Origin of the sequence: Virgibacillus alimentarius, from assembly GCF_017874635.1 — a bacterium.
GTDB lineage: Bacteria > Bacillota > Bacilli > Bacillales > Amphibacillaceae > Virgibacillus_B > Virgibacillus_B alimentarius.
On record NZ_JAGIKX010000001.1, the window covers coordinates 1 to 57,671 of the forward strand.

Here is a 57,671-nt window from a genome sequence, read left to right on the forward strand (position 1 = left end):
GGGACAAAAGAAGAAGGGGCACCATGAAAAAGTAAGTAATTCTAAGAAAAAGCTAGTTTAAGAGAAAATGTGTCCAAAATTCGGGGGTTAATCCGGAAGGTCGCCCCTTTGGTTTTGGTTTCAGGCCTTCTACTCCTTGTTCATTGAATTCTTTCATCCATCGATTAATTAAAGAAGGATTGTTCAATTTAAATTGATCTGCAGTTTCTTGATAAGAAGCACCTGTATTTAACATAAATTGTATCGTATCTAATTTAAATTGAACAGAATATGCCTCTTTTCTTCTTCTATTCTTTAATCCTTCTACCCCTTGAGTTTTATAGGCACTCACCCAATTTCTTAACGGTGTATAAGACGGCATATTGTACTTTTTTGCCAATAATTTATATCCTTTGTTCCCATGTAGATATTCGGTGACAAGCTTTATTTTAAACTCTTCACTATATTTAGCCATAAAAACACCCCCCGAAAGTTAGATTTAGCACTCTAACTTTCGGGGGTCAATACCGAAAGGATGAGTCACTTTTTCTTTTTCTTTAAAGATAATCCAAATCCCATTATTGCAAAACCTAATAGTAAGAATAATAGAACGAGCCAGATATTACGAAAAGCGATCGCAACACCAACTGCTACAAACATTAATATTACTAAAGTAGCTAACAATAGCATGGGAACATTAATTTTTTTCATAATGTCACCTCTGTTTTCTAACAGTGAATAGTATATACCATTTTCTTTTTTTATACAAAATTGACATATCTTTAACTAGCATAGGTAAGCAAGATTTAGTATGATAGGAATGGAAAGATTATGTTTAGTCAATGGGGGAGACGAATGGGTTCAAATTTTAGTATTTTTTTTGATTATATTGTTGAAAACTATGGTACGGAAAATACATTTAACATCTTTTATGTATTGAATTTAATATTTGGAATTATAGCATATAAATTAGGATTTGCCCGAAAATTGCCGCTTTTAAAAAGCATATTTGTATATATCATGCTTGTGGTTGGCGTTTTTATTATCACTCTTTTCAGCAGTATTGCCGAACTACCGATTACAGAAAGTTTGATTATCATTTCGATCGTATTAGGAATTTATCGATTCCGGCTCCATAGGGAGAGAAAACGAAAAGCGAATACACAATAAGGCAAAAATCCCCATCAACGATTGATAGGGATTTTTTTATATAATGTCATCATCTTGTTTGTTTTCTTTGTACAAATGAAAATTTCCAGTCTCGTGGCGTTCTTTGGTTCTTTGAGCGATTCGTTCATAGCAAGAATTGCATAAATACATTCGCAGCTTACTGTTTCGAAGCCTTTTTGCGTGTAATGAACTGTTTTCTAGTTCTTCAATCGTGTCACATAAAACACATTTTACTTTCATATTGTCACCTCAAACGGAAGATGCTGTTAATACTATAACATATCTGAATAAAGCATGTATATCATGTTTTATAAAACGGGTAATGGGGAAATATAAAAGTAAATGGTAAAGGGAAAGGACGGACGACTTTATGAAGAAACGTTATCTATTATCCGCAATAGGAGCAAGTGCAGCAGGTTATTTATTAATAAATAAAAAAAATAGACAGAAGCTGAAGACTAATCTAAAATCCTTACTTAAAAGTGTGAAAAACACGAATGAATTCAGTTTAGGTAGCACTTTAGAAGATGCTGGGCGGCCAGATCAAACCAATAACCAAGATTTGGCACAACTGCAAAATGCTAAAATGGTTTCCGAAGGTTCTCAGTTTGGTGTTAATTATTATAACGAAGTAAAAGAAAATATTGCCGTAAAAGAAAATAATAAGTAAAAGAAAAAAGATGTTTCCTTTTCACACTGGAAACATCTTTTTTCTTTATTTGTTCTCTTTATGTTCATTCGATTGTTCTTCTTCGATTTCGTCTAATTTGTCTTCATCTTTGTTTGGAATAACATCTTTGTTTTGATCAGGATCCCGTGGCTTATTATCATTAGTAGGAAAGTCAGGCATATATCTGCCTACAATTGCCGATAGTTCATCCATAATCCCTTGTACAGGATATCCTTGTTGTATTTTATCAGCCATACCGCGAATTCTTTCCGTTCCGTCAGCATCTGCCACTACAACAGCTGTTTTCCCATATCGATCTTGTTGTAAGGCTTCTGTTACGGAATATTTAATAGTGCCTACTCTCGAACGGTTTGATTTTCGGTCGACATCAATTCCAACAACAGCATATGGACCTGCTACAACGGCTGCTGCATCTTCAACGTTTGGCACATCACTTGCAACATTTGCTAAATGATTAGCGATTTGTTCATTACTCATATTATTTTTTTCTTCTTGGTCTGTATTTTCAACTTGAACAAACCTATCTTGATTATCTGTTTCAGGCAGAGCATCATCTTTTGTTTTCTGACACCCGGTTATTATTAGTAAGCTAATCAGTAAAAATAAAGTGGTCCGTAAATGCATTTTACAACCCTCCTTTAACTAAAAAAAGAATGCAATCTTTCTATATATTTTGGTTAAATTAAGCTAATTTATACAAAAAGAGCTGCTACAATTTTTTTATTGTAGCAGCTCTTTTTAAAACATTAATTCACAATAATTTTTTGGACTTCCTTTATTGGAGCATCTTTATTTGACCCATCCCCGTAATAGAAGTAGACAGGTCCATCCTCTTTTAGGGGTTTCCCATTATATGCAAACATTAAGTAGCAATTTCTTAGTTCATCAAGTGAGATGTTCACTTCCTCATTTTTTGTAACTAATGTAGCATTTTTTGCATCTGGTTTAACCTCTGCGTGATTAATAAAGTCATTAATTGGCATCACATAAGAATTTGTTAGGATTTTTTTTCCTTCTAATCGTGAAATACTTTTATTAATTGGCGGTTTGATTTTTTGCTGATAAATTTCTCTGCTCCATCTTTCGGCAGCCTTTTCTAATTCATCAGCCTCTACAGATTCAATGTCCGTTTTATTTTTGGAAAATGCATCCTCAAGTAAAATTTTTCTATCATCAAAAATCCATACAGTCGGATCTAGTGTAATAGGATATGTAACATTTCCAGTCAATTGTATAATCATTTTTTCACCTCTCTATATTTCCTTTATTAAGGATAGCAGATATAAAGTTATTTTTCACGAGTTTTAAAATAGAGATTGGTTAAACGATTCTCGTATAAAAAATGATTAATAACTGTAATTTTGTTTGCATTTTTCACTCTCAAACGATAGTATAAAGATAGTAGAACGTCTTTTATGTGGAGGGGATACTAAGTGATGCCAGAGATGACAATAGATCATCGTGAAAAAGCCTATGCCCTTCTTAAGGCAGATGCTGATAAAATTTTACGTCTTATAGAAGTTCAAATTACAAATTTAACAATGCCGCAATGCCCTTTATATGAAGAGGTTTTGGACACGCAAATGTTTGGACTGTCAAGAGAAATTGATTTTGCAATCCGTTTGAATTTAATCAGCGAAAATGAAGGTAAAGCACTTCTCGAAAATTTAGAGAGGCAACTCAATATACTACATGAAGCAGCGCAAAATTCAAAATAAACTTTTGTGTTCATGTGTTAGGTTAACAAACCTCTTAGCAAAACTTTGCCGACATAACATTTGGCAAGGTTTTTTTGTTTAAAAATAGCTAAAAAGCATAAAAAAAGATGAGGGATTTTTGCAATTAGTTACGCAATTTTGCAAAATATGATATACTATCAAAAATTTCTTTTCATCTTTACAGGCGAAATAAATATGGTGGGGAGAAGTAAGATGATGAAGATGATGAAGAAATTAAAAGATTATGATTTTACGTTGATCATAACTCCTATCCTTTTAACGGCTTTTGGCACGGTCATGATCTATAGCGCTAGTATGGTATCAGCAGTTGTAGAAGGTTTTGAAAGCACCCATTATCTTTTTAAACAATTGCAATGGTTTATGCTCGGTCTAGTTGGATTTGCTTTTTGTGCACTATTTCCTTATAAATACTATCAAAGGTTAATCAAGCCTATTATTTTAGTTATTATAGTTTTATTGGTGGGAGTATTGCTCTTTGGTGAAGTTCGAAATAATGCCAAGTCTTGGTTTCAGCTGGGACCGATTCATCTGCAGCCTGCAGAGTTTGCAAAATTAGGTCTTATTATGTATCTGGCATCAGTGTATTCAAAAAAGCAATCCTATATCGACGAATTTAATAAGGGTGTCCTGCCGCCATTAATTTTAACAGGTTTGATGCTAGGGCTTATTGTCTTACAACCAGACATAGGAACAGCATTTATCATCTTTTTAATTGCATGCACGATTATTTTCAGCTCAGGAATACGTTTTAAACATTTATTCATTCTTGTGGCCATTGGATTAATTGTGTTAGCGATCGCCTTACCAAATATGGTAACCGATACAAGAATTGACCGTTTCACGGGCGCGTATGAGCCGTTTGAAGCCCCAGAAACAGGTGGTTATCATTTGATACAATCTTACATAGCAATTGGTGTTGGAGGCTTAACAGGAGAGGGGTTGGGGCAAAGCGTACAAAAACTTGGTTATCTCATGGAAGCTCATACCGACTTTATCATGGCGATTATCTCTGAAGAATTGGGATTTGTTGGTGTTGTAATTGTTATTGGTATGCTAGCAACAATTGTTCTTCGAGGGCTTTTTATCGCTAACAAATGCAAAGATAGTTTCGGTGCACTATTAGCCATTGGAATTTCCTCAATGGTAGGTATACAAGCATTTATTAATTTGGGCGCTATCAGCGGCGTGCTTCCGATTACTGGTGTAACACTACCATTCATCAGTTACGGAGGATCTTCACTGTTAATACTGCTAATTTCAATGGGAATTTTAAATAACATTGCTAAATCAGTGAATGAAGAAAGACAACAGCCAGAAACAGTCAAAGAACAACCCGGATTAGAGAAAAATGTACTTAATTATAGAGGAGGAAGACCATGGTCAAGTTAAATCAAATTCAGAAAGTATTAGTTGCAAATCGGGGAGAAATTGCAATACGAGTGTTTCGGGCTTGTACAGAGCTCAATATACGTACTGTGGCAATTTACTCAAAAGAAGATACAGGATCTTATCACCGCTATAAAGCAGATGAATCTTATTTAATAGGGGAAGATAAAAAGCCGATTGACGCTTATTTAGATATTGAAGGTATTATTGAGCTTGCTAAAAATGTAGGCGTTGATGCAATCCATCCAGGCTATGGGTTTCTATCAGAAAATATACATTTTGCCAAACGCTGTGAAGAGGAAGGGATTATATTCATCGGTCCTACGAGTGAGCACTTAAATATGTTTGGCGATAAAGTGAAAGCACGTACACAGGCTGTAAATGCCGGACTTCCTGTTATCCCAGGTTCGGATGGACCAGTATCGTCTCTTTCAGAAGTAGAAGCATTCGGAAGAGAACATGGATACCCAATTATTATAAAAGCCTCTCTCGGCGGTGGCGGACGCGGGATGCGTATTGTCCGCAGTGAAAAAGGACTTAAGGAAGCTTATGAACGTGCTAAGTCGGAGGCAAAAGCAGCATTTGGTAATGATGAAGTTTATGTAGAGAAGCTAATTGAAAATCCAAAACATATTGAAGTACAAATTATGGGTGATAAACAAGGGAATATTGTTCATTTATTTGAAAGAGATTGTTCTGTGCAAAGAAGACATCAAAAAGTAGTAGAAGTTGCACCAAGTGTCTCTTTATCAGAAGAACTTCGAATGGATATTTGTAATGCCGCCGTTGAACTAATGAAAAATGTTGAGTACATCAACGCTGGTACAGTGGAATTCTTAGTAAGTGAAGATACATTTTACTTTATTGAAGTTAACCCGAGGGTTCAAGTTGAGCATACAATCACGGAAATGATTACCGGTGTCGACATTGTACAAACGCAAATTAAAATTGCAGATGGATTAAATATACATGACCCATTAGTAGGTATCCCGCAGCAAGATGATATCTCCTGTATTGGGTATGCGATACAATCAAGGGTAACAACAGAGGATCCATTAAATAATTTTATGCCCGATACTGGTAAAATTATGGCTTACCGCACAGGTGGAGGCTTTGGAGTACGATTAGATGCTGGAAACGGCTACCAAGGTTCGGTTATTTCACCATACTATGATTCGTTGCTTGTAAAGGTTTCTACATGGGCATTAACATTTGACCAAGCTGCTAGTAAAATGGTTCGAAACTTAAAAGAATTTCGTATTCGCGGAATCAAAACGAATATACCGTTTCTAGAAAATGTTATTCTTCATGAACAATTTATGTCAGGAGAATACAATACAACATTTATTGATCAGACACCTGAATTATTTGTTTTTCCAAAAAGGAAAGACCGCGGAACAAAAATGCTCACGTATATTGCAAACACAACCATAAACGGATTTGATGGCATTAAGAAAAAGAAGAAGCCTACATTTTTAACACCGCAAGTTCCTAAGATTTCACAATCCGAAGAAATCCCAGCAGGAACGAAGCAAATATTAGAACAGCATGGGCCTGACGGATTGGCAAAATGGCTGAAAGAGCAAAATGAAGTAATGCTTACAGATACCACATTTCGAGATGCACATCAATCACTCTTAGCTACAAGAGTACGTACAAAAGATTTGCTTAAAATAGCTGAACCTACTGCGCGTTTACTACCTAATCTTTTTTCAGTAGAAATGTGGGGAGGAGCTACGTTTGATGTAGCTTATCGCTTTTTAAAGGAAGATCCATGGGAAAGATTGTTAAAAATGCGGGAAAAAATGCCAAATGTACTTTTGCAAATGCTGCTTCGAGCAAGCAATGCGGTTGGCTACAAAAACTATCCGGATAACTTGATTAATCAATTTGTTGAAAAAAGTGCGGAAGCTGGAATCGATGTTTTTAGAATTTTCGATAGTCTGAATTGGATAGATGGTATGAGACCAGCTATTCAAGCTGTAAGAGATAATAATAAAATAGCAGAAGCTACTATGTGTTATACAGGAGATATTTTAGATTCTAGCAGATCGAAGTATGATTTAGCTTATTATACCAATTTAGCTAAAGAACTCGAAGCATCTGGCGCACATATACTCGGAATTAAAGATATGGCGGGTCTTATGAAACCTGAAGCGGCATATCAATTAATATCAAGCTTAAAGGAAACACTAGATATCCCTGTTCATTTGCACACGCATGATACAAGCGGCAATGGTATTTTAACGTACACACGCGCCGTTGATGCAGGAGTGGATGCAGTTGACGTAGCTTGTGGAGCAATGGCTGGATTAACATCACAGCCAAGTTCCCAAACACTCTATCATGCACTGGAAGGAAAAAAGCGTCAGCCAAAAGTAAGTATTAACGCTTATGAAAAATTATCCAGGTATTGGGAAGGAGTAAGAGCATACTATCAAGACTTTGAAAGTGGTATGAATGCTCCACATACGGAAATATATGAGCATGAAATGCCTGGCGGACAGTATAGTAATCTACAGCAACAAGCGAAAGCAGTGGGACTGGAAGAACGCTGGAATGAAGTAAAATCGATGTTCCGTCAAGTCAATGATATGTTTGGTGATATTGTTAAGGTAACACCGTCATCGAAAGTTGTTGGGGACATGGCTTTGTTTATGGTACAAAATAACTTAACCGAAGATGATATCTATGAACGCGGAGAATCCATCGACTTCCCTGCATCTGTTATTGAGTTTTTCCAAGGATATATTGGACAGCCATATCAAGGCTTCCCACAAGAACTTCAACGTATTATTTTAAAAGGGAAAGAACCGATAAAAGTTCGTCCTGGGGAATTACTGGATCCAATTGATTTTACGCAACTGAAAGAAACGCTATTTAAAACGCTTGATCGTCAAGTTACTAGCTTCGACATCATTGCTAGCGCCCTGTACCCGAAAGTCTTTATGGATTATAATAAATTTTATGATTCATACGGCGATATTTCTACACTTAATACACCGACATTCTTTTACGGAATGGAATTAGGGGAAGAAATTGAAGTGGAAATTGAGCAAGGGAAGACGTTATTTGTTAAATTAGTTTCCATTTCTGAGCCACAATTAGATGGAACCCGTGTGGTTTACTTTGAACTTAATGGACAATCAAGGGAAGTAGTAGTTAAAGATGAAAGTATAAAATCACAAATAGAAACGAAGCCAAAAGCAGATGCTGATAATGAGAAGCATATTGGGGCAACGATGCCAGGAACTGTTATCAAAGCAATATGCAAGAAAGGCGACCGAGTACAAAAAGGGGACCACTTATTAATTACAGAAGCAATGAAAATGGAAACAACGGTTCAGGCGCCGTTTGCAGGAGTAATAAAGAACATCCATGTTAATAACGGAGATCCGATTGAAGTAAACGACTTATTAATTGAATTTGAATAGGTTAAGATAGTACAAAAAACAGGTAGTAGAAAGTGATTCTACTACCTGTTTTTATTGGCTTGAAATGCAATAGGGTCAAGTTTCGTTTTTGCAGGATTCTTTTGATTGATAATCCCCATACTTTTTTCTTTTTCATATTTAGCACTTCTTGTAGAAAGCATAATAAAATAGCTTAGCATAGCAAAGTAACAAGATATAACAAACGCATGAAGCAACGCTATACCTAGATTCAACATGGTAAACACAATCATGGCTCCAAAAAACACTTGTAAACTTATGAGCGATACAATGGTTACCCAGCCCCAAAACATAACTTTGTTATGCTTATAATGTTTAATGACTCTTATAAATAATGAAACTGTCCATATAAAAAGTAATCCAGCCGCCAGGCGATGTCCCATGTGTATCCATTGGGAAAAGCTATAATCGCTAATGCCAAATGGGAAACTGTTAACGCAAAAAGGCCAATTTCCACAAACAAGTTCCGCTTTTGCATGTCTTACCAGAGCTCCTGTATAAACAACCATAATGGTATAGGCTGTTAATAGATAGATTTCGACCCTATGTTTCTTTTGAATGAATAATGATGAGGTATCAAGCTTTTTATCCAATTCAAAAATTAATAACATAAGCAAGAATATTGCAGCAAAGGATATAAGCGATATACCAAAATGTGCAGCTAATACAAAGTCAGATTGTCCCCACATTACTGCCGCTGCACCAATTAAACCTTGTAATACTAAAAAGAAAACAGATAAAAATGATAATAATTTCACTTCACGAATATGCCCGATATGTTTCCAGGATAGGTAGGCCAAAGCCAGCACTGATATTCCTACAATACCAGAAACTAACCTATGACTAAGTTCTATAACAAGTTCAGTTGTTATTTCTGAAGGTATAAATTGCCCATGACAAAGTGGCCAGCTTTTTCCACAACCCGCACCAGATTCTGTTTTCGTAACTAGTGCGCCACCGAGTAAAATAAATATCATTCCAATAGTTGACACTACAGATAACCATTTTAACGTTTTAATCATTTTATATCCTCACTTTTTCATTATTAGAAAGAATTTCCGCTAATACATGTGCAAGATTTGCGTGTAACTTCTTTAAGACAAAATCATGATACTTTAATAATAATATTTTGTACAGCTATAAAGCAACGAAATACGGTTTAAATAAATAAATGACACAAATTTGTTAGATTATCAGCACTTTTTACTGTTGTTCCATAAAAAATAAATTCTTCTTGCATTGTTGTGTTTTGTTTGCTAGAAATATTGTAGGGGATATTTTCTTTTCTATACATCACTATGCCAATTTTTAGGATGACTACATACCTTAATGATTATTTTCAGTAATGATGTAAAAGTTAACATTAAATTCATGAATTTGTCACAATAAAAGTGAAAAATTTATGTAGAATAGAGCTAGATGGCATTAAAGTGGATTGTAATATAAATCCTTGATAAAATTAGGACTAAAGCGGATTGATTTAGGGAAGATTATGGTATTATTGAATACTTTATTCAAATGCATAAACTGCTGCCTTTTTTATCGGGGATCAGAAGGGAGGAAATTAAAAGTGAAGGAATTAGAGACAACAAGCTCATAGTTGGTGAGTAATGTTCCTCTAATCAAAGAAAAACCCCCTCATTCACTACAAATTTAAAAGCTCTTAATAAAATCGGAATTGTTAATTCTAATTTTATCACTGTATTTACTTGTTTTTGCCTAGCATTTTATCTTACAAATTCGACATTTGTAGCAAAATGGGATATATTCATATTAGCGATGATAGGAAGTGCATTTGTTATAGTAGGAGGGAGTATTTTTCATGATTGGTATGCTGCCTATATTGAACCTGTTTTGACTAGAACAAGTTCACGTCCTAAAGTTACTAGAAGTATTTCATTGAATACTGCGTTACTGGCTAGTATTTACAACCACTGGAATTGGATTATATCTTTTACTGTTTAAACAACTGTTGTCAATAACCGTTGCCTTGTTAGGCTGATTTGCAGTGGATCCCACATCACATATCGTGGGGAATGTCTTATTTATAATCATGTTTATTTGGTAAATACCCCATTTTCTTGCATTAGCTATGAAAAAATGTGAAGAATATAGGGATGCAGGTGTGCCGATGTTACGGCTGTGTATGGTTTTATAGTAACGATCAAATAAATTGTTATTTAGATTGCATGCATGCTTCCTATACCTTTATACTTATCTTATTAGGGACAACATTTTTGATAGTCGCAACTATTTTGAATGTTGGTTGGTTAATCATGGGGATAAGTGGGTTTTTCATGAAAAATGACATGAAATGGGCCAATATGATTCTTATTTACTCATCAAACTATCTAACCATTTTATTTTTGGTGATGGTAATCGTAACGATTTAACTTCTTCTATAGTTACATTGTCCTTAATAATAAATTCATATATAAGGAAGAAACCAAGAGAAAGAGAGGTACAAATACATGAAAGGTTGGATGGGAAAAATTAAAGCTTTGGCTTTACTTAGCTCATTAGCATTATTTTTATCTGGCTGTGGTAAAGACAATTTAACGGCACTTGTGCCTAAAGGCTATGGTTCAGAAGTATCCTTTAATTTGATTATTCTGACCACTGTAGTTATGACATTTGTATTCTTAGCGGTCATAATTACCTATGTAATTGTCTTATTGCGATTTCGTAAAAAGAAGGGGCAGGAAGATTTTATACCAAAACAAGTAGAAGGTAACCAGACCCTTGAAACCATTTGGACAGTTATTCCGATTATCTTAGTTATAATCATGGCTGTACCAACAGTTATCCATAGCTTTACCCTGTCAGACACTTCAGAAGCAGACGAACACATTAATATTGATGTGACAGGTAACCAGTATTGGTGGCATTTTGATTATAAGGATGAGGGCTTTCAAACAAGTCAGGACTTATATATACCTCAAGGAGAAAGAGTTTATTTAAACATGATAGCTTCTGATGTTACGCATTCTTTCTGGGTGCCAAGTATTTCTGGAAAAATGGACGTCAACGTCGATAACGAAAATACAATGTATATTGAAGCTTATGAAGAAGGCGTTTATTGGGGAAAGTGTGCTGAACTATGTGGTCCATCACATTCATTAATGGACTTTAAAGTAATCGTTGTAAGCCCTGAGGAATATGACCAATGGATAGCTGATATGAAAGATGTAGATCCAGAAGCAGAGCCGGAAAGTGCTGTTGCTCAAGAAGGAAAAGAACTATTTGAAGAAAATAACTGTATGGGTTGTCATGCTATCGGATCTTCACCAGCTCAAGTTGGACCAAACTTAACAAACTTTGGTGACCGTACAAAATTCGCGGGATTTTTAGATCCGACAAAAGAAAACTTAGTTGATTGGATTATGGATCCTGAATCTATAAAACCTGGTAACAAAATGACAGGTAACTATCCTGATTTATCAGAGGATGAGGCAGATAAAATTGCGGAGTATCTCATGCAATTGCAGCCGTCTGAAGTAACACCTGATAGTGCAGGCGGTCTAAAATAATTATTGGGATGCAAGATGTTAAAGGGAGGTATAAGTCGTGAGTGTAACAGCTACACAAAAAAGAAGTGTTGGCGCTGTTTTATGGGACTATTTAACAACAATTGACCACAAAAAAATAGCTCATTTATATTTAATTGGCGGAGGCTTCTTCTTCATACTTGGTGGTCTGGAAGCTGTTATTATCCGTATTCAGCTGATTAAGCCTGAAAACGATTTTATCAGTGCAGGATTTTATAATGAAATGATCACGATGCATGGTACTACAATGATATTTTTGGCAGCGATGCCCATATTGCTAGGGTTGATGAATGCTATAATGCCTTTACAGATAGGTGCACGTGATGTATCATTTCCATTCCTAAACTCATTAGGATTTTGGTTGTTTATGTTCGGTGGACTTCTACTAAATTGTAGTTGGTTTTTAGGGGGCGCACCTGATGCAGGGTGGACATCGTATGCCTCGCTGGCCATAGATTCACCTGGACATGGTGTTGACTTTTACGTTGCCGGGTTGCAAATAGCTGGTGCCGGAACCTTAATGGGGGGTATTAACTTTTTAGCTACTATAGTTAATATGCGTGCGCCAGGAATGACTTATATGCGTATGCCTTTGTTTGCATGGGCTACATTTATTACAAGTGTGTTAATCTTATTTGCTTTTCCAGCTTTAACTGTAAACCTATTTTTATTAATGTTTGACCGTATGTTTGGTTCTGCATTTTTTGACGTAGCTTTAGGTGGTAATACCATTATCTGGCAGCATTTATTCTGGATATTTGGACACCCTGAAGTGTATATTTTGATATTACCTTTATTTGGTCTATTTAGTGATGTGTTTTCAACATTTTCTAAGAAACGTCTATTTGGTTATACAGCAATGGTTTTTGCTACAATGTTAATTGCTTTCTTAGGATTTATGGTTTGGGCGCACCATATGTTTACAGTCGGTCTTGGCCCTGTAGCAAACTCTATTTTTGCGATTGCAACAATGGCTATCGCTGTGCCAACAGGTATTAAAATCTTTAACTGGCTGGCAACAATGTGGGGTGGAAGCATTACAATCAACTCCGCAATGTTATGGGCACTAGGATTTATTCCATCATTTACAATTGGTGGTATGACAGGTGTTATGCTAGGTTCTGCTGTTGCAGACTATCAGTATCACGATACCTACTTTGTTATCGCGCATTTCCACTACGTAATCGTTGGTGGTACTGTATTTGGTATCTTCTGTGGTTTGCATTACTGGTGGCCGGTGATGTTCGGAAGAATTTTACATGAAGGCATGGGTAAATTAACATTCTGGACATTCTTTATTGGTTTCCACATGACATTCTTTATTCAGCATTTCCTAGGATTGATGGGGATGCCTCGTCGTTACTGGGTATTCCTTGAAGATCAAGGCCTTGATTTAGGAAACCTGATCAGTACGATAGGAGCCTTCTTTATGTCCTTTGCTGTTATCGTGTTTATTATTAATATTTTTTACACAGCAGCTAAAGGAGAAAGACCATCACCCGATCCATACGATGGACGTACATTGGAGTGGGCTACAGCATCATCACCACCTCCACATTATAACTTTGCACAATTGCCGCTTACTCGTGGCTTAGATCCATTGTGGATTGAAAAAATGGAAGGAAATGGGAAGATGACTCCTGCAGAACCATTAGGAGATATTCATATGCCAAATGGCTCTATCCTGCCATTTTTAATGTCACTTGGATTCTTTATCGCTGGATTTGGTTTTATCTATCAAGTTGATCATTCAGCATGGTATTTAGCTTTATATGGCGGTATGGCTTTTGCATTAGGCTGTATGGTAGTAAGGTCATTTAAAGATGATCATGGACACCATATTCCAAAAGAAGAACTTGAAAGGGAGGCTGACTAATATGAGTCACGATCATTCCTTGAATCCTGAAACAATGCCACAAGATCCGGAAAAAGCCACCCTGGAAGGTAAAAATAAATTTATGGGGCTATGGTTCTTCCTTGGCGGTGAAGCAGTTCTATTTGCTAGTTTATTTGGAACTTATCTAGCACTTAGAAATTCAACTGCCGATGGACCAGCGTCCGATGAGATATTTGGCTTAGGTCTTGTCTTTGTTATGACAATGCTGTTATTAACAAGTTCACTAACGAGTGTTTATGCAATGTATCACATGAAAAACAATGACTATAGCAAAATGGTGCTATGGCTAGGGATTACCGCATTACTTGGTGTAGGATTTTTAGCTTGTGAAATTTATGAGTTTGCACACTATATCACAGAATACGGATTTACATTCCGATCTTCGGCATTTGGGTCAGCTTTCTATACGTTAGTTGGTTTCCATGGTGGCCACGTACTATTTGGTCTATGCTGGGTTATTTCATTGTTAATACGTAATGCTAAAAGAGGTTTGAATCTTTATAATGCACCTAAGTTTAACACTTTCAGTTTGTATTGGCACTTTATTGATGTCATCTGGGTATTCATCTTTACTGTTGTATACTTAATGGGAAAGGTGGGTTAATACATGCCGGAAAATACAAGTACTAACTCAACTGTTAAAGCGTATCAAAAGAAAAAAAATAAGGATGAAATGAAAAAACAACTAATCGCATTTGCATCGATGATTGCTTTTACATTGATTGCATTTGGTATTGTTGCAACAGAATCAGTGGACAAAATGTTTCTCATCCCTATCATTGTAATCATGGCAGTTGTTCAAGTTGGATTTCAATTTTATTATTTCATGCACATGAAAGATAAAGGCCATGCAATGCCTGCAACACTGATTTATGGTGGTGTATGGGCAGCACTATTAACGCTGGGTGGTTTAGGACTTATCACTTGGTGGTAAAATATATAAAGGAGATCGGACAGTTATTCCGGTCTTCTTTTTTTTGAGAAATAAACTACCTCTATGAACAGGAAGGTTGTGCCCTAGTGAATAGGAGGTTAGTAAACCTTCTTACCGGACAATGAAAATTGAAAGGGATAAGATAGGAAGAGCCAACTGGTGGCGGCCTATGCATTTCTAATGCAAAGCCTGCTAAAATAAGTATTATTTGTCTCGAATTCTTTTACAAATTTGGAGCAAATAGTCTATCGAGAGTTAGAAATGTTGTTTTTCAGTTAAACAGGGAGATAGTGAGGTAGTAACATCAATTCGTTAATTTTCAGAATCCCCATACCAAGCGATATTTAGTGGTGGAATGTGTTCAATTTGTGTTAAAATTGTCATATGTTTAGCGCTTGTTATTACTAAAAATGCGGTATAATATAAATAATTATCCTTAACATGGAGGAATTCTTATGTGGCTACAACTACAAATCTTTGGATTTCGTGCTTTATGGAGTCCATACTTTATGATGTTTATAATTGGACTCGCTCTTATATATTATCTCATTACAGGTCCATATCGTCATAAATTTGGCGGTGGTGAAAAGCCGTCCATTAAACAGCAAAGCTTTTTCTATTCGGCTTTAGTTCTTCTTTATATCGTTAAAGGTTCACCTGTTGATTTGCTTACACATATTATGTTAACTGCACACATGATCCAAATGGCAATTTATTATTTTGTGTTTCCAATTTTTATTATACAAGGTATACCAACTTGGGTATGGAAAAAAATCGTTCGAAGGCCAGTGGTTAAACCTGTTCTTCAATTCTTGACAAAGCCGCTTATTTCGATCGTATTGTTTTGTGGTTTATTCTCTTTTTATCACATTCCATTTATATTTGATTTTTCAAAGACATCGCAAATTAGCCATACGGCCATTTCTTTAGTCATTTTAATTGCTGCTTTTATTATGTGGCTGCCTATTTTAGAGCCACTTAAAGAATTTGAAAAGATGCCTCCATTAGTTAAGATGGCTTATCTCCTTGCTAATGGACTGCTTATAACACCTGCTTGTGCACTAATTATTTTTGCAGAACACCCACTATACGACGCTTATACTGCAAGTGGAGCTTGGATTCAAGCGATGAGTTTGTGTGTACCAGGTGATGTATTAAGCGGGATTACTTCAACGATTTCAGGTCCCGAAATGTTTTCACCGTTAACAATATTGCAAGATCAGCAAGCAGGCGGTATTATCATGAAAATAATGCAGGAAATTGTTCTAGCTATTCTGTTAGGTACCGTATTTTTCCCTTGGTTCAATAAAGGAAGTTACAAGGTAGATCCGATACCAGCTGGAAGTACTTCTGAATCAACGACTAAAGCTTAAAAAAACACGAATTTTATTCGTGTTTTTTTAAAAATGAATGAGCATATACTAGAAAGGGTTTGTATTCGTCATGCCATTTTTGCCAACGATAAGTACATTTTTTATTATTTTAAGCGCGATTTTTGTAGCAATCGGCTGGAGTTTTATCATAAAAAATAAAGTCAAGGCTCATAAAAAATCAATGATAGCTGCTTCGATTAGCGCACTTTTATTTTTTATTATTTATGTATCGAGAACTGCATTTGTTGGAAACACCAGTTTTGGCGGTCCTGAAAATATTAAAATTTATTATACCATTTTTTTAATCTTTCATATAACACTAGCAACTATCAGTGCTATTTTTGGAGTAATAACACTTACTTTAGCATTTAAACGTAATCTCACAAAACATAGAAAAATTGGGCCTGTAACAAGTGTTATTTGGTTTATCTCCGCAATAACAGGGGTAGCTGTTTATTTATTATTATATGTTATTTACGAGGGCGGAGAAACTACCAGTATGCTTAAGGCAATTTTAGGAACATAAAAAAGGATGAGTGCATTTACTCATCCTTTTTTAATAAACTTTCCCCTTCAATATTTTTACTTCAGTTCAGCTATATTTTTAGATTTAACTTTATAATTCCCGCCTCTTTAGCTGAGTTAAACGCTATTACTAATAGCGGTCCTAAAATAAAGCCCAAAATTCCTAAAAGTTTAAGTCCTAGAAACATTGCTATTAACGTCGCTAGTGGAGAAAGACCGATATGCTGTCCCATAACTTTTGGCTCTACAATTCGCCTAATAGACAGAAGGACAATTGCAAGTATTGCTAATTTTACTCCGACTGCAGTTTCCCCTGATAAGAACATAAATAATGACCAGGGACCTAAAATGATGATTGAACCGATAATAGGAATTAAATCGACAATCCAAATAATAAGCGACATAATGAGTGCTACATTTGGAGCTATGAAAAATAATCCGATTAGAGATACAATAAATATAATGATGCTTAAGAGAAGTTGCGCTTTTAGAAAACCTAGCAGAACATCCGCTAATCTCATATTCATAAAAGAAAACTTCTCTGCTGTGTCCTTCGTGAATAAGCCATACATTTTTGATTTAAGCAAGGGTAATTCAAGCATGAACAAAAATAAAGCAATCAAATAAACGATAAAACTAATTAAGTATTGTGGAATTTTTGCTACGATTTGGGCAATATTATCTAGTGTTATTTTTTCTTTTGCTGTTGTACTTAGGGCAATTAAATTTTCTTCTAAACTATTTGACACTTGCCTTATAAATTCTTGGGGTAAGTTCTTTGTATAGTGTTGAACGTCTTGCTCCAGATCTTCGTATATATGATTTAATTGATTGAAGTATTTTGGAACATCTTCCACAAAATGAACAACTTGTGCAGCGGATTTGGAGACAATAAAGGTTCCAGCAGTTCCAATTAGAAAAATAAAAAGGAGAAAAACGATAATAACGGATGATTTTCTATTGAGTTTTACTTTATATTGAATAGATCGTACAGCCGGGTTAAGTGCAAGTGCTGTGAGCAATGCAGAAATTAACGGTAAGGATATTGGTAATATAAAGTAGATAAACAAGATAAGTAAGATTAATAGAAATATAAAAGTCCAATGGCGTTTTGTCATTTTTCGGAACAAGGAAATAAGAAGTCTCCTTTCTCATATAGGCTAAAGTGAAATCATATCTTATAACAGGCTAAAGAAGGGGGGATGTTCTTGTATGTGAATAAGATGCAAAATCTATTTTCAAAAAAGTAAATTCCTAGGTAAAAGTGCTCTGTTTTTTTATAAAAAAACCAACCGCTCTATAATAGAACTGAGCAGTTGGCCTTATCGCCATGCCAATACAAATGTTAGTGTTTTTATTTTTTATATGCTTCTAGTTCTTCTCTTGCCTTGATAACGATTTTATTAGCTCGTTCCACAAGATTCTCCGGGAAATTTTCTTCTTCTCCATACTCGACGCCATGTGGGTAATAGTGTTTACCTAGCAGAGGAGTTAATAATTTAATGACAGCATTTCCGCGATCAACATCGCCTTCTAGCGCATATCCTTGAATTCGAATATAATATGTAATGTTTTTTTCTTTTGATCCTATTTTATAATCATAGGTTACTCTTTCATAATCCCAGTGCTCGCCAAGTATAAAGGCATGTTTTCCCATTAAATGATTTAGAGGTTTTACATCTATAACCATATCTTCAATTCCAGTATTTTCTAATTTCATTTTTTCCACCTCACGAATTTGATATCACTAAAACTATAATAGTACGAAATCGTTTAAGTTGCAATGGAAATGAAAATGAAGTTTTCGTTTGCTCTTTATAAAAATTTATTATCCTTGTTTTTTTCTTTAATTATTAAGATAAAAAATATAAGATAATGTCAATGGGACGGAATGATCATTAAGACTTCAGACATGAGAAGAATGTAATTGTGCACTGACACATATAGTGTTTATATAATGAATAGAAGGGATGCTTTTATGCGTATTATACGTTTTTTATTACTACTTACTTTATTCCTTGGAATCGGTTACTATTTTTTGCAAGAAAATAATATGGATGCAGAAGATGCAATAGACAAATTTAGTAAAGTATTAGAACAAAAGAAAAGCTTGCTTGAGTCAAAAGAAGTTCCAAAGAAAAGGAAAAGCATCTCTTTGGAAGGCGATGTTTTTCAGTGGATAGAAAAACCTTCCGATAAATTATTAGAAACTTTCGGTGAACCCCTCAGAAAAGATTTAAGTGCTTATGGTTATACATGGTGGGTCTATACGGATCAGTTCAACCAATATATTCAATTTGGAGTAAGAGATGATAAAGTTGTAACTATCTTTGCGACAGGTAATGATTTATCCATCGAACCGGTTAAAATTTCGGAATCCTATGCATCAGTTAATGATCAATTTTCATTTAATAAAATGGTAAATTATAGCAAAGGTTTATCCTCCTATACATTTCACTTGAATGAGGAAGATTTAAAAATGCGGCCATTGGCTAAAATAACGGATGATATTTTTATTCAATTTTATTTTGACACGTTTACAAAAGAATTATCATCGATTCGAGTTATAAAAGCTGAAACATTATTAAAGCACAGGCCATACGAAATTGAATATCGCGGTGATTTACCTGAATCCCCGGATTTAACGGATAAAGAATGGAAAAAAGTTGAAAGTGGGATGGAACAGCAAATATTCGATATAACGAATGTGATGAGAAATCAGTATGAGAAGGATCCGGTGGACTGGGCTAGTGGCGCTAGAGAAGTAGCATTTTTGCATAGTAAAGATATGGCTGATAATAATTATTTCTCCCACTATGCCCTAAACGGAGAGGGTCTAAAGGAACGTTTAGCGGAAAAAGACATCGATTATCGAACCGCTGGTGAAAATATTGCCGCTCAATATCCAGATGCAGCTGCAGCCATGGAAGGATGGCTAAATAGTGAGGGACATCGGGAGGCTTTATTAAATAATGAGTACACCCATTTAGGTGTTGGTGTTTACCGTTTTTATTATACACAAAACTTCCTATCGAAGCTTTAGGTCATGTAAATGAAGAACTCATCAACGTTGTTGGTGAGTTTTTTTGCACAGTAAATAGGAATATTCATAAATTAATTAGTAACAGATGACTATTTATAAATGAAAAAGGATTGTGTTTTTAAAGGGGTGAGCATTGTGAATGAAGAAAAATTACATCCTTCTGTTAGAGAATTTAGAGATTTTATAAATAAGCATCCACGGCTAATTGAAAGCGTGCGAAGAAGCGGAAAACACTGGCAGGAGTATTATGAAAAATGGTCTTTACTTGGTGAAGATGATCCAATGTGGGAAAAGTATAAAGATAAACCAAAGGAGGAGAAAGAAAATGAAACATTCAACAAAACAGAACTATTTGATGAGGTTATTAGATTCGCTGAAAAAATGGATATGGATAAATTAAATAATCAGATCGAACAATTAAGCAGTACGATAGGAATGATCCAAAAAATGGTAGGCCAATTTCAAGACAATAAAAAGTCCGGCCCTTATTCACCAGGTCGGCCAAAGGATTTTAACTGGTTTCGGGACTAGGAGGAGAAAATATGCATGAAGTAAGCTATTCTTATTTACAAAATCATCCTGAGCTCTTGGTATTTGTCAGGTATAATCCAGTATGGTATCGCTATCTTTCAAGAGATCCAAACAAATTAGAAGAATTAGAGAAAGAAGCAAAGCGCTTTTATGGGAAAACATTTACGAAACGTTTGGAAAAAATGAATAATCAGGTGCAAATGATAACGATGCTTATGCAGTTTGCAGGAGCAATGAAGGATTAATCATTACCATTTTCAAAGCAGTTCATTAAATGATAAGATGGTGTTGGAGGTGGATATTTTGATAGCTACAATGGAATATGTAGATATACTTGATTACTCTGAGCAGTTAGGAAAAATGATTTTACAATCAGACGTTATGCAAAAATATAGGCAAACTCGTAAACAATTAGAAGAGGATAAAGAGGCACAACAGCTTATCCAAGCTTTTATAGATATAAAGGAACATTATGAGGATGTGCAGCGTTTTGGCAGATATCATCCTGATTTTAATGAAGTTATGAAAAATGTGCGCAAAACAAAACGTGCTATGGATATGAATGATAAAGTAGCTACCTTTAAAATTGCAGAACGGAATTTGCAAAAGTTATTAGATGAAATTAGTCAATATGTTGCATTGAGTGTAAGTGAGCAGGTCAAGGCACCTAAAGACGGTGCTGCACTAAGTGATGGTGGATGCGGATGCGGAAGCGGCGGTGGATGTGGCTGCGCTTCATAGACGTATTGAAGAAGGAATTTTATTTTGATATAATACACATCAATAAAATGTAAGTGAGGACAAACAATGAGAACAAACCGTCAAGGATTGATTGTTTGGTTTCAACAAATGAAAAACCTTAAGCAAATAAAACGCTATGGACATTTAATTTATCGTTCAAAAAAATTAAAGTATGCTGTCCTTTATGTTGATCAAGATGAATTAGAGGATATTCAAAAAAAGTTAATGAAGCATTCTTTTATATCGAAAGTTGAAACCTCTTATAAGCCTTTTGTTCGAACCAACTATGAAAATTCGAAACCAGATAAGGCAAAACAGTATGATTATGAATATAAAATGGGGATTTAAGACCTTTATAACATACATAACGGTATTCATAAAGGTTTTTATCTCATGCATAAAAAAACCTGCAGATCAATATATCTGCAGGTTCTTTTTGTTTTTATTAAACAAAAAGATAAAGGGAGAGGAGAAACCGGAGATAGAACTTATGGGGAAGTATAAGTTCTCTCCGAGTTTTAAACAACCAAGCAAAGCATTAGCTGTCTCACTATGATATTATGTACAAATAAAAAAATTATATACCTTTTTTTGTAGTTTTTTGTTATCCTTTTTTATGGTAGGATTAATGTCGAACAGTGTCATAGTCGAGGTGATGAAATGCGAGTAATTGCAGGTGAACTGAAAGGAAGACAAATGAAGTCCGTTCCAGGTAAAACAACAAGACCTACTACAGACAAAGTGAAAGAGGCTGTCTTTCAAATGATTGGGCCATACTTCAGCGGTGGGACTTGTCTTGATTTATTTGCCGGAAGCGGTGCTTTAGGAATTGAGGCTCTCAGCAGGGGGATAGAGCAGATCGTATTCGTAGATAAACAGTCATCCGCAGTACATACAATTTACGAAAATCTAAAATTATTGAAAATAGAGAATAAAGCTGAAGTATTTCGTACAGATGCTTTCCGGGCGATTCAGGCAGCGGCAAAAAGAAAATTGCAATTTGATTTGATTTTCCTAGACCCTCCGTATAAAAAAATGAATTATGAATCACTGATCCATCAAATAATGCAACTTGATTTACTCGCAGAAAATGGAATGATGTATTGTGAACATCATCCATCTGAAAAAATACCGCTTCACCATGAGCATTTGAACGTAATAAAACAAGCGAATTACGGAAGCACGATTGGAATTACAATTTTTAAACATATTTAAGGGAAGGGAGCGCTTTTCATTGACTAAGTTAGCAATTTGTCCTGGAAGCTTTGATCCAGTTACAAATGGACATTTAGATATTATTCAACGTGGAGCCCGAATTTTTGATCATATCATTGTTGCAGTGTTTAATAACCAATCCAAATCGCCGCTGTTCTCAGTGAAAGAAAGAATACACTTGCTGGAAGAAGTTACAAAAGATTTACCTAATGTCACAATTGATTCGAATGCTGGTTTATTAATTGACTATGCTAAAGAGCAAAATGCGCAGGTAATTTTACGGGGGTTAAGAGCTGTTAGTGATTTTGAATATGAGATGCAAATCACTTCCATGAATAGAAAACTAGATGAAAATATCGAAACTTTTTTTATGATGACAAATAATCAATATTCATTCTTGAGTTCTAGTATGGTTAAAGAAGTAGCCAAATACAATGCTGATGTAAGCGATTTAGTCCCTAAGGAAGTAGAAAAAGCATTGATTCAAAAATATAAATAGGAAAAAAGATGTTGCTGATCATTTAATTATGCAACATCTTTTCTTTAAATGCTTACTTCGTTTTTAATTGACGTTTGTACAATAGGAAACCAGCTACACCTAAAAAGAATATCGTTACAACTGGGCCGATTTGTTTTAAGATGTCTAAGGCGATTTGCCAATTATTTTCATGTACATCTTGCAAAACGGGTATATCTTCTCTTTCAAAAGCTTGTCTGTTTAAATATAAAGGTTTAAATAATAAAATACATAAAATGCTTGCAAATAAACCATGTAAAAGACGGGCAAAAAAGTACGGGGCGAAGCGAATATCCGTTTTTGCAATAATGCTGGCAACTTGTGCTTGAACGGAAAAACCGTTGAATCCTAATATGAAACTAATAATTACTATTTTCGCTAATACACCATCTGTAGCTAGTTGTGAAATCATTTGGGCACCTAAAGTAATTTCAAATAATCCTGAAAAGAATGGCAATGCCAGATCAGCTGGAAGTCCAAGTATAACTAAAAGGACTTTAAAAACTTTAGCAATGATCGGTGATAAACCAATTAAAAATAATAATTTTGTAAATACCGAAAACAGAATAATAAAACCCCCAATCATTACCAATGTCTGGATGGAATGAACGACAGCATCCCCGACAACCTTACCAAATGGACGAGTATCTTCTAATCGTGTTTTATGCATTTCTTTAAATGCACGAATGAAATACGATTTTTGTTTAACCTCTTTGTTTTCTTTTGTTGTTTTCCCATAAAATCTCATACATATTCCTACCAGTGCATTACCGAGATAATGGCTTACGGCTAATACGATACCAAGTTTGGCATCATGCAAAAAACCTATTGATAATGCCCCAAATATAAAAAGAGGGCTTGAAGCATTTGTAAAAGATAGAAGTCGTTCTGCTTCAATTTGACTAAGCTGATTTTTTTCGCGGAGTCGCACAGAAATCTTGGCACCTGAAGGATATCCACTGGCCATTCCCATCACCCAAGCAAACCCGCCTGCTCCAGGTACATTAAAGAGGGGGCGCATAATTGGTTCAAAAAGAACCCCAAGGAATTTGACCACACCGAAACCAATTAATAATTCAGCGGCTATAAAGAAAGGAAGAAGGGACGGGAAAACAATTTCCAGCCACATATTTAAACCGCGTATGCTTGCTTCAAATGCTTGGTCCGGAAATATTATCAATGAACTTGTAAAGAAAATGGTAATAGATGCTAATGATATTGTTTTTATTATTTGTCTCAATAGAAAGCCCCCTAAAATGTGAGACCATTCTGTACTTCTTTTTTTGATAGTAGTAGAATGATTTTATCTGATACTAATAAATAATCATTTATGGTAGACATACTTAGGTGTCATAACTTTCAAAAGTAAAGAAGAAGAAGGGAGTAACATGAAAGAATTCATCACTCACTGAATTTTTGAATAAACTTTAACTAGTCTATATCAATATACGTAAGTGTAGTGCTTGTTTATGCCACAGTTTAAATAAAACTTGGGAAATATCATGTTCATTTGCAAAGAATAGACATTAACAGTTATTTTGTAATTTGGAAGGAGCTTTATCATGAGATATACGAAACGGCATCTCCTTTATTTAATTATTGTAGTTTTGTTAGCTTATTTTTTAGCTGCATTTAAATTGCCTTACTATATTTATAAACCTGGTGGTGCTGACCCATTAAATCCTATCGTTGAGGTAGAAGGGGGCTTTGAAAGTGAAGGAGATATGCATCTTGTAACGGTAAGTGGCGGACAGGCGACTCCTATACAATATTTATGGGCAAAGTTTTTAGCACATCATGAAGTATTGCCGCTTGAGAAAGTCCGACCTAAAGGAATTTCTGAGGATGAATATATGCATGCCCAATTACAAATGATGGAAAGTTCACAAGAGGCTTCAGAAGTAGTTGGTTACAAGGCGGCTGGTGCCGATATTACCATTACGTATGAGGGCGTATTTATTGCAGGAGTTATCCAAGGGATGCCAGCTGAAGGAATTTTAAAAATAGGAGATCATGTTACTGGGATCGATGGCAAGAACATTGAAGAAACAGATGACTTAATTACTTATGTTGAAAGTAAAAATGTAGGAGATACAATTACGCTTGATATAGAACGGGATGGGAAGCAACTATCAAAAGATGTTAAGCTTGAGAAGTTTAAAGATCAAGAAAAAGTAGGACTCGGTATTCAGTTAGTCACAGACCGAAATGTTCAAGTTGATCCCGAAGTGCAATTTTCCAGTGGAGAAATTGGAGGACCTAGTGCTGGGTTAATGTTTTCACTTGAAATCTATGACCAGTTAACAGAGGAGGACTTAACAAAAGGCTATCAAATCGCTGGAACTGGAGAAGTAGACTATGAAGGAAACGTACTGCGAATCGGGGGAATTGATAAAAAAGTAGTTGCTGCGGATCGAGAAGGCTGTGACATCTTTTTTGCTCCAAATGAAGAAGGTGCTGACGATTCCAATTATCAAGTTGCAAAAGAAACAGCCGAGGAAATTGGTACAGACATGAAAGTGGTACCGGTTGATACATTTGATGGAGCTTTGGATTACTTAAAAAAGCAGGAGCCAAAAAAATAGCTTCCTGCTTTATTTCATTCTTATAGGTGCTTGTAATTCCTGTTTAAATAACAATGCTCTATGATTTGGTGGTACAACACTGTAATACGCATGAGTCGCTTTTTCCTCCATCGCCAGCATGGGTTGCATGTGACCATGAGCTAATGAAAAAACAATTGGTACATTCATGTTCTTTTTAATTGTATGTAAATAGGCCTGGCCATTTTTGGTTAAACCTAACACACGCACATATGGAACGGAATTAGATGAAACAACAGATTGGATATCTGCTTTTTTTGTGTTTGTTAAAAGATGAGCAAAAATTCGTTGCAAACGTGTCCAGGTGTATCGTTTCGTTTTGATCTGTTTCATCCAATTTATAAACGAGGTTGCCGTTTTGGCTGTTTTTTTAATCCGATATTCAAGACCTTCTTCAACACCATGTATCTGAGCTAATTCTTCCAATGACATTGTTAATACACGATAATGAACAAGGGGAAAATAATTTTCCCATGTGTGCCAGAGAGCTGCCTTATTTTTATAGTTTTTCAATTGGGTAATCGTTTCATCTGGAATAGCAGCAGATGTCTCAGGGGAAATATCATTTTCTTGAAATAATTGTTTACGAATACTTGTTGCACTTGCAATCTCACTTGTTATCGATTCATCATGGTAGTTGCTGCTTGTCCGTTTGATTGTTAAAGGTTTTATAGGTAAACAATACTCTAGAACGGTTTTTACATAGCTAAACCCTAAAATGTTATTCGGCCTAGATAGATCCATTTGTCCACTAGTTAATCCAATCTTTTGATATGCTTTTTTACTAGCTTCAGGAAAAGAAGTGCCTTGCTTTAGATGGTGATGAAGTGTACTTTTATAAATAGTTTCCTTTTCTTTATATTTTTCAAACGTTGTTATAAAATGAGATACATTACCAGATTCACTGCCAAAACAGATATTGGAAACACCTAATTGATCCAATGTTAAAACCGAACCTTTTGCAAATAAGTCACTGCTCTGGACTGCATATGGATACGGCAGTTCTAATACAATATCAATACCAGATTGTAAAGCAGCTTTGGTTCGATGAAATTTATCAATGATTGCTGGTTCTCCCCTTTGGAGGAATGAGCCGCTCATAACAGCAATGATACAGTCAGCTCGGGATACTTCCTTCGCCTTTTGGATATGATAGACATGTCCGTGGTGGAATGGATTATATTCAACGATTAGACCGCATGCTTTCACAAAAACAACTCCTATAGTATGATTAATTTAGTTTATTGTACCAAAAAATAAGCTTCATCGCATCGCGCCATAAAAGATTAGGTTAAACGGATTATTTGTATACCCAATGGGAATCTTAGTAGTAGGCGGTATGAATAGCATAATTTTATAATCTGTAAAGAAAATATGTTGACAAAAAACCATTTTCCTTTTAAAATAACTCTTGTTGCCCAGAGGTGATCATAATGAAATTTACAATTGGTGAAATTAAAAAAAATGCTGCGCAACAACCTTTTGCCTTTGATGAAAAGGTTGATGTTTCAGAATTGGAAACAATGGATAATGATATACGAAAATTAAAAAGCGTTCGTGTATGTGGAAACTGTATACTTGAAGGAGATGAGATCATTTTTTCCATGACGATAAGTGGGGAAATGATACTACCTTGTGCCCGTACATTAGTGGACGTGCCATATCCTTTTGAGATCAAGGCTGACGAAGTATTTTCCATCTCTCCTTATTATGGCGAAGAAGAAGAGGAAAATGAGATACATTTTGTAGAAGGGGAAGTACTTGACTTAACCCCATATATAAAGGAAAATATTTTATTGGAGATTCCTTTTCGTGTATTTTCTGATGATAAAGAGGCTCACAAAAACACCCCTTTAAAAGGGGAAGGCTGGGAGTTGGCTACAGAGAAAACTAAAAAAGAGTCAATCGATCCACGTCTTAAAAAGTTGCAGTCTTTTTTTGAAGATAACAAGAAAGAGAAATAGGAAAAGATTAAATAAAGGAGGTGTAAGTCATGGCAGTACCAAAGAGAAGAACTTCTAAAAAAGTAAAAAATCAACGTCGTACGCATAAAAAATTACACGTACCTGGCATGGTTGAGTGTTCAAATTGTGGAGAACTAACAAAGCCACACCATGTATGTAAAGCTTGTGGACATTATGATGGGAAAGAAGTAGTAAATAGATAATTGATAAAACGCGGATCACTGTAGAAGAGGTGATCTGCTTTTTTTATTGATAATACCTTCCTAAAAAGAAGCATCCCTTTCATTTACTCCCTTTCGATCTTCTATTAACAGACTACCAACATAAATCCTCAGAAAAAATTGTATCTACTAAAACATTTCCGATCATTCCAACTACCTTAAGGTGATTGATAAAACAAAGAGACTGTGACTCCTTATAAAATTTTAAACTGCGATTCTACCTCTCCTAGTATTTGCATATATTGATAGCAAATACATTAGGAGGGGTGTTATGAATGTAACGCGTCAAGATGCATGGTCAAATGATGAAGATCTGCTTCTAGCTGAAACGGTACTCCGTTATATTAGTGAGGGGAAAACGCAATTGGAAGCGTTTAAAGAAGTAGCAAAACAACTATCCCGCACATCCGCAGCATGCGGATTCCGTTGGAATGCCACAATACGCAAGCAATACCAGGATGCAATTACGCTTGCGAAAAAAGAAAGAAGAGATGGTTCAAATCAGTTGCAAAATGAAGGTTTTAACACAAATCAAGATAGAAGTTCAATAGATACAGCAATTTTATTATTAGAAAAAATGAAAAATGATTATATAGATACGACCAATAAGCATCAAATAGAACAAGAAAAACTTCTTGAGCATTTAAAAAGCGAAAATGCACAACTAAAAGAGCAGCTGACACGATATGATGATGCGTGGACGGAAATGGGGAATTTGTGGAATTGGGTAAAAAAGAATAATCATGTGTAAGTTAAAAGCCATGAATGCAAGCATAAATCATTCATGGCTTTTAGAGTTAAAAAAAATCGATTATTGCTCTTTCGCTACTTCTTTTTCTTGAACTCCCTTCGGAAGCCAGATAAGTGGATTTTCTCCCAAATCTCTTTCCATTTCATAATGTGCCTTTTGAAATCCAAGTGTTTCCCAAAATCCATGGGAATTGATTCGGGGATTTGTTTTGATTGGCAATTGATAACTTTTTGCATAATCAACTAATGCTGTCCCATAGCCTTTTTCCCTGTAATCAGGCAGAACCTCCAGCTTCCATAAGGCCATATAATCTTGCGGTGGATCAAAATAAAAATCATATTTTTTCTTAATTTGGTAAAGACTCATCCTGGCAACAAGATTGTCACCATAGTAAATTCCATAAAAAGGCGATTTACTATTGTTTTCAACAATATTACTTTCTAAGTCTTCTAACATGGAGAGCTCCTGATTTCCGTACGCCTTAAAGCGTTTAAATGCTTCTAACGTCTTATAGTTTATGAGAAGATTTTCAACTTTAATATTTTCCATAAAAATGCCCCCTTCGATGTTCCTAATAAATTATGATATGCTTCTTTTATTATAATATAAACAGTACTAGAATGAAATGACGGAAAGCGATTATTCAATGGATAAATGCTCTGAACAAGATGAAGAGCAAAAAGGGGGAGTGAGTGATAAATGAAAGTAGGTATAGTTGGCGGTGGTTCCATCGGGTTATTAGTCAGCGGCTATCTATATAAGGAACATGAGGTCACTATTTATTGCAGACGTAAAGAGCAAAAACAAAAAATCAATGATGACGGTTTATTTACAGCAGAAAGTTCTAAACCACGTCCAGTTAAAGCTTTACTGTTAGACGAATTACAACAGGAAGATTGTTTGATCATTTGTGTAAAACAATCCCAGATTTCTACTATTTTAACAAAAATAAAAATGCAAAAGACAGATACTCCTTTCATTTTCCTACAAAATGGAATGGGACATATCGAACTTCTTGATATGGATAACCCCATTTTCGTCGGTGTCGTTGAACATGGTGCGTTACGGAAAACAGATAATTATGTTCAGCATACAGGGAAAGGATTAATAAGATTGGCTGTCTTTCAAAAGGGAAACGTACACTTAGAAACACTAGTAGAACAATTCGATCAATGTTGTTTTCCAGTACAGAAGGAAGCGGATTGGAGACGGCTATTACATGAAAAGTTAATTGTCAATGCAGTGATTAATCCGCTTACCGCTTTATTGCATGTCAGAAATGGAGCAATTATAGATAATCCGTTTATCAATCAAATTGCTAAAGTGTTATGCATGGAAGCAGCTATGGTTTTAAAAATGGATTTTCTAAAACAATGGAATCGTGTGCAATCAATAGCAGAAAATACTAGGAAAAATACTTCCTCTATGTTAAAGGATATCAAAGGGAAACAAAAAACAGAGATTGAAGCAATTACAGGTTATATTATCAATCAATGTGACCATACATCCCATCTACCATATAGTACGTTTGTATATGACGGTATTCGTGCACTTGAACGCGAAAAGGAGATTGATCAATGATACTCGTTGATGTTATCGTATATTTTATTGCTGGAATGATCACTTTCCCAATGATTGTAACGCTCATCATGTATTGGGGCGCTTTGAAATTTTCTTTCCACAAGTTAAAAGCGCTACATTTTGCAGTTCATTGGTCATGTCTTTTATATATTATTGCCGACCTAATATTAATACGTATCATTTTTAATCAGCAAGTAGTGGGGATCGTCCTTCTTTGTTTTTTACTTTTGTTTACAATAATCGTAATTAATCAGTGGAAGGTAAAAAATGAGGTGAATTTTTCTAAAGCAATTAAACTCGTTTGGCGAATGAGCTTTTTATTCTTTTTAATGATGTATATTTGTTTATTTTTTATAGGAGTTTCACAGGGGATGTTTTTTGATTAAACTGCCAAAAAATAGTCTTCAGATGAACTTATCCATCAAACAGATTACATGAAATATTATATTCTTTTATGTACAATACAAAATGGATATTATAAATTAAAGGAGTATGTGTTCTATGCGGATTGACCCTATGCAGTTAAACCAAAGCAAATTAATACATGATTATCGCAATAATACAGGAACTATTAGGAATCATTTTGATTATCCTCCATTTCAAAACTATGAACAGAGGGTCAAAGATTTAAAAAGCCGTTCATTTAACCGGGAGCATTTAATAAATGTATTACATACGATAAACCAGCAATGGGATGCTCCTGATACGACACATCATAATATAGAAAGATTAAACAATGAGGAAAGTGTTGTTGTGATTGGGGGTCAACAAGCAGGATTATTAACAGGGCCACTTTATACAATAAATAAAATCATTTCAATTATCCAGTTCGCTAAACAGCAGGAAGAACATTTAAACATCCCTGTTATTCCAGTATTTTGGATAGCAGGTGAAGATCATGACTTTGATGAGATTAACCATGTCTATTTACCAGATAAAACAGAAATGAAAAAACATAAATTGCGACAGCGTACGAAAGAAAAGCGCTCCATCTCGACTATTGATCTGGATAAAGAAGAGGCAACCAAATGGATCAATCAATTATTTGTGCAGCTTCAAGAAACAGCGTATACGAAAGACCTATATACTGCAGTGAAGGACTGTTTGTACCTGTCGAAAACCTATGTTGACTTTTTTGCACGGGTTATTTATCAGATATTTAATCAAGAAGGATTGGTATTAATTGACTCTGGGCACCCAAAAGTACGTCATTTAGAAACGGAGCACTTTGTAGAGCTAATTCATAAACAATCTGAAATAACTTCTGGCGTATATACAGCTTACCAACAACTAAAACAAGAAGGATACTCGCTTCCGCTAGATCTAGGACCTCATGACGCACATCTTTTCTACCATCAAAATCAGGAGCGGGTATTGCTTACTCGAAATGAAAATGGGGCTTGGAGAGGGAAACAGGATGAAGTTGAATTAACAACAGAAGAATTACTTAACGTTGCAAAAAACACCCCCGATCTACTAAGCAATAATGTTGTTACACGTCCGATAATGCAGGAGCTATTATTTCCTACTTTAGCATTTATTGGTGGAAACGGGGAAATCAGTTATTGGTCGGTATTAAAACCTGCATTTCGAGCTGTTAACTTAAAAATGCCGCCAGTGTTACCTCGTCTATCATTTACTTTTATAGATAAAAGTGTAAGTAAACTATTAGCCAAATATGAAATCTCCGATACCCGCGTCATTGAAAGCGGAATAGATGATTTAAAGCAAAATTGGTTAGAGGCTAAGCAAAGTCCTCCAATAGAGCAAATGGCAGACGAAATTAAATTGGAGATTGAAAAAGTACATCTACCATTAAGAAATGTTGCACAAGAAATGCAATCAGATCTAGGAGAACTAGCAGCTAAAAATTTATATTATTTACAAGCAAATGTGGATTATTTAAAAAAACGGATGGTCAACGTATTAGAGGCTAAATATGCGCAGGAATTAGCAGAATTTGATCGTTTACACAATACGCTACACCCTTCCGGAGGATTGCAAGAGCGGATATGGAATTTATTACCTTTATGGAATAAGTATGGAGTGTATTTTATTAAACAATTAACAGGTGAAGCATGCTCATTTGAAAAAGAGCATTTCATTATTCATATATAATAGCACCCACTTTTCCCCACCAAAACCTAAAAATGATCTTTTCGAAAGCTAAATTTATTTAATAATAAAAAAAGCGATTGTGGCAATGGCCCACAGTCGCTTTTTTTAATTACTATACTCCCTTACACAAGTTAATAATCCTGTTATTTTTTGGCATTTTATATTTGATTAAAAATACAGTGGTGAAATGTGGAGAGATGTGGTAACATGAATACAAGAAAGTGGGGCGAACTATATGTTTATGGGTGAATTCCAACACAACATTGACACAAAGGGAAGAATAATAGTCCCAGCCAAGTTTCGCAGTGAACTTGGAGAAAACTTTGTTGTTACCCGTGGACTGGACAAGTGTCTGTTCGCTTATCCAATGGAGGAATGGAAACTTTTAGAAGAAAAATTAAAAAAACTCCCACTTACTAAAAAAGACGCAAGAGCATTCACTCGTTTTTTCTTTTCTGGTGCAGTTGAATGTGAAGTTGATAAACAGGGAAGAATAAATATTCCGCAGCCGTTAAGAAAATATGCGGATTTGGAAAAGGAGTGTGCAGTTATTGGTGTTTCTAACCGGGTTGAATTCTGGGCAAACGATAGTTGGGAAGAGTACTTTAATGACTCTGAAGATTCGTTTGGGGAAATTGCTGAAAACTTGCTAGATTTCGATATTTGATAAAAAGTGGGTGTATGAATGTTTGAACATTATAGTGTACTAAAAAATGAAACAATTGATGGTCTAGCTATCAAACCTGACGGTACGTATGTAGATTGTACGGTTGGTGGTGGGGGACATGCAGAACAAATTGCATCTAAATTAGACCAAAGTGGATTGCTTGTAGCATTTGATCAAGATATCAATGCATTAGAGGCAGCCAAACAAAAATTAAGAAAATATGATGACCGAGTACAATTTATTAATAAAAATTTCCGCAGTTTAGAGCAGGAATTAAATGACAAAGGGATCAAGCGTGTAGATGGAATATTGTTTGATCTTGGTGTTTCATCCCCGCAACTTGATAAAGGTGAAAGGGGCTTTAGCTATCAACATGATGCATTGCTTGATATGCGAATGAACCAATCGCAAAATTTAAGTGCATATAAAATCGTTAATACATGGACCTATCAGCAATTGGTTTCTATATTTTTTAAATATGGAGAAGAAAAATTTTCTAAACAGATTGCTAGGAAAATAGAGTCTTACCGAAACGCTAAGAAAATAGAAACTACACATGAATTAGTGGATATTATAAAAGATGCAATTCCTGCGCCAGCCCGGCGTAAAGGAGGCCATCCAGCAAAACGGATTTTTCAGGCAATAAGAATTGCTGTAAATGATGAACTAGCAGTATTTAATGATGCGCTTCACCAAGCAGCAAGGGTGATTGATATTAATGGCCGTATTACCGTTATTACTTTTCATTCGCTCGAAGACCGAATATGCAAGCAAGCATTTAAAAAATGGAGTACACCAAAAGAAACCCCAAAAAATTTACCTATTATTCCTCAGGAAAATGAAGCTCCTTTTAAACGAATCACTAGAAAACCAATCAGTCCTAGTGACGAAGAATTAAAACAAAATCGCAGATCGCGATCTGCTAAATTGCGTATTGTTGAAAAAGTACATACATGGGATGAAAAATTTACTAATGTGGAAGGGTGAAAAAAATAATGAACGCAAATCATGCTAGAAATTGGCAGCAGACGTATACAACGCAATCACCAAAGGAAAAACAGGTTACAGTAAAAGTACGTAAAAAAAGTTGGATTACGAAAGGTGAAAAAGTTTTATATTCTGTAGTTGGAGCATGTTTAATTTGTGCTGGTATTTATACGGTTTCTTATTCGGCTTCCACTGATAAACTGAATAGAGAGTTGCAAAATTTGGAAAACAAAGTTCAAAGCCAACAGGTTACAAATGAAGGCCTATTATATGAAATGAAAGAATTAAGTAGACCGGAAAGAATCACGAAAATAGCGAAGGAAAATGGCTTAAAAATCCAAGATGCTAATGTAAAAAAAGCAAGTGCATATAACAACTAGATCAAGGGGCCTTGTAGCATGAGGAAAAACAAAACAACCCACTTCATGACAGGAATTTTGACGTTGATTTTTGTTGGAACCTTCTTGGTCATAATGGGGAGATTTATCTATATACAAGCAGTGGGTGTAATCGACAATGTATCCTTGGAAGAATGGGCTAAGGAAAAAAGAACTTCGTCTTATACTTTACATGCTGAAAGAGGAAAAATCTTTGATAGTAATAATATGACCCTAGCTTATGATCGGCCAACATTCCGCATTTATGCTATTCTAGATGAGGCTTATACTGGTGATTCCGATGAACTTAAGCATGTGAAAGATCCGGAAAAAACAGCATCGTCATTAGCACCATTCTTGGATATGGACGAAGAAGAAATTTACGGGCGGCTTGAGGACGGAATCGAAGAGGGAAAATTTCAAGTAGAATTCGGTGAAGCTGGTAAAGAATTATCACAACAAACAAAAGATGAAATAGGGGAACTAGAAATACCTGGAATCAAATTTAAGAAAGAAGCAATTCGATATTATCCAAATGGACTATTCGCCTCTCATATTCTGGGATTTGCTCAAAAAAAAGATGGGAAAATTACAGGGCTTGCAGGTATAGAAAAAGAAATGAATGATGTTTTAGGTGGGAAAGATGGACATATATCTTATCAGCGTGATAAATATAATAAAAAATTGCTAGATCCGAATGAAGTCATCCAGAAGCCTGAAAATGGAGATGACATTTATTTAACAATTGATCAAAAAATCCAAACCTTATTGGAAGATGTCATGTCACAAGTTCGTAAAGAATACAAACCGAAACGAATTACAGCAGTTGTCATGAACCCTAAAACAGGAGAAATTATAGCAATGGGTAATCGCCCAAGCTATAATCCAAACAATCCTTCGAATGTTAAGAACTGGTATAATGACGTTATTTCAAACCCATTTGAACCAGGCTCGACTGTAAAAATGTTTACATGGGCTGCCGCAATTGAGGAAGGTGTTTACAACGGAGAGGAAACGTTTAAATCCGGTAAATACAAAGTAAACGATAGAATAACTCCGATTGCTGATCATAATGGCGGTAATGGATGGGGGAAAATCACATATGATGAAGGATTCGCACGCTCATCAAATGTTGCAGCAGCGAAACTTGCCTGGGAAAAGGTTGGTCCCGAAACGTTTCTAGAATATCTAAGGGGCTTTGATTTTGATGAAGAAACGAATATCGATTTACCAAATGAAGTAAGCGGGCAATTGTTATATAATTGGCCACTGGAAAAAATAACAACTGCTTTTGGGCAAGGGAGTACGGTAACTCCAATTCAACAATTAAAAGCTGCTACAGCAATTGCAAATGATGGAAAAATGCTTCAACCCTATGTAATTAAAAAAATTGTAGATCCAGATACAGAGAAAGTTCTCAAAGAAAAATCACCAAATGTTGTTGGACAACCAATATCCAAAGAAACCTCCGATCAGGTGATGGACTTACTTGAATCTGTAGTCAGTTCTGAAAACGGAACAGGAAAAATGTATCATCTGGATGATTATACGGTAGCAGGAAAAACAGGTACGGCACAAATTCCAGACCCTGATAAACCTGGATATCTTACAGGTGTTGGAAATAACACTTTTTCATTTTTAGGAATGGCACCTAAAGATGATCCTAGATTGATGATGTATGTATCTGTAACACAGCCTGACTTAGAGACAGATGACGGTTATGCCCCTGGCTCAACACCAGTCTCTTTTATCTTTAAAAATGTGATGGAAAATAGTTTACATTATTTAGATGTAAATCCTGACAAAGATTCTAATGAACCTGTAGATCGTATTAAAGTTCCGGAATTAATTGGAGAAAATGCTAATGAAGCGAAAAAATTGTTAAAGAAAAAAGGGTTAAAACCAACGATAATAGGAACAGGTAAAAAAGTGATTGATGCTAGCGCAGCAAAAGGAGATCAGTTGCTTCAAAATGATAGAGTTCTTTTGTTAACGGATAAACCAACAATGCCAAAAATCATTGGATGGTCACAGAGAGATGTTTTACAACTGGCGGATTTAGCAGATTTAAAACTCGAGGTAATGGGTAGTGGTTATGTTGTCAAACAGAGTATTAAAAAAGACAAACCATTGAAGAAAAAGGATTATTTAGGTATTGAACTAAAGCCTCCAGCCAAAAAAGATAAGAAAAAAAGCAAAAAGAACAATTCAGATGAAAATAATGAACAAAATGAAACGGACGAAACCGAAGAATAATACATCAATATATTGCTTATGAAATATCATATATAGTGTGTATTTTACAGATGAACAGTGTTCTATTATGTCTTTCTAATTCATATAGTGGATACAAGCCTACCTATGAAGAAAAGGGGATGGAAAATGAAACGTGTATCCACTGTCACAGTTAGAAAACGAATAGTTACTGTTTTTCTTTTTGGTTTACTTCTCTTTATGATTATTGATTTCCGATTGGGATATGTTCAATTTATTATCGGTGATAAATTAATGGATAAAGCAAATGAGTCATGGAGCAGAGATATCGTATTTGAAGCGGATCGTGGCAAAATTTTAGATTCCAATGGGGATATATTAGCTGAAAATGTCTCTGCACCTTCTATAACCGTTGTACCTAGACAAATTCAAAATCCGCAGAAAGTCGCAGAAAACCTTGCAAATATATTGGACATGCCCGAAAAGAAAGCATATGAATATGTGACGAAAAATGAATCGAGTGTGAATATTCATCCGGAAGGAAGAAAGCTTTCTGAAAAACAGGAAAAGGCTGTTCGAACGCTCAATATGGATGGGGTTTATCTTGCTAAGGATTCCAAACGGCATTATCCATACGGTGATTATCTATCCCATGTATTAGGTTTTACAGGTATTGATAATCAAGGATTAATGGGACTTGAACTTTATTACGATGACAAATTGAAAGGTGAAAAGGGAAGTTTATCCTATTATTCGGATGCAAAGGGGAAAAAACTGGAAAGCATCGCAGATATATACAATGCACCGAAAGATGGTTTGGATTTAAAGACGACCATTAATTCTAAGGTGCAAACAATAATGGAGCGTGAACTTGACCTAGCAGTAGCCAAATATAACCCCGATGGTGCTTCCGCAATTGCCGTAAACCCAAAAACGGGCGGTGTGTTAGGTATGACAACAAGACCAAACTTCAACCCAGAAAACTATCAAGATGTTGATTCTTCGATTTTTGATCGTAATTTACCAATATGGAGCACATATGAGCCAGGATCAACATTTAAAATAATTACACTTGCATCCGCTTTAGAGGAAGAAACAGTTGATTTAGAAGAAGATGAGTTTGATGATGATGGGTCGATATCAATCGATGGAACCCACCTGCATTGCTGGAAAGAGGGAGGTCACGGACACCAATCATATCTTGAAGTTGTGCAAAATTCTTGTAACCCGGGATTTGTCAATTTAGGAATGAAGCTAGGAAAGGAAAAGTTATTTACGTATATTAAAGATTTTGGATTTGGAAAAAAAACAGGAATTGATTTGCAAGGAGAGGGAAATGGAATATTATTTGATCCCGAAGATATAGGCCCTGTTGAGTTAGCTACTACATCCTTTGGTCAAGGTGTTTCAGTAACCCCAATTCAACAAGTTATGGCAGTCGCTGCAGCTGTTAATGGCGGGAATTTATATGAACCGCATATTGCAAAGGAATGGATTGATTCGAGAACAGGGAAAACCGTTGATAATTTTGAAAATGAAATAAAAGATAAAGTCATTTCAGAATCTACCTCCAAAGAGCTCAGATATGCCTTAGAAAGTGTAGTAGCAAAAGGAACGGGTAAACCTGCATATGTAGATGGTTATCGCGTTGGTGGTAAAACTGGAACAGCTCAAAAAGTGGGACCAGATGGACAGTATATGCAAGACAATTATATTGTGTCCTTTATCGGATTTGCTCCTGCCGATGATCCAGAAATTGTTGTTTATGTAGCGATCGATAATCCTAAGGATACCTTGCAGTTCGGTGGTGTCGTAGCTGCTCCAATCGTCGGAACAATTATTGGTGACAGCCTTAGAGCAATGGGAGTGGAACCAAGAGAAGATGGATTGGAAAAAGAAGTAGATTGGCCTGAACAGCCAAAGGTTGAAGTACCAGATTTAATAGGTTTAAAGAAAAAAGACGTAACGGAATATATGACTAACTTATCGATTGAAGTAGAAGGATCAGGAGATCATATTATTGATCAAGAACCAAAAGCCGGTTCCAAAGTTGAAGAAGGGGCAAAAATTAGAATCTATTTATCTAATAAAAAGGATCGTGATTCTGATTAAAATTTGCTATAATAAATAAGATGTTAATTAATAAAATGTAAATAAAATAAAAAGAGGGTGGCTGCACCCTCTTAAAAAGTGTGTTTTAAGAGAATAAATATGTGGGAAATTAACCAAGGCAGGGTGTTTATATGAAATTAACAGAAATTATTTCCATACTACCATTCTATCAATCAACAAAAAAGTTAGAAGAAATCGATATAAATTCAATTGAAATGGACTCACGTCGTGTTAAAGCAAGTGATTTGTTTATTTGTATTAAAGGGTTTACGGTTGACGGACATGATTTTGTAAATCAAGCAATCGAGCGTGGAGCTAGTGCAATTATAGCTGAAAAAGAAATACAAACGAATGTACCTACCATTGTTGTACCTGATACATCAAGAGCACTAGCGCTTATTGCAACGAAATTCTTTGCGTATCCGACTAATCAATTCCCTCTTATAGGCGTCACAGGAACAAATGGTAAAACAACAGTAACCTATTTACTCGAAGCAATCTTTTCAAAATATAAAAAGAAAACAGGTGTGATTGGAACCATTCATATGAAGATTGGCGATGAGTCATTTCCTGTAAACAATACAACACCAGATGCGCTTTTTCTGCAGCGGACTTTTAGACAAATGGCAGATGAGCAAGTTGAAACAGGAATAATGGAAGTATCCTCACACGCTTTAGATTTAGGGCGCGTATATGGCTGTGATTTTGATATAGCAATATTTACTAATTTATCTCAGGATCATCTGGATTACCATAAAGATATGAATGATTATTTACGTGCTAAAAGTCTTTTGTTTGCGCAACTGGGAAGTGCTTACGCGGATGGGCGGAAGAAATTTGCTATTCTTAATGAGGATGATCCACATAGCTCATTATTAAAACAAAGCACAGCGCAACATATATTGACCTATGGTCTAAGTGATAAGGCGCAGGTCAAAGCGACAAACATACAGCTGGACGTTACACATACAAACTTTACATTATCATCACCGGTGGGCATTATTGAAATACATAGTAAGCTCATTGGAATGTTTAATGTGTATAATATGCTTGCTGCTAGTAGTGCTGCGATTGCTTCAAATGTACCATTAAACGTGATAAAAAAGGCACTTGAATCGATTACTGGTGTAAATGGACGTTTTCAGCAAGTAATAGCTGGACAGCCATTTGCTACAATTGTCGATTATGCACATACACCGGACTCTCTAGAGAATGTATTACAGACAATCCAAGAGTTTGCAAAGAGAAAAGTGTATGTAGTTGTTGGATGCGGCGGGGATCGTGATCGCACAAAACGTCCTTTAATGGCAGATATTGCATTAAAATATGCGGATCTTGCAATCTTTACTTCTGATAATCCGCGAACAGAAGAACCGCATCGAATATTAGATGATATGACGAATGGATTATCAAAAACACACTTTGAAGTAATCGAAAATAGAAAAGAAGCGATTTGTCATGCAGTACAGCTTGCAAAAAAAGATGATATCATTTTAATTGCCGGCAAAGGCCATGAAACTTATCAGCAAATTGGGCAAACAAAGTACGATTTTGATGATCGGGAAGTTGCTAAAGAAGCAATAAATAATAAGGGGATTTAGAATATGTTATTTACGACCAAGTGGTTATCGGCTGTTTTTGGTGGACATCAAGGGCAGACAAAAGACTCTATTACAATTAATGAGGTAACAACAGATAGCCGATTGAAATCAAATAAGTCATTATTTATTCCTTTAGTTGGTGAAAACTTTGATGGTCATCATTATTTGAAGCAAGCATATGATAATGGTGCTATAGCCACTTTATGGAATAAGCAAAAGGATCTGCCGTCTTTTTTACCTGCAAATTTCCCGGTGTTTTATGTTGAAAATACATTGGATGCTCTGCAGAAGCTAGCATCAGCTTATAGACAGGAGATTAATCCAACAGTTGTTGGTATAACCGGTTCAAACGGGAAAACGACAACGAAGGATATCGTGGCATCGGTATTAAAAAAGGCTTATAAAACGCATTATACAAAAGGCAATTTTAATAATCATATTGGTTTACCGTTAACCATATTGTCTATGGAAAGACATACAGAGATATTGGTTTTAGAAATGGGAATGAATCATAAAGGGGAGATTGAAAAGCTGACAAAAATAGCGAATCCTGACTATGCCATTATTACCAACATCGGTGAATCACATATTGAATTTCTTGGTTCACGAAAAGCGATTGCAAATGCTAAACTGGAAATAGTGCAAGGTATGGGTGAAAAGTCCTCTCTTATTATTGATGGAGATGAAGAACTGTTAGCATCGATAAAGCCAAAAACCAATGTTATAACATGCGGCTTTCATCATTCCAACAATGTAGTAATTAATGATACGGAGATATTCCATCAAGAAACGCGTTTTCACTTATCTGATGGGGAATGGTGGACCATTCCTTTATTAGGAAAACACAATGCACTTAATGCAACGTATGCTATAACGCTTGGAAAACTGTTGGGAATGAATGAAACAGTGATAAGCGAAGCTCTTCAAACATTAGAAAGAACATCCATGCGCTTTGAAATGCTCGAAGGGAACAATGGTGTTTCAATTATTAATGATGCTTATAATGCCTCACCAACATCTATGAAAGCAGCAATTGAAGTAATGAAACAAATAGAAGGATTTAAGGAAAAAGTACTTATACTTGGCGATATTTTAGAACTTGGCGACTACTCCAAAGAAATGCACGAATCAGTCGCAAAAGTAATAACATATCCTGTTACAGCGTTATTTACATTTGGAAAGGAATCCAAATATATTTCTGATCAGATTCAGAAGGAAAATCAAAGGATGACTTGTATGCATTTTGATTCGAAAGAAAAGTTATTCGTGAAACTGCGAGGCTATTTACGCAAGGATGCCCTCTTATTGTTTAAAGCATCCCGGGGAATGCAGCTTGAGTCACTTGTTGAAGCGATCCAAAAAAAGTCTTTCTGAATGAATGAAACAGTAAAAACCTTTTGTGAAAATTAGTCAGCCATCATCATTAGTATGGACGGTTGTTGCACGAGGGAGGAAATTGTAGTGAATATATACGGTTTAATCATAACAATAGGTATCGCATTTTTAATTACCGTCCTTTTATCACCTATATTTATTCCTTTTTTAAGGCGTTTGAAGTTTGGACAAAGCATTAGAGAAGAAGGCCCAAAGTCACATATGAAAAAAACAGGGACACCGACAATGGGCGGAGTTATGATTGTTATAAGTATTGTTATTACATCTATTATTATGGTTAATAAATTTAGTGGTTCAATTGGATATGAATTGTGGTTATTGATTTTTGTATTAGTAGGATATGGTATATTAGGGTTTCTTGATGATTTTATTAAAGTAGCAATGAAACGTAATTTAGGATTAACGTCGAAACAAAAAATGGCAGGTCAAATTGTGATTGCACTTATATTCTTTTATATTTTACAATCACAAGGTTTTTCCACTTATATAAAAATACCAGGGACAAATATTCAATGGGAGCTTGGCTGGGGCTATGCCTTGTTGATTATTTTTATGTTAGTAGGAGCGTCGAATGCAGTAAATTTAACCGATGGACTTGATGGCTTACTAGCAGGAACGGCTGCAATTGCTTTTGGTGCATTTGGAATTCTGGCATGGTACGGATTTCCTCAAAATGAAGTTACGATTTTTGCATTAGCTGCTGTAGGAGCTTTATTAGGTTTTCTTGTTTTTAATGCCCATCCCGCTAAAGTTTTTATGGGCGATACAGGCTCACTCGCTCTTGGTGGTGCGATAGCAGCAATTGCGATTTTAACTAAATTAGAAATTTTATTGGTTATTATTGGTGGGGTGTTTGTTATTGAAACACTCTCCGTTATAATCCAAGTTATTTCGTTTAAAACAACTGGAAAAAGGGTATTTAAAATGAGTCCATTACACCATCACTATGAATTAATTGGATGGTCCGAATGGAGAGTAGTAACAACCTTTTGGTTAATTGGACTTATTTTTGCTATCCTTGGCATATATATTGAGGTGTGGATAACTTGAGAAAATTAAAAGACTTTCATTATTCTCATGTACTTATATTGGGTTTAGCTAAAAGTGGAACCGCTGCTGCAAAATATTTAATTAAAAATAATATAAATGTACGTGTGAATGATATGAATGCTAAAGAAAATGATGTATCCGTGACTGAATTAAAAACGATGGGGGCAGAGGTCATTATTGGCTCCCATCCTATTTCTGTTTTAGAAGGGATTGAATTAATCGTAAAAAATCCCGGTATTACGTACGATAATCCGATTCTTGTTGAAGCACAAAAAAGAAATGTTCCGATTATCACCGAAATAGAAATAGCTGGTAAATTAGTTCCTGATTCGATAATAGGAATTACAGGATCGAACGGGAAGACAACAACAACTACACTGATAACACAAATGTTAACTGAAAGTAATGTACGGACCAGGGTAGCCGGAAATATTGGAACAGTAGCTTCCGATGTAGCACAGGAATTAGCTGAAGATGAAAAATTGGTTTTAGAACTCTCATCCTTTCAGTTGTTAGGTGTAAAAACTTTCAAACCCCGCGTAGCGGTCTTATTGAATATTTATGAAGCACACTTGGATTATCATAAAACACTAAAAAATTATCAACAGGCAAAGTGTAATATTTTTGCTAATCAAACATCAGATGATTTTCTTGTTTACAATGCAGATGATCCGACCGTTTCTAATGCTATCAAACGAGCAAATTCCCAAACGATACCTTTCTCAGTAAAGCATCGGCTAGTTGATGGCGTTTGGACAGACAATTCTACTATTTATTTTAAAGATGAAAAAATAATCGATAAAAAAGATATTGTTTTAGTTGGTTCTCATAATTTAGAAAACATATTAGCTGCAGTGTGTGCATCTAAGTTATGTGGAGCAACTAATGAGGGAATCTATAAAGTATTATCGACATTCTCTGGTGTAAAACACCGTCTGCAGTTTGTCGCTAATAAAGATAAACGCATGTTTTATAATGATTCAAAAGCAACAAATATTTTGGCAACACAAAAAGCCCTGTCCTCTTTTAGTAAACCTACGATTCTATTAGCTGGTGGTCTTGATCGAGGAAATGGCTTTGAGGAACTATTACCATATTTGAAAAATGTTAAAGCAATGATTGTGTTCGGACAGACCGCGGAAAAGTTAAAGCAATTAGCTGAAACTGCGGGAAGTAAGGCTATTGAAATCAAGGGAAATTTAACAGAAGCTGTTCAAACGGCATATGATTTATCAGAAGAGGGAGATGTTATTTTATTGTCCCCTGCATGTGCAAGTTGGGATCAGTATCGTACATTTGAAGAAAGAGGAGACATGTTTATTCATGCAGTGCATACACTAATGTAGGGGCTTGTTTCTACATTAGGTATTTTCAGATTCGCCCCTATTCCTAGGATTTTGGAAACGGGGTGTTTTTTGTTTGAGAAAATTATTTAATCATCAAAACAGACCAGATCTTTTCTTATTAGGAACTGTACTTACCTTACTTATAGTAGGAGTTGTGATGGTTTACAGCTCGTCTTACATATGGGCGGATTATAAGTATGCAGACACGCTGTTTTTTGTAAAAAGACAGTTACTGTTTGCAGGTGTGGGCGTTATCGCAATGTTCTTTATTATGGTTTTTCCATATGGTACATGGAAAAAGTATGCTAAAGTTCTGCTGTTTGTTTGTTTCTTCTTATTATTACTTGTCTTGATTCCAGGAGTTGGCATGGTCCGAGGTGGAGCTCGAAGCTGGATAGGAGTTGGGGCTTTTAGTATCCAGCCATCTGAATTTATGAAACTTGGCTTAATTATCTTCTTATCAGCCTATCTAGCTATGAATCAGAAGTACATTACATCATTTAAAAAAGGATTTTTCCCGTCCCTTATCCTTGTTTTTACAGCGTTTGGATTAATTATGCTACAGCCCGATTTAGGAACAGGGATGGTACTTGTATTAACCTGTATCCTTATGATCTATGCGGCTGGTGCTCGCTTGACGCATTTTGTTGGGCTAGCTTTACTTGGATTAACAGGTTTTGTATTCTTGATCTTGTCTGCTCCATATCGTATTAGCAGAATAACAGCTTTTTTAAATCCATGGGAAGATCCACTTGGTGATGGCTTTCAAATCATACAATCTCTTTATGCTATTGGCCCAGGAGGTTTAATGGGAGTTGGATTCGGTGAAAGTTTGCAAAAATATTTTTATTTACCAGAACCCCAAACTGATTTTATTTTCGCTATTTTAGGCGAAGAATTAGGATTTATCGGTGGATCGCTTGTGATTGGATTATTTATCTTATTATTTTGGCGTGGCATTAAAATCGCGATTGAAGCACCAGATTTATTTGGGAAATTTTTAGCACTTGGTATCATATCAATGCTAACCATTCAGGTTATGATCAATATTAGTGTTGTGATTGGTTTAATTCCTGTAACAGGTATTACGTTGCCGTTTCTAAGTTACGGTGGTTCCTCATTAACCTTAACACTCTGCTCTGTCGGTATTTTACTAAATATAAGTAGATATACCAAAATATAGCGTGATGCTTATTTTCATAGAGGCATAATTAAAAGTTTGGGCACAGAAATGAAGGTGCTCAAACTTTTTTTCTATACCTTTATTTGGAAATATATTGTCTGTTTATTTATAACAAAAATATTGATAAACTATTAGTGTGGACTATCTGTTTAGATACTGAATATGATATAATTCATATAACAAATTCGGTGATAGGATGGTAGATCATTTGATTTTGTTAATTACTGATAAAGGAAGAAATAGAAATGGAAAAAAAGCAAATTGTTTCCATTGAGGATCGTATCCCTAAATTGAAACAAGCTCGTAAAAAGAAAGCAAATCGACGTTTAATCTTCTATCTTACTATTTTCTTCATTTTAATATCTATTATTGTTTATTTACAATCACCTTTAAGTAATGTGAAAAAAATTACTGTTACAGGCAACACATCGGTAAAAACGAAAGAAGTGATTAAACAGAGTAAGCTAACTGATAGCACAAATATTTGGACAATCAATAAGACGAAAGTAAAAAATAACATAAAAGAAAATCCAGTTGTTCAATCGGTTGATGTGGATAGAAAGTTGCCATGGACAGTCGAAATTCAAATAAAAGAATATGAACGTGTTGGATATATTAAAAAAGAAGGTTATTATCACCCTATTTTGGGGAATGGTACTACGGTTACATCAAATCAAAAGTCGAGTAATGGCGATGCTCCATTGATTATAGGGTTTTCAGAGGGTGCTTATTTAGACAAAATGACGGATGAGCTACAAAAATTGCCCGAAAGTATTTTAAATTTAATATCAGAAATTCACTGGAAACCTACAGACGAAAACAAGAATAAAATTTCACTTTATATGAATGATGGCTTTATGGTTGATGGAACCATAAGAAACTTTGCAGAGAAAATGCAAGTGTATCCGTCCATTGTCTCTCAGCTTGATTCTGATAGTAAGGGCATTATACATATTGGAGTAGGAGCGTATTTTGAGTCATTTGATAAGAATCCAGATGAAGGTGAAACCGAAGATAGTACAGAAAGGTAGGTATGAATCCATCCATCCATTTTTATACCAGATGGATAGACGGTATTTTATTGTGATCTGAAAGAAATAGATTGAATTTAAAGGGTTTTAATGATTTATGTTGAAATAATCATTATATCTTTTCATTCTTCTCAAATTCGATAGAGTAATGATGAAAGGATAGAACCGAGAAAAAATATTTATAAATATTGAAATGGCTAGTCGAAAAGAATAATTCGGGTAAGAAACTTTATATGTTCTCCGAAGTTGTTTAATTAGGAGGTGCCTTCTTTGAATAATAGTGAAATATTAGTAAGTCTTGATATAGGTACAGCAAAAATAAAAGTAGTTGTAGGTGAAGTACTGAATGATTCACTAAATATTATAGGTGTGGGTACTGCAAAATCAAATGGAATGAAAAAAGGTGCTGTTGTTGACATTGATCAAACAGTAAATTCAATAAGAAATGCAGTCGAACAAGCTGAACGTATGGTCGGTATGCAAATTGACCGAGTAGTAGTAGGTATTAATGGAAATCATATTCAATTGCAGCCTTGTCACGGTGTCGTAGCAGTCCAAAGCGAAGATCGTGAAATTAGCGATGAAGATATTACCCGAGTCATCGATGGTGCACAGGTAATATCGATTCCGCCTGAGAGAGAAATCATTGATGTTATACCGAAACAATTCATTGTTGATGGATTAGATGAAATAACGGATCCAAGGGGAATGATTGGTGTTCGGTTAGAAATGGAAGGAACCATTATTACATGCTCAAAAACTGTTTTACATAATATTTTGAAATGTGTAGAACGAGCTAACCTACAAATATCTGATATTTGCCTGCAGCCACTGGCAGCAGGAACACTCGCTTTATCAAAAGATGAAAAAAATCTGGGTGTCGCCTTAATTGATGTTGGTGGGGGATGTTCTACCGTTTCTATTTTTGAAAATGATCATCTTGTATCGACGAATGTGATACAGTTGGGCGGAGATAATATTACAAAAGATTTATCGATAGGGCTCAGAACATCAACAGAAGAAGCGGAAGAAGTTAAATTGAATTATGGACATGCATTCTATGATGAGGCGCAGGAAGATGAAGTTTTTAATGTTTCCATTATAGGGAGCAACTCTAAACAAACCTATAATCAATTGCAAATATCTGATATGATTGAAGCTAGATTAGAAGAAATATATGCTTTTGCAGAAAGAGAAATTAGAAAAGCTGGTTATCACGAATTACCGGGTGGTTATGTATTAACAGGCGGCACGATGAAAATGCCGGGTGTCCTAGAATTAGCGCAAGATCTATTTAGGTCAAATGTACGTATAGCTATACCGGATTACATAGGTGTAAGGGAACCCCAGTTTACTGCAGGGGTGGGAATCTTGCAATTTGCCTATCATAATGCGAAAATACAAGGAAAAGAATTATTTCCTGCTGTGGTCGCTAATACGCAAGAACCAAAACCAAAAAGAAATAAAAATCAAACAAAAACAGAAGAACCAAAAAAAACGGAGAAAAAAGAATCCAAAATTGCTAATTTGTTCAAGTACTTTTTTGACTAAGATTAGTACACGTTCGAGTGTTTGTAATTTTGCATATTAGGAGGAACAAATATATGTTAGAGTTTGATACTGAGATGGATAGTCTAGCAACAATTAAAGTAATAGGTGTAGGTGGCGGCGGTAATAATGCTGTAAACCGTATGATTGAACACGGCGTTGAAGGTGTAGAATTTATTGCTGTTAACACAGATGCTCAAGCATTGGAATTATCCAAGGCAGAAGTAAAGCTGCAAATTGGTGGTAAACTTACTCGGGGACTGGGCGCAGGTGCCAATCCAGAAGTAGGAAAAAAGGCTGCTGAAGAAAGTAAAGAACAGATCGAAGAAGCACTGCAAGGTGCAGATATGATTTTTGTAACTGCAGGAATGGGAGGTGGTACCGGTACAGGTGCCGCACCAATTATTGCAACAGTAGCAAAAGAAATAGGCGCACTAACAGTAGGTGTTGTAACGAGACCGTTTTCTTTTGAAGGAAGAAGAAGATCCACACAAGCTGTTGCTGGTATCGAATCATTGAAAAGTAGTGTAGATACGCTAATTGTTATCCCAAATGACCGACTGCTGGAAATTGTGGATAAAAATACACCAATGTTAGAAGCTTTCCGTGAAGCTGACAATGTGTTGCGTCAGGGTGTTCAAGGTATTTCTGATTTAATCGCAAAACCAGGTTTAATTAACGTTGACTTCGCGGACGTAAAAACAATCATGGTTGATAAGGGCTCCGCATTAATGGGGATTGGTGTTGCGAATGGAGAACATCGTGCAGCTGAAGCGGCGAAGAAAGCAATATCCTCTCCGTTGTTAGAGACATCAATCGATGGTGCGCACGGAATCCTAATGAATATTACAGGTGGTGCAAGCTTAAGTCTGTATGAAGTCCAGGAAGCTGCTGACTTAGTAACATCCGCTGCAGATGAGGAAGTGAATGTTATCTTCGGCTCCGTTATTAATGAAAATCTTAACGAAGAAATCATTGTAACAGTGATAGCAACAGGATTTGATGAAACAAAAAGAGAGGAAACACAGCCAAGACAGCGACCTCTCATTCACCATAATCAACATGCTGCAACAAAAGCAAATGATGATTATTCTCAGGAAATGAGCCAACCACAAAAACAACAGCACCCTCAACCGCAACAAAGACAAAAGCCTGAAGAAGATACATTAGATATTCCAACCTTCTTAAGAAATCGTAATCGAAACCGCAGACGATAATTTTTAAAAGAGTAATTGACCAACTCTATGGATCAATTACTCTTTTTTTATAAGCCGACAAACTCCCCGATAACTAGTTAAAATTAGCCCCAATATACATACAAGATGTGACAGACTTTGCTTCTGTATTTAGATATACTTTTTTATACATGGATTTCCCCTTTAAATTTTATGTTAAAAGAATAATTTCTTAGAAAGGAAGGGTCAGGTGACCATTTATCTTGATGCTGTCTGGGCATTAAATTTTTTTCTGGATATGATGCTTTTATTGCTTACACAGGCTTTAGCGAAAGACAGTACAAGAAAAGGAAGAATCCTATTTGGTGCCTTTATAGCATCCTTATTGGTACCAATTACACTTTATTTTCCAGACTCATTTTTTAGTAGCATACTAGGAAGATTGCTTTATTCTATTATTATTATTATTTGTGCATTTCGCTTTGTTACTGTCTATCAAACGCTAAAACTATTAGCATTATTTTACTTTACTACTTTTTCCATCGGAGGTGGTTTGATAGCTGCACATTTTATTTTTCAAAATCCGATTGGATTATCTTCAAGCGGGATTCTTACATTTAACAATGGTTTTGGAAATCCGATCAGTTGGATATTTGTTATTGTCGGATTCCCATTAAGCTGGTATTTTACCAAGGTTCGTATGGACAAGCATGCAATAGAAAAAATACGATATGACCAACTATGTCCAATTAGTATCGAACTGAAACAAAAAACGTATTCAACTACTGGGTATATCGACAGTGCTAATCAGCTAGTTGATCCAGCAACAAAAAGACCAGTTGTTATTTGTGATGAGCATTTTTTAAAACAATGGTTTACAGATGATGACTGGCAAATGTTAAAAGATGCTCACGATGAACTTGATTTAGATAGCCTCCCGAAAGAATGGGAAAGACAGTTACATATTGTGCCTTTTCAGGGAGTAGAAGGTAAAAGTAATTTTTTGTTTGCTTTGAGGCCTGACCAGCTGATCATCCACTATAATGATCAGAAAATTATGTCAAATAAGGTATTAATAGGTATTCAATTTGCTGAACTAACAAAAGATCAACGTTACCATTGTTTGCTTCAGCCACAAATTATTAAATTATCAGCTGTATATTCAGCATAAATGCAAAAGGAGAGGTAAATATTGAGAATTTTAAAATTACGTCTGCGTTTATGGTGGTATAAACTATTAATTAAATTAGGATTCAAATCGGATGAAATTTATTATATAGGTGGAAGTGCAGCTTTGCCACCGCCACTGTCAAAAGAAGAGGAACAAGAGTTATTAAAACTGCTCCCAAAAGGAGACAAATCAGCTCGAGCAATGTTAATTGAACGTAATTTACGTCTGGTCGTATACATTGCCAGAAAATTTGAAAATACAGGAATAAATATTGAAGATTTAATAAGTATCGGAACAATTGGACTTATAAAAGCAGTAAATACATTTAATCCAGAAAAGAAAATAAAATTAGCTACTTATGCATCAAGATGTATTGAAAATGAAATATTAATGTATTTAAGAAGAAATAATAAGTTAAAAACGGAAATATCTTTTGATGAGCCCTTAAATGTTGATTGGGATGGCAATGAGTTGTTATTATCTGATGTACTAGGAACTGAAGTAGATATTATAACAAAAAATTTGGATAAAAAAGTGGATAAAAGTTTATTGAAAAATGCATTATCGCAATTAAATGATCGTGAAAAACAAATTATGGAGCTCAGGTTTGGATTAGTTGGCGAAGAAGCGAAAACACAAAAAGATGTAGCAGATATGCTTGGAATTTCTCAGTCCTATATTTCACGGTTAGAAAAGAAAATCATTAGACGCTTAAAAAAAGAATTTAATAAGATGGTTTAGCCTTTATTTTATAGGTTTTAGCGGTAATTTTATGCCTTGTTTTTCATGAAGCTGATTGCATAAAAAACCTCCTAGAGGGAGATACTGTCCATGAACAGCATCACCAACTGGGAGGGCAGAACACAATGATCAGACATAAAGTTGAGATATGTGGTGTTGATACATCGAAATTACCGGTATTAAAGAACGATGAAATGCGCAAATTGTTTGTAAGACTACAAGAAGGAGACTTGGAAGCAAGAGAAGAACTAGTAAATGGAAATTTACGTCTTGTATTAAGTGTTATTAAGCGATTCAATAACCGTGGTGAATACGTAGATGATTTGTTTCAAGTAGGTTGTATTGGTTTAATGAAATCGATAGATAATTTTGATTTAAGTCATAATGTTCGCTTTTCAACCTATGCTGTACCTATGATCATAGGAGAGATTCGAAGGTATTTAAGGGACAATAATCCAATTAGAGTATCGAGGTCACTGCGAGATATTGCCTACAAAGCATTGCAAGTCAGAGAAAAGTTGGTGAATAAAACATCAAAAGAACCGACACCAATGGAAATTGCTGAAGAAATGGGTATTCCTCATGCTGATATTGTTTTTGCTATGGATGCTATCCAAGATCCCGTTTCTTTATTTGAGCCTATTTATAATGATGGGGGAGACCCGATTTATGTGATGGATCAAATAAGTGATGACAAAGATAGTGAAGAAACATGGGATGATAAACTTTCGTTGAAACAAGGGATGCATCAACTAAATGCTAGGGAAAAAATGATATTAAATAAGCGATTTTTCCAAGGAAAAACACAAATGGAAGTTGCGGAAGAAATAGGAATATCGCAAGCACAAGTATCAAGGCTTGAAAAGTCTGCCATCCATCAAATGAATAAAGAAATGTTTGAATAAAAAAAGAAAATAATATGATTAAGTGGAAATAGAAAAGACAGACACTGGTTCCTTATATTAGTGTCTGTCTTTTTTTTATTGTATTATGTTCGTTTACTGCATATAGATAAAATAAGGTAGGTGAATGGGTTGATAAAATTATCTGAGCTGCAAACAAAAGAAATTATCGTGATTGAAGATGGGAGACGTTTAGGGCATATTTATGATCTTGAAATAGATCCAGACAGTGGAAAGATAACTGCAATCATCATTGTCGTCCGAGATAAAAGAAGTGGTTTATTTGGAAAATCGGATGAGCTAATCATTCACTGGGAGAAAATTATAACAATTGGTTCGGATGTCATTCTTGTAAAAGAAGTAAAAGAGCCAACATTGTATCCGGAATCAAACTTTCCTGACTGAAAAAGAAGGAGGTACAACCCAAATATGCTAAAATAGTACATGAATCAGTCAGGAGGTTTCAATATGGAGAAAGAAGCTTTTTACCATTCTAATCAATCTTTTTTACATATAGCACAGTGGCAGAATATCCATTCAAAATTACAAGTTGGTTTTACAACAAGAAATGGGGGAGTCAGCAGCTCTCCCTATGAATCGTTTAATTTTGGTTTCCATGTTGATGATTGGCGGCCTTATGTTATCAAGAACAGGCAACGATTAGCTGAAAACTTATCTTTTCCATTAGAAAACTGGGTTTCTGGGGAACAAGTTCACGATACAAATATAAAAATAATTGGGGAACAAGATAAAGGCAAAGGAGCCACAACGAACCAAACTTCCATCAAAGGAATAGATGGGTTAATCACCAATCAAACAGGGATATTATGTACAGCTTTTTATGCAGATTGCGCTCCTCTCTATTTTTTTGACCCTGTAACAGAATATATTGGTATCGCACATGCAGGTTGGAGGGGAACGACAAATAAAATTGCTCAAAAAATGGTAGATACATTACGTTCCCTCGGTGTAAACGCTTCGAATCTGCTTGCAGCAATTGGACCATGTATATCGCAGGAATATTATGAAATAGATAGTCGGGTAATGCATAAGATAGATCCACAATATCGGCAAAATGCAATTAAGTCCAAAGGAAATAATCGTTATTTATTAAATTTAAAGCAGCTAAATGTAGATATCCTTTTGCAATCTGGGGTTTTACGTAATAATATAGATGTAACACAATATTGCACATTTCGAGATAATAGTCTATTTTATTCCCACCGCCGGGAGAATGGAAAAACAGGTCGAATGTTAGGTTACATAGGTTACTTGAAAGAGTAAGTGATTATGAAACAGGGAGAGATAAAAGGAATGGAAGTAGAAACAAATCTTAAACATATCCGTCGTAATATGGAACAGGCTTGTGAAAAAGTCAATCGTAATTTAGATGAAATTACCCTAATTGCAGTAACGAAATATGTTACAATAGAACGAACAGAAGAAGCAATAAAGGCGGGAATTACAAATCTTGGTGAAAATCGTCAAGAAGGGTTCTTGGAGAAATATGAACATATACAAGATAACGTCCAATGGCACTTTATCGGTACATTGCAATCAAGAAAGGTGAAGAGTGTAGCTGACAAAGTAGACGTTATTCATTCGTTAGATCGTACGTCACTTGCAAAGGAAATCAATAAACGAACAAATGAGTTGAAGGATTGTTTTGTTCAAGTCAATGTTAGTGGGGAAGAATCAAAGCACGGTCTGTCTCCAAAGGATGTTTTATCCTTTGTGAAAGAAATGGAAAAGTTCGAGAACATCCGAATTGTCGGTTTAATGACGATGGCCCCGCATATCGATGATGAACAAGAGCTAAGAGCAACATTTAGAAGGTTAGCACAGTTAAGAGACATGGTAAAAGAAGAAAAATTAACACACGCACCTTGTGAGTATTTATCAATGGGAATGAGTAATGATTACACAATAGCTATTGAAGAAGGTGCCACACATATACGTATTGGTTCAAAATTAGTTGGATCAGAATAATTGTGAGGTGTAACCATGAGTATCAAAAATAAGATTAAGACATTCTTTACAATGGATGATGAATATGAATATATGGAAGAAACAGAAGAGATAGATGCGATGGACAAGCCAGCGGGACAAAGCAAAACCCAGAGCCCGAATAAGGTCGTCAACTTGACGAGTATGCAGCACCCTACTTCGAAGGTAGTGCTTTGTGAACCGCGAACATACAATGAAGCACAAGAAATTGCAGATAATATTGTTGGCCGTCGTGCTGTTGTTATAAATCTGCAGCGAGTTGACCATCAACAAGCCAAGCGAATTGTTGATTTTCTCAGTGGCACTGTTTATGCTGTCAATGGCGATATACAAAAACTGGGTTCGGAGACATTTTTATGTACACCTGATAACGTTAATGTATCGGGTTCTATCTCGGAATCATTGGCCAGCAGTGAAGATGAATTTCAAAAAGGATGGTAGTAGAAGATGATGCAGCTATACAATGTACTCTATTTTGCACTAGAAATATACAGTTTTGCGTTAATTGTATATATTCTCATGTCTTGGTTTCCAGGGGCCCGAGAATCGGCTTTTGGTGAATTTTTGACTAAAATCTGTGAACCTTATTTAGAACCTTTCAGAAGAATTATTCCACCTCTTGGAATGATTGATATATCGCCCATCGTAGCCATATTTGTCCTGTTTTTTGCCAGGTCCTATGGATTACCGGTGCTATTCGATATGCTGATGGGCTGGTTTTAACAATGAGTATTTATCAACATTTTCGCAAGGAAGAACAACCTTTTATTGATCAAGTTTTATCCTGGAGGGAACATGTAGAAAGAACGTTTCAGATGAAATTAACAGATTTCTTGGATCCTCGCGAGCAGCAAATAATCGAGGCGATTATAGGTCCTTCAAATGATGAACTGCAAGTGCAGTCCTATGGTGGAGGGAGGCACTCAGAAAGAAAACGTGTCATCATTGCCCCGTATTATGAAGATGTAACAGCTGCGTCTTTTAATCTTACACTTTTAGAAGGAAAGTACGCAGAAAAATTCGTCTCTTTATCACACCCAGATGTTATGGGGGCGTTTTTGTCCTTGGGAATTGAACGGAAAAAACTTGGTGATATTTTTGTTGAAAATGGGATGATACAAATTGTTGTAGCAAGTGAAATCGCTCCATATGTAAGTGTGAATTTAACCAATGTGAAAAATTCGAGCATCAATCTTGATTCAAAAGATTTATCTCATTTAATCGAAAGAGAGCTAGAGTGGATTGAATCTGATAAAACAGTGTCTTCTTTGCGCCTAGATGCTATTGTAAAGGCAATCTATCATTTATCACGGAAAGAGGCCGCAGATTTTATTGAAAAAAAGCTCGTAAAAGTAAATTTCAAAATTGTAGAAGACGGAAAAATGAATCTTGAGTCTGGAGATATGATTTCTCTTCGCGGCAGAGGCCGAAGCAAACTCCTTCATATAAATGGGAGAACGAAAAAAAATAAGCTTAAAATCACTACCGCCCTTTTAAAATAACTGAAGTGGGTTGAAGGATTTCACCATTTTTTGTCGAATAAAAACGTGTAGATTAATTCTAATGAAGTAGAAGGAGGTGGCCAGTGTGCCATTAACACCGCTAGATATCCATAATAAAGAGTTTACAAGGAGTTTTCGCGGATATGACGAAGACGAGGTTAACGAATTTTTAGATCAGGTCATTAAAGATTACGAACTTTCAATTAGGGAAACAAACGATTTAAAAGAAAAAGTGGCTCAATTAGAGGAAAGGCTTAGTCATTTTACGAATATCGAAGAAACCTTAAATAAATCGATTTTGGTCGCTCAGGAAACGGCCGAGGAAGTAAAGGGAAATGCGACCAAGGAATCGAAACTCATTATTAAAGAGGCTGAAAAAAATGCGGATCGAATTATAAATGAAGCATTGAGTAAATCAAGACGAATCGCTATGGATGTAGAAGAATTAAAAAAACAAGCAAAAGTGTTCCGAACACGTTTAAGGATGTTGGTTGAAGCTCAGTTAGATGTAATTAGTACAAATGATTGGGAAGATTTATTTGATACAGAAATAAGCGATGAATTAGAAGAAGCGGGGAATAAATAATAATTGATAAAACTTGACGTTCACTGCAAATTTACATATAATTCATACTAAAAAACTATATTTAAATAAATACAATGATGGAGACAGTATAAAGGTATGATCTGAAAAGCGAGTCAGGAAACGGTGAAAGCCTGATGCAGAGAAACTTTTAGAATATCACTCTGGAGTAGTCGTTCGAAATCAGTAGAAATGGCCGTCCTATTCACGTTACGAGTATAGAGTGAATTTAAAACGTTATTTTAAATTTATAAGGGTGGTACCGCGAGTCTTCTCGTCCCTTTTTAGGGATGTTGAGGACTTTTTATATTTATATAATATATATGGATAAAATTAAAGGAGGAAAGCAAGATGGAATACAAAGATACACTAGTTATGCCTAAGACTAAATTTCCAATGCGCGGAAATTTGCCAAATAAAGAACCAGTTCGCAGACAGCAATGGGAAGAGAATAACATCTATGAAAAGGTTCAAAACAAAACAAAAGGAAGACCAATATTTATCCTGCATGATGGTCCTCCATATGCTAATGGTGATTTACACATTGGGCATGCTCTAAACAAAATTCTGAAGGATTTCATTGTTCGTTATAAATCAATGACTGGTTTTCATGCTCCTTATGTACCTGGATGGGATACACATGGGCTTCCAATAGAAACAGCTTTGACAAAAAAGAAAAAAATAGATCGTAAGAAATTAGACATTGTTGAATTTAGAAAAATGTGTACAGAATATGCAATGGACCAATTAGATAATCAGCGCACCCAGTTTAAACAATTAGGTGTTCGTGGAGACTGGGATAATCCTTATATAACATTGACAAAAAATTATGAAGCAGCTCAAATAAGAGTGTTTGGAGAAATGGCCAAAAAAGGTTATATTTACAAAGGCTTAAAACCAGTATATTGGTCACCTTCTTCTGAATCTGCATTAGCTGAAGCAGAAATTGAATATCATGATAAACGTTCTCCTTCTGTTTATATTTCATTTGAAGTAACAGATGGAAAAGAGCTTCTTGAAGGTGGAGAAAAGTTTGTTATCTGGACAACTACGCCGTGGACAATACCGGCAAATCTAGGAATTAGTCTGCACCCGGAATTTGAATATGCTGTTGTAAATGCAGGGCAAGATAAATATATAGTTGCACATGACTTGTTAGAAACGGTTTCGGAAGAATTGGGATGGGATAATCCTGAAGTACTTAAAACGTTTAAAGGAAAAGAGGCAGAACAAATCATCACCAAGCATCCGCTCTATGATCGTGATTCGATTATTATGTTAGGTGATCATGTTACGATGGAAGCGGGAACTGGTTGTGTTCATACTGCACCGGGTCACGGGGAAGATGATTTTTATGTAGCACAAAAATACGGAATCAAAGCATTATGTCCAGTCGATGAGAAAGGTGTTCTAACAGAAGAAGCTCCTGGATTTGAAGGGCTTTTCTATGATAAAGCGAATAAATTAATCACAGAAAAGCTGGATGAAGTTGGTGCGTTATTAGATTTAAAATTCATTACACATTCTTATCCACATGACTGGCGTACAAAGAAACCAACTATTTTCCGTGCGACATCTCAATGGTTCGCCTCGATTAAAGATTTTCGTCAGGATATTTTAAAAGAAATAAAAGAAATTAACTGGTATCCGCATTGGGGAGAAACGCGATTATATAATATGGTTAGAGACCGCGAGGATTGGTGTATCTCTCGTCAGCGTACTTGGGGTGTTCCTATCCCAGTATTTTATGGTGAAGATAAAACACCTATTATCACAGATGAAACAATTGAACATGTTTCTAAATTATTTAAAGAACATGGTTCCAATATATGGTTTGAATGGGAAGTGAAAGATTTATTGCCAAAAGGGTTCAAATCAGAACATAGTCCAAATGGTACGTTTACAAAAGAAACAGACATTATGGATGTGTGGTTCGATTCTGGTTCTTCTCATGAGGCCGTATTACTAGAAAAAGAAGATCATCGCCGTCCTGCAGATGTTTATTTAGAAGGAAGTGACCAATATCGCGGTTGGTTTAACTCTTCTTTATCAACAGCTGTTGCAGTGACTGGAAAAGCTCCATATAAAACTATCATTAGC

At 35.5% G+C, this 57,671-nt stretch carries 60 protein-coding genes, 1 pseudogene and 1 other annotated feature (1 of these 62 running past the window's edge); of the genes and pseudogenes, 50 read left to right on the top strand and 11 right to left on the bottom strand.

The window, feature by feature from the left end:
• Positions 1 to 52: 52 nt before the first annotated feature.
• Both J2Z81_RS00005 and J2Z81_RS00010 read right to left on the bottom strand, forming a co-directional pair.
• On the bottom strand, positions 53 to 454 hold the full coding sequence (locus J2Z81_RS00005) for a helix-turn-helix domain-containing protein (protein ID WP_226370464.1): 402 nt from the start codon (positions 452 to 454) through the stop codon (positions 53 to 55).
• A gap of 65 nt (positions 455 to 519) precedes the next feature.
• Entirely contained in the window at positions 520 to 690 is a 171-nt protein-coding gene (locus J2Z81_RS00010; RefSeq protein WP_198020908.1) for a DUF5325 family protein, read from the bottom strand.
• Between the two features lie 144 nt (positions 691 to 834).
• Between J2Z81_RS00010 and J2Z81_RS00015 the strand changes: the two genes are divergently transcribed.
• Complete coding sequence (locus tag J2Z81_RS00015; protein WP_226370465.1) at positions 835 to 1,149, top strand: YlaH-like family protein; 315 nt, start codon at positions 835 to 837, stop codon at positions 1,147 to 1,149.
• Positions 1,150 to 1,185: 36 nt separating this feature from the next.
• Here J2Z81_RS00015 and J2Z81_RS00020 read toward each other — a convergent pair whose 3' ends face one another.
• The gene (locus J2Z81_RS00020) at positions 1,186 to 1,389 is read right to left on the bottom strand and encodes a YlaI family protein (RefSeq protein WP_084179033.1); all 204 of its coding nucleotides are present in this window, start codon (positions 1,387 to 1,389) and stop codon (positions 1,186 to 1,188) included.
• Between the two features lie 130 nt (positions 1,390 to 1,519).
• On the opposite strand from J2Z81_RS00020, the gene J2Z81_RS00025 reads away from it, so the two are divergent.
• Positions 1,520 to 1,819 (top strand): hypothetical protein, encoded by a 300-nt coding sequence (locus tag J2Z81_RS00025; RefSeq protein ID WP_029267699.1) that lies wholly within the window; start codon positions 1,520 to 1,522, stop codon positions 1,817 to 1,819.
• 45 nt (positions 1,820 to 1,864) lie between these two features.
• Here the strand turns inward: J2Z81_RS00025 and J2Z81_RS00030 are convergent, their stop codons facing one another.
• Both J2Z81_RS00030 and J2Z81_RS00035 read right to left on the bottom strand, forming a co-directional pair.
• Entirely contained in the window at positions 1,865 to 2,464 is a 600-nt protein-coding gene (locus J2Z81_RS00030) for a YhcN/YlaJ family sporulation lipoprotein (protein WP_029267697.1), read from the bottom strand.
• 122 nt (positions 2,465 to 2,586) lie between these two features.
• Positions 2,587 to 3,081, bottom strand: a complete 495-nt coding sequence (locus J2Z81_RS00035; protein ID WP_029267695.1) for a hypothetical protein — start codon at positions 3,079 to 3,081, stop codon at positions 2,587 to 2,589.
• 195 nt (positions 3,082 to 3,276) lie between these two features.
• Between J2Z81_RS00035 and J2Z81_RS00040 the strand changes: the two genes are divergently transcribed.
• From J2Z81_RS00040 to pyc, 3 genes are all read left to right on the top strand, one after another.
• Positions 3,277 to 3,558: a YlaN family protein gene (locus J2Z81_RS00040; protein ID WP_029267693.1), complete on the top strand. Its 282-nt coding sequence runs from the start codon at positions 3,277 to 3,279 to the stop codon at positions 3,556 to 3,558.
• 222 nt (positions 3,559 to 3,780) lie between these two features.
• Positions 3,781 to 4,968, top strand: coding sequence for a putative lipid II flippase FtsW (gene ftsW, locus J2Z81_RS00045; protein ID WP_029267691.1), 1,188 nt, complete (start codon positions 3,781 to 3,783; stop codon positions 4,966 to 4,968).
• Positions 4,956 to 8,399 (top strand): pyruvate carboxylase, encoded by a 3,444-nt coding sequence (pyc, locus tag J2Z81_RS00050; RefSeq protein WP_029267689.1) that lies wholly within the window; start codon positions 4,956 to 4,958, stop codon positions 8,397 to 8,399. The genes ftsW and pyc overlap by 13 nt, the downstream gene beginning before the upstream one ends.
• 41 nt (positions 8,400 to 8,440) lie before the next feature.
• Here the strand turns inward: pyc and J2Z81_RS00055 are convergent, their stop codons facing one another.
• The gene (locus J2Z81_RS00055; protein ID WP_051681401.1) at positions 8,441 to 9,439 is read right to left on the bottom strand and encodes a COX15/CtaA family protein; all 999 of its coding nucleotides are present in this window, start codon (positions 9,437 to 9,439) and stop codon (positions 8,441 to 8,443) included.
• A gap of 983 nt (positions 9,440 to 10,422) precedes the next feature.
• On the opposite strand from J2Z81_RS00055, the pseudogene J2Z81_RS16125 reads away from it, so the two are divergent.
• The 7 genes and pseudogenes from J2Z81_RS16125 to J2Z81_RS00085 all read left to right on the top strand — a co-directional run.
• Positions 10,423 to 10,810 (top strand): annotated as a pseudogene (locus J2Z81_RS16125) (UbiA family prenyltransferase); the annotation flags it as partial.
• A 78-nt stretch (positions 10,811 to 10,888) separates the two neighbouring features.
• Positions 10,889 to 11,947 carry a cytochrome c oxidase subunit II gene (gene coxB / locus J2Z81_RS00060; RefSeq protein ID WP_029267685.1) on the top strand — a complete coding sequence of 353 codons (1,059 nt, stop codon included), beginning with the start codon at positions 10,889 to 10,891 and terminating at the stop codon, positions 11,945 to 11,947.
• Between the two features lie 37 nt (positions 11,948 to 11,984).
• Positions 11,985 to 13,841 (top strand): cytochrome c oxidase subunit I, encoded by a 1,857-nt coding sequence (locus J2Z81_RS00065; RefSeq protein ID WP_029267683.1) that lies wholly within the window; start codon positions 11,985 to 11,987, stop codon positions 13,839 to 13,841.
• Between the two features lies 1 nt (position 13,842).
• A complete protein-coding gene (locus J2Z81_RS00070; RefSeq protein ID WP_029267681.1) occupies positions 13,843 to 14,466 on the top strand; it encodes a cytochrome (ubi)quinol oxidase subunit III in 624 nt (207 codons plus the stop codon).
• Positions 14,467 to 14,469: 3 nt separating this feature from the next.
• The gene (gene ctaF, locus J2Z81_RS00075) at positions 14,470 to 14,796 is read left to right on the top strand and encodes a cytochrome c oxidase subunit IVB (RefSeq protein ID WP_029267679.1); all 327 of its coding nucleotides are present in this window, start codon (positions 14,470 to 14,472) and stop codon (positions 14,794 to 14,796) included.
• 455 nt (positions 14,797 to 15,251) lie between these two features.
• On the top strand, positions 15,252 to 16,169 hold the full coding sequence (ctaG, locus tag J2Z81_RS00080) for a cytochrome c oxidase assembly factor CtaG (protein WP_029267677.1): 918 nt from the start codon (positions 15,252 to 15,254) through the stop codon (positions 16,167 to 16,169).
• 70 nt (positions 16,170 to 16,239) lie between these two features.
• Positions 16,240 to 16,695 (top strand): DUF420 domain-containing protein, encoded by a 456-nt coding sequence (locus tag J2Z81_RS00085; RefSeq protein WP_226370466.1) that lies wholly within the window; start codon positions 16,240 to 16,242, stop codon positions 16,693 to 16,695.
• Positions 16,696 to 16,765: 70 nt separating this feature from the next.
• Here the strand turns inward: J2Z81_RS00085 and ytvI are convergent, their stop codons facing one another.
• A complete protein-coding gene (gene ytvI / locus J2Z81_RS00090; RefSeq protein ID WP_029267673.1) occupies positions 16,766 to 17,824 on the bottom strand; it encodes a sporulation integral membrane protein YtvI in 1,059 nt (352 codons plus the stop codon).
• A 224-nt stretch (positions 17,825 to 18,048) separates the two neighbouring features.
• Positions 18,049 to 18,414: a YugN family protein gene (locus tag J2Z81_RS00095; protein WP_029267672.1), complete on the bottom strand. Its 366-nt coding sequence runs from the start codon at positions 18,412 to 18,414 to the stop codon at positions 18,049 to 18,051.
• A 258-nt stretch (positions 18,415 to 18,672) separates the two neighbouring features.
• Here J2Z81_RS00095 and J2Z81_RS00100 point away from each other — a divergent pair, with 258 nt between their 5' ends.
• The 7 genes from J2Z81_RS00100 to coaD all read left to right on the top strand — a co-directional run bounded on the left by J2Z81_RS00100 (position 18,673) and on the right by coaD (position 22,723).
• Entirely contained in the window at positions 18,673 to 19,737 is a 1,065-nt protein-coding gene (locus J2Z81_RS00100; RefSeq protein ID WP_226370467.1) for a CAP domain-containing protein, read from the top strand.
• A gap of 135 nt (positions 19,738 to 19,872) precedes the next feature.
• The gene (gene ylbD, locus J2Z81_RS00105; RefSeq protein ID WP_226370468.1) at positions 19,873 to 20,268 is read left to right on the top strand and encodes a YlbD family protein; all 396 of its coding nucleotides are present in this window, start codon (positions 19,873 to 19,875) and stop codon (positions 20,266 to 20,268) included.
• Between the two features lie 11 nt (positions 20,269 to 20,279).
• The gene (locus J2Z81_RS00110; RefSeq protein ID WP_029267666.1) at positions 20,280 to 20,513 is read left to right on the top strand and encodes a YlbE-like family protein; all 234 of its coding nucleotides are present in this window, start codon (positions 20,280 to 20,282) and stop codon (positions 20,511 to 20,513) included.
• Between the two features lie 58 nt (positions 20,514 to 20,571).
• The gene (locus J2Z81_RS00115; protein WP_029267664.1) at positions 20,572 to 21,009 is read left to right on the top strand and encodes a YlbF family regulator; all 438 of its coding nucleotides are present in this window, start codon (positions 20,572 to 20,574) and stop codon (positions 21,007 to 21,009) included.
• A 66-nt stretch (positions 21,010 to 21,075) separates the two neighbouring features.
• Entirely contained in the window at positions 21,076 to 21,357 is a 282-nt protein-coding gene (locus tag J2Z81_RS00120) for a YlbG family protein (RefSeq protein WP_029267663.1), read from the top strand.
• Positions 21,358 to 21,669: 312 nt separating this feature from the next.
• Positions 21,670 to 22,224: a 16S rRNA (guanine(966)-N(2))-methyltransferase RsmD gene (gene rsmD, locus J2Z81_RS00125; protein WP_029267659.1), complete on the top strand. Its 555-nt coding sequence runs from the start codon at positions 21,670 to 21,672 to the stop codon at positions 22,222 to 22,224.
• Between the two features lie 19 nt (positions 22,225 to 22,243).
• Positions 22,244 to 22,723 carry a pantetheine-phosphate adenylyltransferase gene (coaD, locus tag J2Z81_RS00130; protein WP_029267656.1) on the top strand — a complete coding sequence of 160 codons (480 nt, stop codon included), beginning with the start codon at positions 22,244 to 22,246 and terminating at the stop codon, positions 22,721 to 22,723.
• A gap of 52 nt (positions 22,724 to 22,775) precedes the next feature.
• Here the strand turns inward: coaD and ylbJ are convergent, their stop codons facing one another.
• Entirely contained in the window at positions 22,776 to 23,981 is a 1,206-nt protein-coding gene (ylbJ, locus tag J2Z81_RS00135) for a sporulation integral membrane protein YlbJ (RefSeq protein WP_029267654.1), read from the bottom strand.
• Positions 23,982 to 24,303: 322 nt separating this feature from the next.
• On the opposite strand from ylbJ, the gene J2Z81_RS00140 reads away from it, so the two are divergent.
• Positions 24,304 to 25,326: a SepM family pheromone-processing serine protease gene (locus J2Z81_RS00140; protein WP_029267652.1), complete on the top strand. Its 1,023-nt coding sequence runs from the start codon at positions 24,304 to 24,306 to the stop codon at positions 25,324 to 25,326.
• Positions 25,327 to 25,335: 9 nt separating this feature from the next.
• Here J2Z81_RS00140 and J2Z81_RS00145 read toward each other — a convergent pair whose 3' ends face one another.
• Positions 25,336 to 26,553 carry a nucleotidyltransferase gene (locus J2Z81_RS00145; protein WP_029267650.1) on the bottom strand — a complete coding sequence of 406 codons (1,218 nt, stop codon included), beginning with the start codon at positions 26,551 to 26,553 and terminating at the stop codon, positions 25,336 to 25,338.
• 224 nt (positions 26,554 to 26,777) lie between these two features.
• On the opposite strand from J2Z81_RS00145, the gene J2Z81_RS00150 reads away from it, so the two are divergent.
• The 3 genes from J2Z81_RS00150 (at position 26,778) to J2Z81_RS00160 (ending at position 28,280) form a co-directional block, all read left to right on the top strand.
• Positions 26,778 to 27,308: a YceD family protein gene (locus J2Z81_RS00150; protein WP_226370469.1), complete on the top strand. Its 531-nt coding sequence runs from the start codon at positions 26,778 to 26,780 to the stop codon at positions 27,306 to 27,308.
• 29 nt (positions 27,309 to 27,337) lie between these two features.
• Positions 27,338 to 27,511: a 50S ribosomal protein L32 gene (gene rpmF / locus J2Z81_RS00155; RefSeq protein ID WP_029267647.1), complete on the top strand. Its 174-nt coding sequence runs from the start codon at positions 27,338 to 27,340 to the stop codon at positions 27,509 to 27,511.
• 289 nt (positions 27,512 to 27,800) lie between these two features.
• Positions 27,801 to 28,280 (top strand): RsfA family transcriptional regulator, encoded by a 480-nt coding sequence (locus J2Z81_RS00160; RefSeq protein ID WP_029267646.1) that lies wholly within the window; start codon positions 27,801 to 27,803, stop codon positions 28,278 to 28,280.
• Positions 28,281 to 28,340: 60 nt separating this feature from the next.
• Here J2Z81_RS00160 and J2Z81_RS00165 read toward each other — a convergent pair whose 3' ends face one another.
• On the bottom strand, positions 28,341 to 28,829 hold the full coding sequence (locus J2Z81_RS00165) for an N-acetyltransferase (RefSeq protein ID WP_029267644.1): 489 nt from the start codon (positions 28,827 to 28,829) through the stop codon (positions 28,341 to 28,343).
• A 150-nt stretch (positions 28,830 to 28,979) separates the two neighbouring features.
• On the opposite strand from J2Z81_RS00165, the gene J2Z81_RS00170 reads away from it, so the two are divergent.
• The 27 genes from J2Z81_RS00170 to ileS form a co-directional block, all read left to right on the top strand.
• Complete coding sequence (locus tag J2Z81_RS00170) at positions 28,980 to 29,861, top strand: 2-dehydropantoate 2-reductase (protein WP_029267642.1); 882 nt, start codon at positions 28,980 to 28,982, stop codon at positions 29,859 to 29,861.
• Entirely contained in the window at positions 29,858 to 30,247 is a 390-nt protein-coding gene (locus J2Z81_RS00175; protein WP_029267640.1) for a DUF3397 domain-containing protein, read from the top strand. Before J2Z81_RS00170 ends, J2Z81_RS00175 begins: the two co-directional genes overlap by 4 nt.
• A gap of 115 nt (positions 30,248 to 30,362) precedes the next feature.
• Complete coding sequence (bshC, locus tag J2Z81_RS00180; protein ID WP_226370470.1) at positions 30,363 to 31,979, top strand: bacillithiol biosynthesis cysteine-adding enzyme BshC; 1,617 nt, start codon at positions 30,363 to 30,365, stop codon at positions 31,977 to 31,979.
• Between the two features lie 235 nt (positions 31,980 to 32,214).
• Positions 32,215 to 32,646 carry a division/cell wall cluster transcriptional repressor MraZ gene (mraZ, locus tag J2Z81_RS00185; protein WP_029267636.1) on the top strand — a complete coding sequence of 144 codons (432 nt, stop codon included), beginning with the start codon at positions 32,215 to 32,217 and terminating at the stop codon, positions 32,644 to 32,646.
• An 18-nt stretch (positions 32,647 to 32,664) separates the two neighbouring features.
• Positions 32,665 to 33,633 carry a 16S rRNA (cytosine(1402)-N(4))-methyltransferase RsmH gene (rsmH, locus tag J2Z81_RS00190; RefSeq protein WP_226370471.1) on the top strand — a complete coding sequence of 323 codons (969 nt, stop codon included), beginning with the start codon at positions 32,665 to 32,667 and terminating at the stop codon, positions 33,631 to 33,633.
• Positions 33,634 to 33,641: 8 nt separating this feature from the next.
• Positions 33,642 to 34,013 carry a cell division protein FtsL gene (gene ftsL, locus J2Z81_RS00195; protein WP_029267633.1) on the top strand — a complete coding sequence of 124 codons (372 nt, stop codon included), beginning with the start codon at positions 33,642 to 33,644 and terminating at the stop codon, positions 34,011 to 34,013.
• Positions 34,014 to 34,031: 18 nt separating this feature from the next.
• Positions 34,032 to 36,266, top strand: a complete 2,235-nt coding sequence (locus J2Z81_RS00200; RefSeq protein WP_226370472.1) for a penicillin-binding protein — start codon at positions 34,032 to 34,034, stop codon at positions 36,264 to 36,266.
• A gap of 126 nt (positions 36,267 to 36,392) precedes the next feature.
• The gene (locus J2Z81_RS00205; protein WP_029270663.1) at positions 36,393 to 38,336 is read left to right on the top strand and encodes a stage V sporulation protein D; all 1,944 of its coding nucleotides are present in this window, start codon (positions 36,393 to 36,395) and stop codon (positions 38,334 to 38,336) included.
• Positions 38,337 to 38,467: 131 nt separating this feature from the next.
• The gene (locus J2Z81_RS00210; RefSeq protein ID WP_029270661.1) at positions 38,468 to 39,937 is read left to right on the top strand and encodes a UDP-N-acetylmuramoyl-L-alanyl-D-glutamate--2,6-diaminopimelate ligase; all 1,470 of its coding nucleotides are present in this window, start codon (positions 38,468 to 38,470) and stop codon (positions 39,935 to 39,937) included.
• Between the two features lie 3 nt (positions 39,938 to 39,940).
• Positions 39,941 to 41,311 (top strand): UDP-N-acetylmuramoyl-tripeptide--D-alanyl-D-alanine ligase, encoded by a 1,371-nt coding sequence (locus J2Z81_RS00215; RefSeq protein ID WP_226370473.1) that lies wholly within the window; start codon positions 39,941 to 39,943, stop codon positions 41,309 to 41,311.
• 87 nt (positions 41,312 to 41,398) lie between these two features.
• Positions 41,399 to 42,382 carry a phospho-N-acetylmuramoyl-pentapeptide-transferase gene (gene mraY / locus J2Z81_RS00220; RefSeq protein WP_029270657.1) on the top strand — a complete coding sequence of 328 codons (984 nt, stop codon included), beginning with the start codon at positions 41,399 to 41,401 and terminating at the stop codon, positions 42,380 to 42,382.
• Complete coding sequence (murD, locus tag J2Z81_RS00225; protein ID WP_226370474.1) at positions 42,379 to 43,728, top strand: UDP-N-acetylmuramoyl-L-alanine--D-glutamate ligase; 1,350 nt, start codon at positions 42,379 to 42,381, stop codon at positions 43,726 to 43,728. The genes mraY and murD overlap by 4 nt, the downstream gene beginning before the upstream one ends.
• 73 nt (positions 43,729 to 43,801) lie before the next feature.
• On the top strand, positions 43,802 to 44,911 hold the full coding sequence (spoVE, locus tag J2Z81_RS00230; RefSeq protein ID WP_029270655.1) for a stage V sporulation protein E: 1,110 nt from the start codon (positions 43,802 to 43,804) through the stop codon (positions 44,909 to 44,911).
• A gap of 245 nt (positions 44,912 to 45,156) precedes the next feature.
• Positions 45,157 to 45,942 (top strand): cell division protein FtsQ/DivIB, encoded by a 786-nt coding sequence (locus tag J2Z81_RS00235; protein ID WP_029270653.1) that lies wholly within the window; start codon positions 45,157 to 45,159, stop codon positions 45,940 to 45,942.
• Between the two features lie 270 nt (positions 45,943 to 46,212).
• Complete coding sequence (ftsA, locus tag J2Z81_RS00240; RefSeq protein WP_029270651.1) at positions 46,213 to 47,493, top strand: cell division protein FtsA; 1,281 nt, start codon at positions 46,213 to 46,215, stop codon at positions 47,491 to 47,493.
• Between the two features lie 53 nt (positions 47,494 to 47,546).
• Positions 47,547 to 48,707 (top strand): cell division protein FtsZ, encoded by a 1,161-nt coding sequence (gene ftsZ / locus J2Z81_RS00245; protein ID WP_226370475.1) that lies wholly within the window; start codon positions 47,547 to 47,549, stop codon positions 48,705 to 48,707.
• A 208-nt stretch (positions 48,708 to 48,915) separates the two neighbouring features.
• A complete protein-coding gene (gene spoIIGA, locus J2Z81_RS00250) occupies positions 48,916 to 49,836 on the top strand; it encodes a sigma-E processing peptidase SpoIIGA (RefSeq protein WP_226370476.1) in 921 nt (306 codons plus the stop codon).
• Positions 49,837 to 49,857: 21 nt separating this feature from the next.
• Entirely contained in the window at positions 49,858 to 50,577 is a 720-nt protein-coding gene (gene sigE, locus J2Z81_RS00255) for an RNA polymerase sporulation sigma factor SigE (protein ID WP_029270644.1), read from the top strand.
• Between the two features lie 125 nt (positions 50,578 to 50,702).
• The gene (sigG, locus tag J2Z81_RS00260) at positions 50,703 to 51,482 is read left to right on the top strand and encodes an RNA polymerase sporulation sigma factor SigG (protein ID WP_029270642.1); all 780 of its coding nucleotides are present in this window, start codon (positions 50,703 to 50,705) and stop codon (positions 51,480 to 51,482) included.
• Between the two features lie 129 nt (positions 51,483 to 51,611).
• Positions 51,612 to 51,884, top strand: a complete 273-nt coding sequence (locus J2Z81_RS00265; RefSeq protein WP_226370477.1) for a YlmC/YmxH family sporulation protein — start codon at positions 51,612 to 51,614, stop codon at positions 51,882 to 51,884.
• Positions 51,885 to 51,947: 63 nt separating this feature from the next.
• Entirely contained in the window at positions 51,948 to 52,763 is an 816-nt protein-coding gene (pgeF, locus tag J2Z81_RS00270; protein WP_226370478.1) for a peptidoglycan editing factor PgeF, read from the top strand.
• A gap of 30 nt (positions 52,764 to 52,793) precedes the next feature.
• A complete protein-coding gene (locus tag J2Z81_RS00275; RefSeq protein ID WP_029270636.1) occupies positions 52,794 to 53,468 on the top strand; it encodes a YggS family pyridoxal phosphate-dependent enzyme in 675 nt (224 codons plus the stop codon).
• A gap of 15 nt (positions 53,469 to 53,483) precedes the next feature.
• Positions 53,484 to 53,927, top strand: a complete 444-nt coding sequence (locus tag J2Z81_RS00280) for a cell division protein SepF (protein WP_029270634.1) — start codon at positions 53,484 to 53,486, stop codon at positions 53,925 to 53,927.
• Between the two features lie 6 nt (positions 53,928 to 53,933).
• On the top strand, positions 53,934 to 54,209 hold the full coding sequence (locus J2Z81_RS00285; RefSeq protein ID WP_029270632.1) for a YggT family protein: 276 nt from the start codon (positions 53,934 to 53,936) through the stop codon (positions 54,207 to 54,209).
• A 2-nt stretch (positions 54,210 to 54,211) separates the two neighbouring features.
• On the top strand, positions 54,212 to 54,988 hold the full coding sequence (locus J2Z81_RS00290; protein WP_029270630.1) for a YlmH family RNA-binding protein: 777 nt from the start codon (positions 54,212 to 54,214) through the stop codon (positions 54,986 to 54,988).
• Between the two features lie 85 nt (positions 54,989 to 55,073).
• The gene (locus tag J2Z81_RS00295; protein ID WP_029270628.1) at positions 55,074 to 55,574 is read left to right on the top strand and encodes a DivIVA domain-containing protein; all 501 of its coding nucleotides are present in this window, start codon (positions 55,074 to 55,076) and stop codon (positions 55,572 to 55,574) included.
• A 65-nt stretch (positions 55,575 to 55,639) separates the two neighbouring features.
• Positions 55,640 to 55,856, top strand: a binding site (T-box leader).
• Positions 55,857 to 55,922: 66 nt separating this feature from the next.
• Positions 55,923 to 57,671, top strand: partial view of an isoleucine--tRNA ligase gene (ileS, locus tag J2Z81_RS00300; RefSeq protein ID WP_226370479.1) — the 5' portion only. It continues 1,011 nt past the right edge of the window; only the first 1,749 of its 2,760 coding nucleotides appear in the window; its start codon is at positions 55,923 to 55,925; its stop codon lies off the right edge, out of view.

Excerpts from the sequence above, each read along its gene's own strand:
- J2Z81_RS00005 (WP_226370464.1), bottom strand. The coding sequence starts at position 454 with ATGGCTAAATATAGTGAAGAGTTTAAAATAAAGCTTGTCACCGAATAT.
- J2Z81_RS00010 (WP_198020908.1), bottom strand. The coding sequence starts at position 690 with ATGAAAAAAATTAATGTTCCCATGCTATTGTTAGCTACTTTAGTAATA.
- J2Z81_RS00015 (WP_226370465.1), top strand. The coding sequence starts at position 835 with ATGGGTTCAAATTTTAGTATTTTTTTTGATTATATTGTTGAAAACTAT.
- J2Z81_RS00020 (WP_084179033.1), bottom strand. The coding sequence starts at position 1,389 with ATGAAAGTAAAATGTGTTTTATGTGACACGATTGAAGAACTAGAAAAC.
- J2Z81_RS00025 (WP_029267699.1), top strand. The coding sequence starts at position 1,520 with ATGAAGAAACGTTATCTATTATCCGCAATAGGAGCAAGTGCAGCAGGT.
- J2Z81_RS00030 (WP_029267697.1), bottom strand. The coding sequence starts at position 2,464 with ATGCATTTACGGACCACTTTATTTTTACTGATTAGCTTACTAATAATA.
- J2Z81_RS00035 (WP_029267695.1), bottom strand. The coding sequence starts at position 3,081 with ATGATTATACAATTGACTGGAAATGTTACATATCCTATTACACTAGAT.
- J2Z81_RS00040 (WP_029267693.1), top strand. The coding sequence starts at position 3,277 with ATGCCAGAGATGACAATAGATCATCGTGAAAAAGCCTATGCCCTTCTT.
- ftsW (WP_029267691.1), top strand. The coding sequence starts at position 3,781 with ATGATGAAGAAATTAAAAGATTATGATTTTACGTTGATCATAACTCCT.
- pyc (WP_029267689.1), top strand. The coding sequence starts at position 4,956 with ATGGTCAAGTTAAATCAAATTCAGAAAGTATTAGTTGCAAATCGGGGA.
- J2Z81_RS00055 (WP_051681401.1), bottom strand. The coding sequence starts at position 9,439 with ATGATTAAAACGTTAAAATGGTTATCTGTAGTGTCAACTATTGGAATG.
- coxB (WP_029267685.1), top strand. The coding sequence starts at position 10,889 with ATGAAAGGTTGGATGGGAAAAATTAAAGCTTTGGCTTTACTTAGCTCA.
- J2Z81_RS00070 (WP_029267681.1), top strand. The coding sequence starts at position 13,843 with ATGAGTCACGATCATTCCTTGAATCCTGAAACAATGCCACAAGATCCG.
- ctaF (WP_029267679.1), top strand. The coding sequence starts at position 14,470 with ATGCCGGAAAATACAAGTACTAACTCAACTGTTAAAGCGTATCAAAAG.
- ctaG (WP_029267677.1), top strand. The coding sequence starts at position 15,252 with ATGTGGCTACAACTACAAATCTTTGGATTTCGTGCTTTATGGAGTCCA.
- J2Z81_RS00085 (WP_226370466.1), top strand. The coding sequence starts at position 16,240 with ATGCCATTTTTGCCAACGATAAGTACATTTTTTATTATTTTAAGCGCG.
- J2Z81_RS00095 (WP_029267672.1), bottom strand. The coding sequence starts at position 18,414 with ATGAAATTAGAAAATACTGGAATTGAAGATATGGTTATAGATGTAAAA.
- J2Z81_RS00100 (WP_226370467.1), top strand. The coding sequence starts at position 18,673 with ATGCGTATTATACGTTTTTTATTACTACTTACTTTATTCCTTGGAATC.
- J2Z81_RS00110 (WP_029267666.1), top strand. The coding sequence starts at position 20,280 with ATGCATGAAGTAAGCTATTCTTATTTACAAAATCATCCTGAGCTCTTG.
- J2Z81_RS00120 (WP_029267663.1), top strand. The coding sequence starts at position 21,076 with ATGAGAACAAACCGTCAAGGATTGATTGTTTGGTTTCAACAAATGAAA.
- rsmD (WP_029267659.1), top strand. The coding sequence starts at position 21,670 with ATGCGAGTAATTGCAGGTGAACTGAAAGGAAGACAAATGAAGTCCGTT.
- J2Z81_RS00140 (WP_029267652.1), top strand. The coding sequence starts at position 24,304 with ATGAGATATACGAAACGGCATCTCCTTTATTTAATTATTGTAGTTTTG.
- J2Z81_RS00150 (WP_226370469.1), top strand. The coding sequence starts at position 26,778 with ATGAAATTTACAATTGGTGAAATTAAAAAAAATGCTGCGCAACAACCT.
- rpmF (WP_029267647.1), top strand. The coding sequence starts at position 27,338 with ATGGCAGTACCAAAGAGAAGAACTTCTAAAAAAGTAAAAAATCAACGT.
- J2Z81_RS00160 (WP_029267646.1), top strand. The coding sequence starts at position 27,801 with ATGAATGTAACGCGTCAAGATGCATGGTCAAATGATGAAGATCTGCTT.
- J2Z81_RS00165 (WP_029267644.1), bottom strand. The coding sequence starts at position 28,829 with ATGGAAAATATTAAAGTTGAAAATCTTCTCATAAACTATAAGACGTTA.
- J2Z81_RS00170 (WP_029267642.1), top strand. The coding sequence starts at position 28,980 with ATGAAAGTAGGTATAGTTGGCGGTGGTTCCATCGGGTTATTAGTCAGC.
- J2Z81_RS00175 (WP_029267640.1), top strand. The coding sequence starts at position 29,858 with ATGATACTCGTTGATGTTATCGTATATTTTATTGCTGGAATGATCACT.
- bshC (WP_226370470.1), top strand. The coding sequence starts at position 30,363 with ATGCGGATTGACCCTATGCAGTTAAACCAAAGCAAATTAATACATGAT.
- mraZ (WP_029267636.1), top strand. The coding sequence starts at position 32,215 with ATGTTTATGGGTGAATTCCAACACAACATTGACACAAAGGGAAGAATA.
- rsmH (WP_226370471.1), top strand. The coding sequence starts at position 32,665 with ATGTTTGAACATTATAGTGTACTAAAAAATGAAACAATTGATGGTCTA.
- ftsL (WP_029267633.1), top strand. The coding sequence starts at position 33,642 with ATGAACGCAAATCATGCTAGAAATTGGCAGCAGACGTATACAACGCAA.
- J2Z81_RS00200 (WP_226370472.1), top strand. The coding sequence starts at position 34,032 with ATGAGGAAAAACAAAACAACCCACTTCATGACAGGAATTTTGACGTTG.
- J2Z81_RS00205 (WP_029270663.1), top strand. The coding sequence starts at position 36,393 with ATGAAACGTGTATCCACTGTCACAGTTAGAAAACGAATAGTTACTGTT.
- J2Z81_RS00210 (WP_029270661.1), top strand. The coding sequence starts at position 38,468 with ATGAAATTAACAGAAATTATTTCCATACTACCATTCTATCAATCAACA.
- J2Z81_RS00215 (WP_226370473.1), top strand. The coding sequence starts at position 39,941 with ATGTTATTTACGACCAAGTGGTTATCGGCTGTTTTTGGTGGACATCAA.
- J2Z81_RS00235 (WP_029270653.1), top strand. The coding sequence starts at position 45,157 with ATGGAAAAAAAGCAAATTGTTTCCATTGAGGATCGTATCCCTAAATTG.
- ftsZ (WP_226370475.1), top strand. The coding sequence starts at position 47,547 with ATGTTAGAGTTTGATACTGAGATGGATAGTCTAGCAACAATTAAAGTA.
- sigG (WP_029270642.1), top strand. The coding sequence starts at position 50,703 with ATGATCAGACATAAAGTTGAGATATGTGGTGTTGATACATCGAAATTA.
- pgeF (WP_226370478.1), top strand. The coding sequence starts at position 51,948 with ATGGAGAAAGAAGCTTTTTACCATTCTAATCAATCTTTTTTACATATA.
- J2Z81_RS00275 (WP_029270636.1), top strand. The coding sequence starts at position 52,794 with ATGGAAGTAGAAACAAATCTTAAACATATCCGTCGTAATATGGAACAG.
- J2Z81_RS00280 (WP_029270634.1), top strand. The coding sequence starts at position 53,484 with ATGAGTATCAAAAATAAGATTAAGACATTCTTTACAATGGATGATGAA.
- J2Z81_RS00285 (WP_029270632.1), top strand. The coding sequence starts at position 53,934 with ATGATGCAGCTATACAATGTACTCTATTTTGCACTAGAAATATACAGT.
- J2Z81_RS00290 (WP_029270630.1), top strand. The coding sequence starts at position 54,212 with ATGAGTATTTATCAACATTTTCGCAAGGAAGAACAACCTTTTATTGAT.